Origin of the sequence: Streptococcus sp. 4094 (assembly GCF_013277125.1) — a bacterium.
Lineage (GTDB): Bacteria > Bacillota > Bacilli > Lactobacillales > Streptococcaceae > Streptococcus.
The window spans coordinates 57,155-114,825 of record NZ_VMMI01000007.1 but is presented as its reverse complement, the minus strand read 5'-3'; the positions used below and the strand labels follow the sequence as shown (position 1 = coordinate 114,825).

50 protein-coding genes and 1 pseudogene (2 of these 51 running past the window's edge) are annotated in these 57,671 nt (G+C 40.5%); 37 read left to right on the top strand and 14 right to left on the bottom strand.

What is annotated here, in order from left to right; translation table 11 throughout:
* The 8 genes from HT721_RS01685 to HT721_RS01655 form a co-directional block, all read left to right on the top strand.
* A protein-coding gene (locus tag HT721_RS01685; protein ID WP_153193231.1) for a sugar ABC transporter permease crosses the window boundary here: on the top strand, window positions 1–88 show its 3' portion. Its footprint begins 779 nt before the window's first position; the window shows 88 of its 867 coding nt (coding positions 780–867); its start codon lies beyond the left edge, outside the window; its stop codon occupies window positions 86–88.
* Between the two features lie 15 nt (window positions 89–103).
* Window positions 104–943 (top strand): carbohydrate ABC transporter permease, encoded by an 840-nt coding sequence (locus tag HT721_RS01680; protein WP_001192117.1) that lies wholly within the window; start codon window positions 104–106, stop codon window positions 941–943.
* A gap of 125 nt (window positions 944–1,068) precedes the next feature.
* Window positions 1,069–1,521 carry a YhcH/YjgK/YiaL family protein gene (locus HT721_RS01675; RefSeq protein ID WP_173228771.1) on the top strand — a complete coding sequence of 151 codons (453 nt, stop codon included), beginning with the start codon at window positions 1,069–1,071 and terminating at the stop codon, window positions 1,519–1,521.
* Window positions 1,522–1,606: 85 nt separating this feature from the next.
* The gene (locus tag HT721_RS01670) at window positions 1,607–1,771 is read left to right on the top strand and encodes a hypothetical protein (protein WP_173228713.1); all 165 of its coding nucleotides are present in this window, start codon (window positions 1,607–1,609) and stop codon (window positions 1,769–1,771) included.
* A gap of 9 nt (window positions 1,772–1,780) precedes the next feature.
* Window positions 1,781–1,975: a hypothetical protein gene (locus tag HT721_RS11070; RefSeq protein WP_025169385.1), complete on the top strand. Its 195-nt coding sequence runs from the start codon at window positions 1,781–1,783 to the stop codon at window positions 1,973–1,975.
* Window positions 1,976–2,057: 82 nt separating this feature from the next.
* Entirely contained in the window at window positions 2,058–2,702 is a 645-nt protein-coding gene (locus HT721_RS01665; protein WP_173228769.1) for a YesL family protein, read from the top strand.
* Window positions 2,703–2,875: 173 nt separating this feature from the next.
* Entirely contained in the window at window positions 2,876–3,793 is a 918-nt protein-coding gene (locus tag HT721_RS01660) for a dihydrodipicolinate synthase family protein (protein WP_173228766.1), read from the top strand.
* 17 nt (window positions 3,794–3,810) lie between these two features.
* Window positions 3,811–4,695 (top strand): ROK family protein, encoded by an 885-nt coding sequence (locus tag HT721_RS01655; RefSeq protein ID WP_173228764.1) that lies wholly within the window; start codon window positions 3,811–3,813, stop codon window positions 4,693–4,695.
* A 15-nt stretch (window positions 4,696–4,710) separates the two neighbouring features.
* On the opposite strand, the gene HT721_RS01650 is transcribed toward HT721_RS01655, so the two are convergent.
* The gene (locus HT721_RS01650; RefSeq protein WP_173228762.1) at window positions 4,711–5,562 is read right to left on the bottom strand and encodes a MurR/RpiR family transcriptional regulator; all 852 of its coding nucleotides are present in this window, start codon (window positions 5,560–5,562) and stop codon (window positions 4,711–4,713) included.
* Between the two features lie 193 nt (window positions 5,563–5,755).
* Here HT721_RS01650 and pbp2b point away from each other — a divergent pair, with 193 nt between their 5' ends.
* The 18 genes from pbp2b (at window position 5,756) to HT721_RS01560 (ending at window position 34,130) form a co-directional block, all read left to right on the top strand.
* Window positions 5,756–7,813 carry a penicillin-binding protein 2B gene (gene pbp2b, locus HT721_RS01645; RefSeq protein ID WP_173228760.1) on the top strand — a complete coding sequence of 686 codons (2,058 nt, stop codon included), beginning with the start codon at window positions 5,756–5,758 and terminating at the stop codon, window positions 7,811–7,813.
* A 10-nt stretch (window positions 7,814–7,823) separates the two neighbouring features.
* Window positions 7,824–8,420 (top strand): recombination mediator RecR, encoded by a 597-nt coding sequence (recR, locus tag HT721_RS01640; protein ID WP_000966754.1) that lies wholly within the window; start codon window positions 7,824–7,826, stop codon window positions 8,418–8,420.
* Window positions 8,421–8,595: 175 nt separating this feature from the next.
* Window positions 8,596–9,639, top strand: coding sequence for a D-alanine--D-alanine ligase (locus tag HT721_RS01635; RefSeq protein WP_173228758.1), 1,044 nt, complete (start codon window positions 8,596–8,598; stop codon window positions 9,637–9,639).
* A gap of 84 nt (window positions 9,640–9,723) precedes the next feature.
* Window positions 9,724–11,094 carry a UDP-N-acetylmuramoyl-tripeptide--D-alanyl-D-alanine ligase gene (gene murF / locus HT721_RS01630; RefSeq protein WP_173228755.1) on the top strand — a complete coding sequence of 457 codons (1,371 nt, stop codon included), beginning with the start codon at window positions 9,724–9,726 and terminating at the stop codon, window positions 11,092–11,094.
* 97 nt (window positions 11,095–11,191) lie between these two features.
* Complete coding sequence (locus HT721_RS01625) at window positions 11,192–11,896, top strand: TIGR02206 family membrane protein (RefSeq protein ID WP_173228753.1); 705 nt, start codon at window positions 11,192–11,194, stop codon at window positions 11,894–11,896.
* A gap of 218 nt (window positions 11,897–12,114) precedes the next feature.
* Entirely contained in the window at window positions 12,115–13,488 is a 1,374-nt protein-coding gene (gene ftsA / locus HT721_RS01620; protein ID WP_173228751.1) for a cell division protein FtsA, read from the top strand.
* Between the two features lie 16 nt (window positions 13,489–13,504).
* Window positions 13,505–14,764 (top strand): cell division protein FtsZ, encoded by a 1,260-nt coding sequence (gene ftsZ / locus HT721_RS01615; protein ID WP_173228749.1) that lies wholly within the window; start codon window positions 13,505–13,507, stop codon window positions 14,762–14,764.
* Window positions 14,765–14,768: 4 nt separating this feature from the next.
* On the top strand, window positions 14,769–15,440 hold the full coding sequence (locus tag HT721_RS01610; protein ID WP_173228747.1) for a YggS family pyridoxal phosphate-dependent enzyme: 672 nt from the start codon (window positions 14,769–14,771) through the stop codon (window positions 15,438–15,440).
* A 9-nt stretch (window positions 15,441–15,449) separates the two neighbouring features.
* Window positions 15,450–15,989, top strand: a complete 540-nt coding sequence (locus HT721_RS01605; RefSeq protein ID WP_173228745.1) for a cell division protein SepF — start codon at window positions 15,450–15,452, stop codon at window positions 15,987–15,989.
* Window positions 15,989–16,252 (top strand): YggT family protein, encoded by a 264-nt coding sequence (locus tag HT721_RS01600; protein ID WP_000576513.1) that lies wholly within the window; start codon window positions 15,989–15,991, stop codon window positions 16,250–16,252. The genes HT721_RS01605 and HT721_RS01600 overlap by 1 nt, the downstream gene beginning before the upstream one ends.
* Window positions 16,249–17,034 carry an RNA-binding protein gene (locus HT721_RS01595; RefSeq protein ID WP_173228743.1) on the top strand — a complete coding sequence of 262 codons (786 nt, stop codon included), beginning with the start codon at window positions 16,249–16,251 and terminating at the stop codon, window positions 17,032–17,034. Before HT721_RS01600 ends, HT721_RS01595 begins: the two co-directional genes overlap by 4 nt.
* Before the next feature lie 8 nt (window positions 17,035–17,042).
* Entirely contained in the window at window positions 17,043–17,924 is an 882-nt protein-coding gene (locus HT721_RS01590; RefSeq protein ID WP_345890087.1) for a DivIVA domain-containing protein, read from the top strand.
* A 252-nt stretch (window positions 17,925–18,176) separates the two neighbouring features.
* Entirely contained in the window at window positions 18,177–20,969 is a 2,793-nt protein-coding gene (ileS, locus tag HT721_RS01585) for an isoleucine--tRNA ligase (protein WP_173212437.1), read from the top strand.
* Window positions 20,970–21,152: 183 nt separating this feature from the next.
* Window positions 21,153–27,287, top strand: coding sequence for a ZmpA/ZmpB/ZmpC family metallo-endopeptidase (locus HT721_RS11065; RefSeq protein WP_240149561.1), 6,135 nt, complete (start codon window positions 21,153–21,155; stop codon window positions 27,285–27,287).
* Between the two features lie 144 nt (window positions 27,288–27,431).
* The gene (locus tag HT721_RS01575) at window positions 27,432–28,124 is read left to right on the top strand and encodes a phosphoglycerate mutase (protein WP_000240129.1); all 693 of its coding nucleotides are present in this window, start codon (window positions 27,432–27,434) and stop codon (window positions 28,122–28,124) included.
* Between the two features lie 52 nt (window positions 28,125–28,176).
* Window positions 28,177–30,588 carry a glycoside hydrolase family 95 protein gene (locus HT721_RS01570; protein WP_173212439.1) on the top strand — a complete coding sequence of 804 codons (2,412 nt, stop codon included), beginning with the start codon at window positions 28,177–28,179 and terminating at the stop codon, window positions 30,586–30,588.
* 130 nt (window positions 30,589–30,718) lie between these two features.
* On the top strand, window positions 30,719–31,420 hold the full coding sequence (locus HT721_RS01565; RefSeq protein WP_172923719.1) for an ABC transporter ATP-binding protein: 702 nt from the start codon (window positions 30,719–30,721) through the stop codon (window positions 31,418–31,420).
* Window position 31,421: 1 nt separating this feature from the next.
* The gene (locus tag HT721_RS01560; protein ID WP_173228741.1) at window positions 31,422–34,130 is read left to right on the top strand and encodes an FtsX-like permease family protein; all 2,709 of its coding nucleotides are present in this window, start codon (window positions 31,422–31,424) and stop codon (window positions 34,128–34,130) included.
* Between the two features lie 209 nt (window positions 34,131–34,339).
* On the opposite strand, the gene tpx is transcribed toward HT721_RS01560, so the two are convergent.
* From tpx to HT721_RS01540, 4 genes are all read right to left on the bottom strand, one after another.
* Entirely contained in the window at window positions 34,340–34,831 is a 492-nt protein-coding gene (gene tpx, locus HT721_RS01555) for a thiol peroxidase (protein ID WP_173228739.1), read from the bottom strand.
* A gap of 121 nt (window positions 34,832–34,952) precedes the next feature.
* The gene (gene psaA, locus HT721_RS01550; RefSeq protein WP_172930281.1) at window positions 34,953–35,882 is read right to left on the bottom strand and encodes a metal ABC transporter substrate-binding lipoprotein/adhesin PsaA; all 930 of its coding nucleotides are present in this window, start codon (window positions 35,880–35,882) and stop codon (window positions 34,953–34,955) included.
* 31 nt (window positions 35,883–35,913) lie between these two features.
* Window positions 35,914–36,762, bottom strand: a complete 849-nt coding sequence (locus HT721_RS01545; protein ID WP_000559787.1) for a metal ABC transporter permease — start codon at window positions 36,760–36,762, stop codon at window positions 35,914–35,916.
* On the bottom strand, window positions 36,759–37,481 hold the full coding sequence (locus tag HT721_RS01540; protein ID WP_000619152.1) for a metal ABC transporter ATP-binding protein: 723 nt from the start codon (window positions 37,479–37,481) through the stop codon (window positions 36,759–36,761). Before HT721_RS01540 ends, HT721_RS01545 begins: the two co-directional genes overlap by 4 nt.
* A gap of 177 nt (window positions 37,482–37,658) precedes the next feature.
* Here HT721_RS01540 and pepO point away from each other — a divergent pair, with 177 nt between their 5' ends.
* On the top strand, window positions 37,659–39,551 hold the full coding sequence (gene pepO / locus HT721_RS01535) for an endopeptidase PepO (RefSeq protein ID WP_000199257.1): 1,893 nt from the start codon (window positions 37,659–37,661) through the stop codon (window positions 39,549–39,551).
* 128 nt (window positions 39,552–39,679) lie between these two features.
* Here pepO and HT721_RS01530 read toward each other — a convergent pair whose 3' ends face one another.
* The gene (locus tag HT721_RS01530; protein ID WP_000690840.1) at window positions 39,680–40,309 is read right to left on the bottom strand and encodes an MBL fold metallo-hydrolase; all 630 of its coding nucleotides are present in this window, start codon (window positions 40,307–40,309) and stop codon (window positions 39,680–39,682) included.
* A 123-nt stretch (window positions 40,310–40,432) separates the two neighbouring features.
* Window positions 40,433–40,660 (bottom strand): hypothetical protein, encoded by a 228-nt coding sequence (locus tag HT721_RS01525; protein WP_345694211.1) that lies wholly within the window; start codon window positions 40,658–40,660, stop codon window positions 40,433–40,435.
* Between the two features lie 379 nt (window positions 40,661–41,039).
* On the opposite strand from HT721_RS01525, the gene HT721_RS01520 reads away from it, so the two are divergent.
* Window positions 41,040–43,262: a bifunctional (p)ppGpp synthetase/guanosine-3',5'-bis(diphosphate) 3'-pyrophosphohydrolase gene (locus HT721_RS01520; RefSeq protein ID WP_173212445.1), complete on the top strand. Its 2,223-nt coding sequence runs from the start codon at window positions 41,040–41,042 to the stop codon at window positions 43,260–43,262.
* A gap of 30 nt (window positions 43,263–43,292) precedes the next feature.
* On the top strand, window positions 43,293–43,736 hold the full coding sequence (gene dtd / locus HT721_RS01515) for a D-aminoacyl-tRNA deacylase (protein WP_173212447.1): 444 nt from the start codon (window positions 43,293–43,295) through the stop codon (window positions 43,734–43,736).
* A gap of 38 nt (window positions 43,737–43,774) precedes the next feature.
* Here dtd and HT721_RS01510 read toward each other — a convergent pair whose 3' ends face one another.
* Complete coding sequence (locus HT721_RS01510) at window positions 43,775–44,188, bottom strand: hypothetical protein (RefSeq protein ID WP_173212449.1); 414 nt, start codon at window positions 44,186–44,188, stop codon at window positions 43,775–43,777.
* A gap of 162 nt (window positions 44,189–44,350) precedes the next feature.
* Window positions 44,351–45,001 carry a metal-dependent transcriptional regulator gene (locus tag HT721_RS01505; RefSeq protein WP_173212451.1) on the bottom strand — a complete coding sequence of 217 codons (651 nt, stop codon included), beginning with the start codon at window positions 44,999–45,001 and terminating at the stop codon, window positions 44,351–44,353.
* Window positions 45,002–45,112: 111 nt separating this feature from the next.
* On the opposite strand from HT721_RS01505, the gene HT721_RS01500 reads away from it, so the two are divergent.
* Complete coding sequence (locus tag HT721_RS01500; RefSeq protein WP_173212453.1) at window positions 45,113–45,955, top strand: metallophosphoesterase family protein; 843 nt, start codon at window positions 45,113–45,115, stop codon at window positions 45,953–45,955.
* A 75-nt stretch (window positions 45,956–46,030) separates the two neighbouring features.
* Entirely contained in the window at window positions 46,031–46,468 is a 438-nt protein-coding gene (locus HT721_RS01495; RefSeq protein ID WP_001166796.1) for an Rrf2 family transcriptional regulator, read from the top strand.
* A 58-nt stretch (window positions 46,469–46,526) separates the two neighbouring features.
* Here HT721_RS01495 and HT721_RS01490 read toward each other — a convergent pair whose 3' ends face one another.
* A complete protein-coding gene (locus tag HT721_RS01490; RefSeq protein WP_173212455.1) occupies window positions 46,527–47,600 on the bottom strand; it encodes a DUF2974 domain-containing protein in 1,074 nt (357 codons plus the stop codon).
* A 155-nt stretch (window positions 47,601–47,755) separates the two neighbouring features.
* Here HT721_RS01490 and HT721_RS01485 point away from each other — a divergent pair, with 155 nt between their 5' ends.
* The 3 genes from HT721_RS01485 to HT721_RS01475 all read left to right on the top strand — a co-directional run bounded on the left by HT721_RS01485 (window position 47,756) and on the right by HT721_RS01475 (window position 51,710).
* Complete coding sequence (locus HT721_RS01485; RefSeq protein ID WP_000548991.1) at window positions 47,756–48,433, top strand: response regulator transcription factor; 678 nt, start codon at window positions 47,756–47,758, stop codon at window positions 48,431–48,433.
* Entirely contained in the window at window positions 48,426–49,400 is a 975-nt protein-coding gene (locus HT721_RS01480; RefSeq protein WP_173228737.1) for a sensor histidine kinase, read from the top strand. Before HT721_RS01485 ends, HT721_RS01480 begins: the two co-directional genes overlap by 8 nt.
* Window positions 49,401–50,198: 798 nt before the next feature.
* Window positions 50,199–51,710, top strand: coding sequence for an ABC transporter ATP-binding protein (locus tag HT721_RS01475; RefSeq protein WP_004242726.1), 1,512 nt, complete (start codon window positions 50,199–50,201; stop codon window positions 51,708–51,710).
* Window positions 51,711–51,802: 92 nt separating this feature from the next.
* Here the strand turns inward: HT721_RS01475 and thrS are convergent, their stop codons facing one another.
* The 4 genes and pseudogenes from thrS to HT721_RS01460 all read right to left on the bottom strand — a co-directional run bounded on the left by thrS (window position 51,803) and on the right by HT721_RS01460 (window position 55,015).
* On the bottom strand, window positions 51,803–53,746 hold the full coding sequence (gene thrS / locus HT721_RS01470; protein WP_000608345.1) for a threonine--tRNA ligase: 1,944 nt from the start codon (window positions 53,744–53,746) through the stop codon (window positions 51,803–51,805).
* Between the two features lie 21 nt (window positions 53,747–53,767).
* On the bottom strand, window positions 53,768–54,382 hold the full coding sequence (locus HT721_RS01465) for an AAA family ATPase (RefSeq protein WP_240149562.1): 615 nt from the start codon (window positions 54,380–54,382) through the stop codon (window positions 53,768–53,770).
* Window positions 54,367–54,567, bottom strand: a pseudogene (locus HT721_RS11360) (hypothetical protein). Before HT721_RS11360 ends, HT721_RS01465 begins: the two are co-directional and overlap by 16 nt.
* A gap of 73 nt (window positions 54,568–54,640) precedes the next feature.
* Complete coding sequence (locus HT721_RS01460; RefSeq protein ID WP_173212460.1) at window positions 54,641–55,015, bottom strand: hypothetical protein; 375 nt, start codon at window positions 55,013–55,015, stop codon at window positions 54,641–54,643.
* A gap of 204 nt (window positions 55,016–55,219) precedes the next feature.
* Here HT721_RS01460 and rpsO point away from each other — a divergent pair, with 204 nt between their 5' ends.
* From rpsO to HT721_RS01445, 3 genes are all read left to right on the top strand, one after another.
* Window positions 55,220–55,489, top strand: a complete 270-nt coding sequence (gene rpsO / locus HT721_RS01455; RefSeq protein ID WP_001018251.1) for a 30S ribosomal protein S15 — start codon at window positions 55,220–55,222, stop codon at window positions 55,487–55,489.
* A 678-nt stretch (window positions 55,490–56,167) separates the two neighbouring features.
* Window positions 56,168–56,788 (top strand): CadD family cadmium resistance transporter, encoded by a 621-nt coding sequence (locus tag HT721_RS01450; RefSeq protein ID WP_173212462.1) that lies wholly within the window; start codon window positions 56,168–56,170, stop codon window positions 56,786–56,788.
* 234 nt (window positions 56,789–57,022) lie between these two features.
* On the top strand, window positions 57,023–57,671 hold the 5' portion of the coding sequence (locus HT721_RS01445; RefSeq protein WP_173212464.1) for an iron ABC transporter permease. Its footprint extends 398 nt past the window's final position; the window shows 649 of its 1,047 coding nt (coding positions 1–649); it begins with the start codon at window positions 57,023–57,025; its stop codon lies off the right edge, out of view.

Genomic DNA, 57,671 nt, shown 5'->3' with positions numbered 1-57,671 from the left:
TAATACCATTGGTGTCTTCTTGGCAGTCATGATTGCTATTGTAAGCTTTGTTCAATTTAAGGCGCTCGGAAATGACGTAGAATATTAAAGAAAGGAGACAGCTATGCAATCTACACAAAAGAAACCTATAACAGCTTTCACTGTTATTTCAACTATTATCTTGCTCTTGTTGACCGTGCTGTTCATCTTTCCATTCTACTGGATTTTGACAGGGGCCTTCAAATCACAACCTGATACCATCGTTATTCCACCACAATGGTTCCCTAAAATGCCAACCATGGAAAACTTCCAACAACTCATGGTGCAAAACCCTGCTATGCAGTGGATGTGGAACTCTGTGTTTATCTCATTGGTAACCATGTTCTTAGTCTGTGCGACCTCATCTCTAGCAGGTTATGTATTGGCTAAAAAACGTTTCTATGGGCAACGTATTCTCTTTGCAATCTTTATTGCTGCTATGGCACTTCCAAAACAAGTTGTCCTTGTACCATTGGTACGTATCGTCAACTTCATGGGAATTCACGATACTCTCTGGGCAGTTATCTTGCCTTTGATTGGATGGCCATTCGGGGTCTTCCTCATGAAACAGTTCAGTGAGAATATTCCTACAGAGTTGCTTGAATCAGCTAAAATCGACGGTTGTGGTGAGATTCGTACCTTCTGGAGCGTAGCCTTCCCAATTGTGAAACCAGGATTTGCAGCACTTGCAATCTTTACCTTCATCAATACATGGAACGACTACTTCATGCAGTTGGTTATGTTGACTTCACGTAATAATTTGACCATTTCACTCGGTGTTGCGACTATGCAGGCTGAAATGGCAACCAACTATGGTTTGATCATGGCAGGTGCAGCTCTTGCTGCTGTGCCAATCGTAACAGTCTTCTTAGTATTTCAAAAATCCTTCACACAAGGTATTACTATGGGAGCTGTTAAAGGATAAGAAACGATTTCTTTTACAGTATCAATTTGCTATTGCTAGCATGATCTAAAAACCTCCGACAGTGAATGACACTGTTGGAGGTGTTAGTTTTAATCGCTTAATGACGATTTTTAAAGGGGAAAATAATGATTTTTGACGATTTAAAAAATATCACCTTTTATAAAGGAATTCATCCAAATCTTGATAAAGCAATTGATTATCTTTATGAACATCGTAAAGATTCGTTCGAATTAGGAAAATATGATATTGATGGGGATAAGGTCTTTCTAGTTGTTCAAGAAAATGTCCTAAATAAAGTTGAAAATGATCAATTTGAACATCACAAGAACTATGCTGACTTGCATTTGTTGGTAGAAGGCCATGAATATTCTAGTTACGGTTCACGTATCAAAGATGAAGCAGTAGCATTTGACGAAACAAGTGATATTGGTTTTGTCCATTGTCATGAACACTACCCACTCTTGTTGGGTTATCACAATTTTGCGATTTTCTTCCCAGGAGAGCCACATCAACCAAATGGTTATGCAGGTATGGAAGATCAAGTTCGCAAATATCTCTTTAAAATTTTGATTGATTAAAAATAGGATGAATTGTCTTTTTGTAAATCTTTGACAATAATCTACCATGAAATTGGTCTTTTTGAGGTAGAGAAATGAGGTCTTATTGTCAGTATCTTTATTCAGAAATGCTATTGGTATGGCAGGATTGAAGTTCAGCAAAGTCTTTATGGCTGCGGGAGCAAGAGTAGGATTACTGACCAAGATTTATGGAAGGATTTTACAAATAGCTGTGAATCTAGTTGATGTATATGGTTGTATAAACTTTTAAAACGAGAGAATGAAAGCACTTTGTATTTTTTTATTGAATATGTTAGCTTGGACAGTGCTTGCAATGATAGTCCGTGGAGGGCTAGATGGATTTAATGAGCATACTTGGAGTACTATTTTAATTGCTTCGCTGTCCGGGATATATATAGATTATATGTCCATAGATAAAAATAGAAAAAAGTCCAAAAGAAAAAAGAAAAAATAGCTTTGTTCATGGTAGGGACTTATGAAAGCTTTACTGATAAAAAAGAAAATAGTTTACAAAGAAAAATGATGGGGGAGCAAAGATGTCACAAAAAGGAAGAAGTCTCATCAAGGCAGCATTTGATACAGACAACTTTCTCATGCGAATTAGTGAGAAGGTTTTAGATATTGTAACAGTCAATCTTCTCTTTGTAGTAACTTGTTTGCCAATCGTAACGATTGGAGTGGCTAAAATCAGCCTCTACGAGACCATGTTCGAAGTTAAGAAGAGCAGACGTGTTCCAGTTTTTAGAACCTATCTAAGAGTTTTCAGGCAAAATCTGAAACTAGGTTTTCAGTTGGGGATGTTAGAATTAGGAATTGTATTTCTAACTCTTTCAGATCTATATCTTTTCTGGGGTCAAACAGCTCTGCCCTTCCAATTGGTGAAAGCTATTTGTCTAGGCATTCTGATTTTCCTTACCATTGTGATGTTGGCTAGCTATCCTATCGCGGCACGTTATGACCTATCTTGGAAAGAAATTCTCCAAAAAGGATTGATGTTGGCTAGTTTTAATGCTCCTTGGTTTATCTTGATGATTGCAATTATCTTTTTGATTTTGATGATTCTATATCTATCAGCCTTTACCCTTCTATTGGGAGGATCAGCTTTTATTCTCTTTGGTTTTGGACTCCTTGCTTTTTTACAAGTAGGAGTAATGGAAAAGCTATTTGCTAAGTATGAGTAAGGGGTGTAATTATTTCTGAAACTACTTTCAAACGCTCCAAACGCTATTCTATAAGCAAGAAACTAAAATCTAAGTGTCTATAAGATATTGAAAGCCTTTTCGGTAAAGTGTATACTAAAGAAGTAAAGAAAGAATCTGCTTTAGCAGAAAATAAAAATAATAGGAGAAAATCTATGTCAGATTTGAAAAAATACGAAGGTGTCATTCCAGCCTTCTACGCATGTTATGATGATCAAGGAGAAGTAAGTCCAGAGCGTACGCGTGCCTTGGTTCAATACTTCATTGATAAAGGTGTTCAAGGTCTTTATGTTAATGGTTCTTCTGGGGAATGTATCTACCAAAGCGTTGAAGACCGCAAGTTGATTTTGGAAGAAGTCCTGGCAGTTGCTAAAGGTAAATTAACTATTATTGCCCATGTTGCTTGCAATAATACTAAAGATAGTATGGAACTTGCTCGTCATGCTGAAAGCTTAGGAGTAGATGCCATTGCAACGATTCCACCAATTTACTTCCGCTTGCCAGAATACTCAGTTGCTAAATATTGGAACGATATCAGTTCTGCAGCTCCAAACACAGACTATGTGATCTACAACATTCCTCAATTGGCAGGGGTTGCTTTGACTCCAAGCCTTTACACAGAAATGTTGAAAAATCCTCGTGTTATCGGTGTTAAGAACTCTTCTATGCCAGTTCAAGATATCCAAACCTTTGTGAGCCTTGGTGGGGAAGACCATATCGTCTTTAACGGTCCAGATGAACAGTTCCTAGGTGGTCGCCTCATGGGTGCCAAAGCTGGTATCGGTGGTACATATGGTGCTATGCCAGAACTCTTCTTGAAACTCAATCAGTTGATTGCGGATAAAGACTTGGAAACAGCGCGTGAGTTGCAGTATGCTATCAACGCTATCATTGGTAAACTCACTGCTGCACATGGAAATATGTACGGTGTGATTAAGGAAGTCTTGAAGATCAATGAAGGCTTGAATATTGGTTCTGTTCGTTCACCATTGACACCAGTAACGGAAGAAGATCGTCCAGTTGTAGAAGCAGCTGCAGCCTTGATTCGTGAAACCAAGGAGCGCTTCCTCTAATCCATAAGGAGGTATTTATGACACACTACGTTGCAATTGATATAGGTGGAACCAACATCAAATATGGTTTGATCGACCAAGAAGGCCAACTTCTTGAATCACATGAAATGCCAACAGAGGCGCATAAGGGTGGACCTCATATCTTACAAAAAACCAAAGATATTGTAGCCAGCTATTTAGAAAAAGGCCCAGTAGCAGGTGTTGCCATTTCTTCTGCAGGAATGGTGGATCCAGATAAGGGTGAGATTTTCTATGCTGGGCCTCAGATTCCAAATTATGCAGGAACCCAGTTCAAGAAGGAAATCGAGACTAGCTTTACTATTCCTTGTGAAATTGAGAATGACGTCAACTGTGCAGGTCTGGCTGAAGCGGTATCTGGTTCAGGCAAGGGAGCGAGTGTCACCCTTTGCTTGACCATTGGAACAGGTATTGGTGGTTGTTTGATTATGGATGGGAAAGTCTTCCATGGTTTTAGCAATTCGGCCTGTGAAGTTGGTTATATGCATATGCAGGATGGAGCGTTCCAAGATTTGGCTTCTACAACAGCTTTAGTGAAATATGTAGCTGAAGCACATGGAGAAGATGTTGATCAGTGGAATGGCCGACGCATCTTTAAGGAAGCCACTGAAGGCAACAAGATTTGTATGGCTGGTATTGACCGTATGGTAGACTATCTAGGAAAAGGTCTGGCAAATATTTGCTACGTGGCCAATCCAGAGGTAGTCATTCTGGGTGGGGGTATCATGGGGCAAGAGGCAATCCTCAAACCCAAGATCCGCACAGCCTTAAAAGATGCCTTGGTACCAAGCCTAGCTGAAAAAACACGATTAGAATTTGCCCATCACCAGAATACAGCAGGGATGTTGGGTGCATATTATCATTTTAAGACAAAACAATCCTAGTTTGGCTGAGCCAAACTAGGATTTTCTGACACGTTTTTGTCTACGATAGCCGTTGAGTTTTTTATTTTCCCAGTAGCTATTAAAGATTTTTTCCTTGCTTTCGCGATTGATTTCCAAAAAGTAGGCATAAATCAAATCAATAAAGAAGAGCATAGGAAGTTGAGCGGATATTCGTTGGATGTAGGAGGGTTGGCTGTGGGTGGCTACAAGAACAGTCTCGGTATAGGTCTGGCTATCTTTATTGGGAACACTTGTAAAGAGTACAGTCTTTGCCCCCATCTCCTTGGCATCTAATAGACTATCTAAAATAGAGGGAGTTGTGCCAGAAAGTGAGAAACCAAGTACGAGACAATTTTCGTCCATAATACTGGTTGTCCAGGCAAAGCCATCTTGATCGGTCAAAGCCTCGCAGACCACACCCAGACGCATGAACCGCAATTTCATTTCACGAGCGACAAGGCCAGAACTCCCTGTTCCGAAGAAGTAGATACGCTCAGCCTCTTCGATTAGCTGGGCAATTCGTTCTAGTTGGACTTCGTCAATCAAGTTTTGTGTTTGTTCCCTCATATTGCTATAACTTCTGAGGACTCGTTTGGTCAGTGGACTGTGCTTGGAGACTTGGTTGGCTTGATTTTCTGCCTCATGTTGGTATTGGAAAATAAATTCTCGGTAGCCAGTAAAGCCACACTTTTTAGCAAAGCGGGTCAAAGCAGCCTGAGAGATATGTAATTTTTGAGTGACATGTTGGGAAGATAAATCATCTGTAATCGTTTCAGCTTGTAAAAAATAGCGAGCGATTTCTTGCTCTAGGTCTGTCATTTCTTCAAAATGTGAATCAATGACAGTTGCGATATCTGGTTTGTCCATAGGGAAGGCTCCTTTAAATGAGTCGTATTGGAAAAAGGCTAGATTATTGAACTTTTACATTCATTATAACATACAATATAGGGATGGATAAATAAAAACGTATCTTACTGTAAAAACGAAAAAAAGCTTCTTTCTTTTCCATAATTTTCTGCTCAAATTGTGGTACAATTAAGAGTAAGATTTTAAGTTAGAAATGAGACTGATTTGTATGAGAAAATTTAACAGCCATTCGATTCCGATTCGGCTTAATTTATTGTTTTCAATCGTCATTTTACTCTTTATGACCATTATTGGTCGTTTGTTGTATATGCAGGTTTTGAACAAGGATTTTTACGAAAAAAAGCTAGCCTCAGCTAGTCAGACCAAGGTCACAACCAGTTCTGCCCGTGGGGAAATCTATGATGCTAGTGGAAAACCTTTGGTAGAAAATACGTTAAAGCAGGTTGTTTCCTTTACGCGTAGCAATAAAATGACGGCTACAGACTTAAAAGAAATAGCTAAAAAGTTACTGACTTATGTGAGCATCAGCTCTCCTAATTTGACAGAACGCCAGCTGGCTGATTATTATTTGGCTGATCCTGAAATCTATAAAAAAACAGTGGAAGCTCTCTCAAGTGAGAAACGCTTGGATTCAGATGGCAATCGCTTATCCGAATCAGAACTGTATAACAATGCGGTCGATAGTGTCCCAACAAGTCAACTAAACTATACAGAGGATGAAAAGAAAGAAATCTATCTTTTTAGTCAGTTAAATGCTGTTGGAAACTTTGCGACAGGAACCATTGCGACAGATCCTCTAAATGATTCTCAGGTGGCTGTTATTGCCTCTATTTCAAAGGAGATGCCTGGCATCAGTATTTCTACTTCTTGGGATAGAAAGGTTTTGGAAACTTCCCTTTCTTCTATAGTAGGGAGTGTATCCAGTGAAAAAGCTGGTCTCCCAGCGGAAGAAGCAGAAGCCTATCTTAAAAAAGGCTATTCTCTAAATGACCGTGTTGGAACCTCCTATTTGGAAAAGCAATATGAAGAGACCTTACAAGGAAAACGCTCGGTAAAAGAAATCCATCTGGATAAATATGGCAATATGGAAAGCGTGGATACAATTGAGGAAGGTAGTAAGGGAAACAATATCAAACTGACCATTGATTTGGCCTTCCAAGATAGCGTGGATGCTTTGCTGAAAAGTTATTTCAATTCCGAGCTAGGAAATGGTGGAGCCAAGTATTCTGAGGGTGTGTATGCAGTCGCCCTTAACCCCAAAACAGGTGCTGTTTTGTCTATGTCAGGACTCAAACATGACCTGAAAACGGGAGAGTTGACTCCTGATTCCTTGGGAACGGTAACCAATGTCTTTGTCCCAGGTTCGGTTGTCAAGGCTGCGACCATCAGCTCTGGCTGGGAAAATGGAGTCTTATCAGGAAACCAGACCTTAACAGATCAGCCTATTGTTTTCCAAGGTTCAGCTCCAATTTATTCTTGGTATAAATTGGCATATGGATCTTTTCCTATTACAGCTGTGGAAGCCTTGGAGTATTCATCTAATGCTTACATGGTTCAAACCGCTCTTGGAATCATGGGCCAGACCTATCAACCCAATATGTTTGTCGGCACCAGCAAGCTAGAGTCTGCTATGGGGAAATTGCGTTCAACCTTTGGTGAATATGGTTTGGGTTCTGCGACCGGGATTGACCTACCAGATGAATCTACTGGATTTGTTCCCAAAGACTATAGCTTTGCTAATTACATTACTAATGCCTTTGGGCAGTTTGATAACTATACGCCCATGCAGTTGGCTCAGTATGTAGCAACTATTGCAAATGATGGTGTTCGTGTGGCTCCTCGTATTGTTGAAGGCATTTATGGTAATAATGATAAGGGAGGACTGGGCGACTTGATTCAGCAACTGCAACCGACAGAGATGAATAAGGTCAATATATCCGACTCCGATATGAGTGTCTTGCACCAAGGTTTTTATCAGGTTGCTCATGGGACTAGTGGATTGACAACTGGACGTGCCTTTTCAAATGGTGCCTTGGTATCTATTAGCGGAAAAACGGGGACAGCCGAAAGCTATGTGGCAGATGGTCAGCAAGCAACCAATACCAATGCGGTGGCCTATGCCCCATCTGATAATCCCCAAATCGCTGTTGCAGTGGTCTTTCCTCATAATACCAATCTAACAAATGGTGTAGGACCTTCCATTGCGCGTGACATTATCAATCTGTATCAAAAATACCATCCAATGAACTAGAAAGGAAATTATGCTTTATCCAACACCCATTGCCAAGCTGATTGACAGTTATTCTAAGTTACCAGGTATCGGGATTAAGACGGCTACGCGTCTGGCCTTTTATACGATTGGGATGTCTGATGATGATGTCAATGAATTTGCAAAAAATCTCCTTTCTGCTAAGAGAGAATTGACCTACTGTTCTATTTGTGGACGTTTGACAGACGACGATCCTTGTTCTATCTGTACTGATCCGACTCGTGACCAGACAACGATTTTGGTGCTAGAGGATAGTCGGGATGTGGCGGCCATGGAAAATATCCAAGAATACCATGGACTCTATCATGTCCTGCATGGCCTTATTTCTCCTATGAATGGTATCAGTCCAGACGATATCAATCTCAAGAGCCTTATGACTCGTCTGATGGATAGTGAAGTTTCAGAGGTAATCGTAGCAACCAATGCCACAGCAGATGGGGAAGCGACTTCCATGTATCTTTCCCGCTTACTCAAGCCAGCTGGGATCAAGGTTACGCGTCTAGCACGAGGCCTCGCTGTCGGAGCAGATATCGAGTATGCGGACGAAGTGACCCTTTTACGGGCTATTGAAAATCGAACAGAGTTGTAAGTGTAGACAAATTTACGAACTCCATTCATTTATAAAAAATTAAGGAGGCTGAAAATCGTTACTATCGGCCTCTTTTTGTATAGTGTGATGAGTAGGATCAGGTTCAAGTTTTAAAAAAACAAGCAAATATGATATACTAAAGAGCGAGTATTCTAGTAGAATTAGGACAAGTAATATGAAACAAACGATTATTCTTTTATATGGTGGACGGAGTGCGGAACGCGAAGTCTCTGTCCTTTCAGCTGAGAGTGTCATGCGTGCGGTCAATTACGACCGTTTCACAGTTAAGACTTTCTTTATCAGTCAGTCAGGTGACTTTATCAAAACGCAGGAATTTAGTCAGACTCCAGGTCAAGAGGACCGTCTCATGACCAATGCGACCATTGATTGGGATAAGAAAGTTGCACCAAGTGCCATCTACGAAGAAGGGGCAGTTGTCTTTCCAGTTCTTCACGGTCCGATGGGAGAAGATGGCTCTGTCCAAGGATTCTTGGAAGTTTTGAAAATGCCTTATGTCGGCTGCAATATCTTGTCATCTAGCCTTGCAATGGATAAAATCACTACCAAGCGTGTGTTAGAATCTGCTGGTATTGCCCAAGTTCCTTATGTGGCTATCGTTGAAGGGGATGATGTGACTGCTAAAATCGTTGAAGTGGAAGAAAAATTGGCTTATCCAGTCTTCACAAAGCCGTCCAACATGGGTTCTAGTGTCGGTATTTCTAAGTCTGAAAATCAAGAAGAACTTCGTCAGGCTTTGGAACTTGCCTTCCGATATGACAGTCGTGTCTTGGTAGAGCAAGGGGTAAATGCCCGTGAAATCGAGGTTGGTCTCTTGGGGAACTACGATGTCAAAAGCACCCTTCCAGGAGAAGTAGTCAAGGATGTTGCCTTTTATGACTATGACGCCAAGTATATCGATAACAAGATTACTATGGATATTCCAGCCAAGATCAGTGATGATGTAGTAGCTGTCATGCGTCAAAATGCAGAAACGGCCTTCCGTGCTATTGGAGGACTTGGTCTCTCTCGTTGTGATTTCTTCTATACAGATAAGGGCGAAATTTTCCTAAACGAGCTTAATACCATGCCAGGCTTCACCCAGTGGTCTATGTATCCATTACTTTGGGACAATATGGGAATCAGCTACCCAGACCTAATCGAGCGCTTGGTTGACCTTGCAAAGGAAAGTTTTGACAAGCGCGAAGCGCATTTGCTATAAAAATGAAAGAGAGGGTAGAAGCCAGAACCATCACTGCAAGGTGACTAGAGTTCTCGAGCTTCGCCCCTTTTTAAAGGAGTAGAAATGAAATTAACAATTCATGAAGTGGCCCAAGTTGTCGGAGCTAAAAATGATGTTAGTCTTTTTGCGGACGCCCAGTTAGAAAAGGCTGAGTTTGACAGTCGATTGATTGGGACTGGAGATTTATTTGTGCCACTCAAAGGTGCGCGTGACGGTCATGACTTTATTGAAACAGCCTTTGAAAATGGCGCTGCTGTAACCTTGTCTGAGAAAGAAATCGCAAATCATCCCTACATTCTAGTAGATGATGTTTTGACTGCCTTTCAAACCCTAGCTGCCTACTATCTTGAAAAAACAGCGGTTGATGTCTTTGCGGTTACGGGTTCAAATGGCAAGACAACGACCAAAGACATGTTGGCGCATTTACTGTCAACGACCTACAAAACTTACAAAACACAAGGAAACTACAATAATGAGATTGGTCTTCCATACACAGTTCTCCATATGCCTGAAGGAACAGAAAAGTTGGTTTTGGAGATGGGACAGGATCACTTGGGAGATATTCATCTCTTGTCTGAATTGGCTCATCCAAAAACAGCCATCGTGACCTTGGTTGGAGAGGCTCATTTGGCCTTTTTCAAAGATCGTTCGGAAATCGCTAAAGGGAAAATGCAAATTACAGATGGGATGGCACCTGGTTCCTTGCTCTTGGCACCAGCTGACTCCATTGTAGAGGACTATTTGCCAACAGATAAAAAGGTGGTTCGTTTTGGGCAAGGAGCAGAGTTGGAAATCACAGACTTGGTTGAGCGCAAGGATAGTCTGACATTTAAGGCTAATTTCTTGGAACAAGACCTTGATTTGCCAGTGACTGGTAAGTACAATGCCACCAATGCTATGATTGCATCCTATGTTGCCTTGGAAGAAGGAGTTTCAGAGGAACAAATTCGTCAGGCCTTCCAAGGTCTTGAATTGACGCGTAACCGTACCGAATGGAAGAAAGCAGTCAATGGAGCGGATATCTTGTCAGATGTTTACAATGCCAATCCAACTGCTATGAAGTTGATTTTGGAGACTTTTTCTGCCATTCCAGCCAACGAAGGTGGCAAAAAAATCGCTGTTTTGGCGGATATGAAGGAACTGGGTAACCAGTCAGTTCAGCTCCATAACCAGATGATTTTGAGCCTCTCACCAGATGTACTGGATACCGTGATTTTCTATGGAGCAGATATTGCTGAATTAGCCCAATTGGCCAGTCAAATGTTCCCAATTGGCCACGTTTACTACTTCAAGAAAACAGAAGACCAAGACCAATTTGAAGACCTAGTCAAGCAGGTCAAGGAAAGTCTAGGAGCCCACGACCAAATCCTGCTCAAGGGCTCTAATTCTATGAATCTAGCCAAGTTGGTAGAAAGTTTAGAAAATGAATGCTAGTGATTTTGCCAAACATTTACGTATTTCTAAATTCATTTTTTTTAAGTAGCATGGTATAATAAAATGCAGGAAAATTTTGAATCATGAGGAAGACTAGATGAATTTATGGGATATTTTCTTTACGACCCAAGCAACAGAGCCACCCCAATTTGACCTTTTTTGGTATGTCAGTATATTTACACTCTTGGCTTTGACCTTTTATACAGCCTATCGTTATCGTGAAAAGAAGGTTTACCAACGATTTTTCCAGATTTTACAGGCCGTTCAGTTAATCCTACTTTATGGTTGGTACTGGGTCAATCATATGCCACTATCAGAAAGCTTACCCTTTTACCATTGCCGTATGGCCATGTTTGTGGTACTTTTGCTTCCTGGTCAGTCCAAATATAGGCAGTATTTTGCATTACTAGGAACATTTGGGACATTAGCAGCCTTTGTTTATCCAGTGTCAGATGCCTATCCTTTCCCCCATATCACTATTTTATCCTTTATTTTTGGGCATTTAGCACTCTTGGGGAACTCTCTAGTTTATCTCTTGAGACAGTATAATGCGCGATTGCTGGATGTGAAGGGGATTTTTCTCATGACCTTTGCCCTAAATGCCTTGATTTTTGTAGTCAATTTGGTAACAGGTGGTGATTATGGATTTTTGACAAAACCGCCATTGGTTGGAGATCACGGCTTAGTGGCTAATTATTTAATCGTTTCTCTGGCCCTGTCAGCAGCGATTACGTTAACAAAGAAAATTTTGGAACTATTTTTAGAACAAGAAGCAGAAAAAATGATTGCAAAGAAAGCTTAACACAGAGCTTTCTTTTTTTGTCTTAGAGAGTTTTTACAAGCAGCTTATAAAATAAAAATTTCTGAATAGACAAACTCAAAAATTGGCTGGGAAATTTAGGAAAAAAGCAAGCACGATTAAAATTTTTGTGTTATAATATTCTGTGAATAGCTATGCCTAGGTTTAGCTATGGAATAATACGAAGTGCGAAACTTGGAAGATAGAGAGGATGCGATGTAATGGCTAGAGAAGGCTTTTTTACAGGTCTAGATATTGGAACAAACTCTGTCAAGGTGCTTGTAGCCGAGAAGAGAAATGGTGAATTAAATGTAATTGGCGTGAGTAATGCCAAAAGTAAAGGTGTAAAGGATGGAATTATTGTTGATATTGATGCAGCAGCAACTGCTATCAAATCAGCTATTTCCCAAGCAGAAGAAAAGGCAGGCATTTCGATTAAATCAGTGAATGTCGGCTTGCCTGGTAATCTTTTGCAGGTAGAACCAACTCAAGGGATGATTCCAGTAACATCTGATACCAAGGAAATTACGGATCAAGATGTTGAAAATGTTGTCAAATCAGCTTTGACAAAGAGTATGACACCTGACCGTGAAGTCATTACCTTTATTCCTGAAGAATTTATTGTGGATGGTTTCCAAGGGATTCGTGACCCACGTGGCATGATGGGGGTTCGCCTTGAAATGCGTGGTTTGCTTTATACAGGCCCTCGTACTATCTTGCACAATTTGCGTAAGACGGTTGAGCGTGCAGGTGTTCAGGTTGAAAATGTTATCATTTCACCACTAGCAATGGTTCAATCAGTTTTGAACGAAGGTGAACGTGAATTTGGTGCTACAGTGATTGATATGGGGGCAGGTCAAACGACTGTCGCTACAATCCGTAACCAAGAACTCCAGTTTACCAATATTCTCCAAGAAGGCGGAGATTATGTAACTAAGGATATCTCTAAAGTCTTGAAAACTTCTCGCAAATTAGCGGAAGGATTGAAACTGAATTACGGGGAAGCCTATCCGCCTCTTGCAAGCAAAGAAACCTTCCAAGTAGAAGTTATTGGAGAAGTAGAAGCAGTCGAAGTGACGGAAGCCTACTTGTCAGAAATTATTTCTGCACGAATTAAGCACATCCTTGAGCAAATCAAGCAAGAATTAGATAGAAGACGTCTATTGGAGCTCCCTGGTGGTATTGTCTTAATCGGTGGGAATGCCATTTTACCAGGTATGGTTGAACTTGCTCAGGAAGTCTTTGGCGTCCGTGTCAAGCTTTATGTTCCAAATCAAGTTGGTATCCGTAATCCAGCCTTTGCGCATGTGATTAGTTTATCAGAATTTGCGGGTCAATTAACAGAAGTGAATCTTTTGGCTCAGAGAGCGATAAAAGGTGAGAATGACTTAAGTCATCAGCCAATTAGTTTTGGTGGGATGCTGCAAAAGACAGCTCAGTTTGTACAATCAACGCCTGTTCAACAAGCTCCTGCTCCAGAAGTAGAGCCGGTGGCTCCTACAGAACCAATGGCGGATTTCCAACAAGCTTCACAAAATAAACCGAAATTAGCAGATCGTTTCCGTGGCTTGATCGGAAGCATGTTTGACGAATAAAGAGGAAAAATAAATTATGACATTTTCATTTGATACAGCTGCTGCTCAAGGTGCAGTGATTAAGGTAATTGGTGTCGGTGGAGGCGGTGGCAATGCCATCAACCGTATGGTCGACGAAGGTGTTACAGGCGTAGAATTTATCGCAGCAAACACAGATGTACAAGCATTGAGTAGTACAAAAGCTGAGACTGTTATTCAGTTGGGACCTAAATTGACTCGTGGTTTGGGTGCAGGAGGTCAACCTGAGGTTGGTCGTAAAGCTGCTGAAGAAAGCGAAGAAACACTGACTGAAGCTATCAGTGGCGCAGATATGGTCTTCATCACTGCTGGTATGGGAGGAGGCTCTGGAACTGGAGCTGCTCCTGTTATTGCTCGTATCGCCAAAGATTTAGGTGCTCTTACAGTTGGTGTTGTAACACGTCCTTTCGGTTTTGAAGGAAGCAAACGTGGACAATTTGCTGTTGAAGGAATCAACCAACTACGTGAGCATGTAGATACTCTATTGATTATTTCAAACAACAACTTGCTCGAAATTGTTGACAAGAAGACACCGCTTTTGGAGGCTCTTAGCGAAGCAGATAACGTTCTTCGTCAAGGTGTTCAAGGAATTACCGATTTGATTACCAATCCAGGATTGATTAACCTTGACTTTGCCGATGTGAAAACAGTTATGGCAAACAAAGGGAATGCTCTTATGGGTATTGGTATCGGTAGTGGAGAAGAACGTGTTGTTGAAGCAGCGCGTAAGGCAATTTACTCTCCACTTCTTGAAACAACAATTGATGGAGCAGAAGATGTGATTGTCAACGTTACTGGTGGTCTTGATTTAACTTTGATTGAGGCAGAAGAGGCTTCACAAATTGTGAACCAAGCAGCAGGACAAGGAGTGAACATCTGGCTCGGTACTTCAATTGATGAGAGTATGCGTGATGAGATTCGTGTAACAGTTGTTGCAACAGGTGTTCGTCAAGACCGCGTAGAAAAGGTTGTTGCTCCGCAAGCTAGACCGACTACTAACTACCGTGAGACAGTGAAACCAGCTCATTCACATAGTTTTGATCGTCATTTTGATATGGCAGAAACAGCTGAATTGCCAAAACAAAATCCACGTCGTTTGGAACCAACTCAAGCATCTGCTTTTGGTGATTGGGATCTTCGTCGTGAATCGATTGTTCGTACAACAGATTCAGTGGTTTCTCCAGTCGAACGTTTTGAAGCCCCGACTTCACAAGATGAAGATGAATTGGATACACCTCCATTTTTCAAAAATCGTTAAGTAAATGAATGTAAAAGAAAATACAGAACTTGTTTTTCGAGAAGTTGCAGAGGCTAGTCTGAGTGCTCATAGAGAGAGTGGTTCAGTCTCTGTCATTGCAGTTACCAAGTATGTAGATGTATCGACAGCGGAAGCCTTGCTTCCGCTAGGGGTTCATCATATAGGTGAAAATCGTGTCGATAAGTTTCTGGAAAAATATGAAGCTTTAAAAGATCGAGATGTGACTTGGCATTTGATTGGTACCTTGCAAAGACGTAAGGTGAAAGATGTCATTCAATACATTGATTATTTTCATGCCTTGGATTCAGTAAAGCTGGCAGAGGAAATTCAAAAAAGAAGTGACCGAGTCATCAAGTGTTTCCTTCAAGTAAATATTTCTAAAGAAGAAAGTAAACACGGCTTTTCGCGAGAAGAATTATTGGAAGTCTTACCAGAGTTAGCCAAATTAGATAAGATTGAATATGTTGGTTTGATGACGATGGCACCCTTTGAGGCTAGCAGTGAGCAGTTGAAAGAAATTTTCAAGGCAACCCAAGATTTGCAAAGAGAAATTCAAGAAAAACAAATTCCAAATATGCCTATGACCGAGTTAAGTATGGGAATGAGTCGTGATTATAAAGAAGCAATTCAATTCGGTTCCACCTTTGTTCGTATAGGTACATCATTTTTTAAGTAGGAGAGAACCATGTCTTTAAAAGATAGATTCGATAGATTTATAGATTATTTTACGGAGGATGAGGATTCAAGTCTCCCTTATGAAAAAAGAGATGAGCCTGTGTTTACTCCAGTAAATTCTTCACAGGAAACGGCTCTCCCAATGAATCAACCTTCACAGTCTGCTGGTGCAAAAGATAGCAATATCACCAGACTGCATGCAAGACAACAGGAATTGGCAAATCAGAGTCAGCGTGCAACGGATAAGGTCATTATAGATGTTCGTTATCCTAGAAAATATGAAGACGCAACAGAAATTGTTGATTTATTGGCAGGAAACGAAAGTATTTTGATTGATTTTCAGTATATGACAGAGGTGCAGGCCCGTCGTTGTTTGGACTATTTGGATGGAGCTTGTCATGTTCTAGCTGGTAATCTGAAAAAGGTAGCTTCTACCATGTACCTGTTAACACCAGTGAATGTTATTGTCAATGTTGAAGATATCCGTTTACCAGATGAAGAACAAAATGGTGAGTTTGGCTTTGATATGAAGCGAAATAGAGTACGATAATGATTTTTTTAATTCGTATGATTTATAATGCAGTAGATATTTACTCCCTGATTTTGGTGGCCTTTGCTGTCATGTCTTGGTTTCCAGGTGCCTACGAATCCAGTTTAGGTCGTTGGATTGTAGCATTGGTAAAACCAGTGCTTGCTCCTTTGCAACGCCTGCCTTTACAGATAGCGGGTCTTGATTTATCTGTTTGGGTTGCGATTGTTTTGGTTCGATTTTTAGGAGAAAACCTAGTCCGTTTTCTGGCGATGATAGGATGAATAAAGGGATTTACCAGCATTTCTCCATAGAAGATCGTCCCTTTCTTGACAAGGGAATGGAATGGATAAAGAAGGTAGAAGATAGCTATGCTCCTTTTTTAACTCCTTTTATCAACCCTCATCAGGAGAAGCTATTAAAGATTTTGGCCAAAACTTATGGTCTTGCTTGTAGCAGTAGTGGGGAATTCGTCTCGAGTGAGTATGTTCGAGTTTTATTATACCCAGATTATTTCCAACCAGAGTTTTCAGATTTTGAAATATCTCTTCAGGAAATAGTGTATTCCAATAAATTTGAACACTTAACGCATGCTAAGATTTTAGGGACAGTCATCAATCAATTAGGGATTGAACGGAAACTTTTTGGAGATATCCTAGTAGATGAAGAACGGGCGCAGATTATGATTAATCAGCAATTTCTTCTTCTCTTTCAAGATGGATTAAAGAAAATTGGCCGTATACCTGTTTCGCTGGAGGAACGTCCTTTCACCGAGAAAATAGATAAGCTAGAACAGTATCGAGAGCTGGATTTATGTGTATCTAGTTTTAGATTAGATGTTCTTTTATCAAATGTTTTGAAACTATCTAGGAATCAAGCAAACCAGTTGATTGAAAGGAAACTTGTCCAAGTAAATTATCATGTGGTAGACAAATCAGATTATACTGTTCAAGTCGGAGACTTGATTAGTGTGAGAAAATTTGGTCGCTTGAGATTACTTCAAGATAAGGGACAAACGAAAAAAGAGAAGAAAAAAATAACCGTCCAGTTATTATTAAGTAAGTGAGGAATAGAATGCCAATTACATCATTAGAAATAAAGGACAAAACCTTTGGAACTCGATTCAGAGGTTTTGATCCAGAAGAAGTCGATGAATTTTTAGATATTGTGGTTCGTGATTACGAAGATCTTGTGCGTGCGAATCATGATAAAGATTTGCGTATTAAGAGTTTAGAAGAGCGTTTGTCTTACTTTGACGAAATGAAAGATTCATTGAGCCAGTCTGTATTGATTGCCCAAGATACAGCTGAGCGAGTGAAACAGGCGGCGCATGAACGTTCAAACAATATCATTCATCAAGCAGAGCAAGATGCGCAACGCTTGTTGGAAGAAGCTAAATATAAGGCAAACGAGATTCTTCGTCAAGCAACAGACAATGCTAAGAAAGTTGCTGTTGAAACAGAAGAATTGAAGAACAAGAGCCGTGTCTTCCACCAACGTCTCAAATCTACAATTGAGAGTCAGTTAGCTATTGTTGAATCTTCAGATTGGGAAGATATTCTCCGTCCAACAGCTACTTATCTTCAAACCAGTGATGAAGCCTTTAAAGAAGTGGTTAGCGAAGTACTTGGAGAACCGATTCCAGCTCCAATTGAGGAAGAACCAATTGATATGACACGTCAGTTCTCTCAAGCAGAAATGGCAGAGTTACAGGCTCGTATTGAGGCAGCCAATAAAGAATTGGCTGAATTTGAAGCTCAGGCTAAACAGGAAGTGGAAGCTCCAACTCCTGTAGTGAGTCCTCAAATGGAAGAAGAGCCTGCTCATCCAGTTGGTCCAATGTACGAAGAACCAGAAGTAGCTCCAGTACATCCTTCGGCTCCAACACCAGCTACAGAAACATTTGATTCAGCACCAGGATTTGAAGCACCGCAAGAATCCGTTACAATTTTATAAGAAACAATGTGAGAACAATATCTTATCCTTATATTTCCAGCGAGCAGGAGATGGTGTGAGTCCTGTAATCCCTATTGATAAGATTATCCTCTCAAAAACTCAAGTCTGAATCTAGTAAGATTTGACGTTCCCCACGTTACGGGATAAGAGGGAGAAAGACTAAATCTTTTTCCGAATAAAGGTGGTACCACGATTTTCGTCCTTTTTGGCAGTCGTGGTTTTTAATTTGTTATTATTTATAAAGGAGATACCATGAAACTCAAAGATACCCTTAATCTTGGGAAAACAGCTTTCCCAATGCGTGCAGGTCTTCCTATCAAAGAACCAGTTTGGCAAAAGGAATGGGAAGATGCAAAACTTTATCAACGTCGTCAAGAATTGAACCAAGGAAAACCTCATTTCACCTTGCATGATGGCCCTCCATACGCGAACGGAAATATCCACGTTGGACACGCTATGAACAAGATTTCAAAAGATATCATTGTTCGTTCAAAATCAATGTCAGGTTTTTACGCACCATTTATCCCAGGTTGGGATACTCATGGTCTGCCAATCGAGCAAGTTTTGGCAAAACAAGGTGTCAAACGTAAAGAAATGGACTTGGTTGAGTACTTGAAACTTTGCCGTGAATACGCTCTTTCTCAAGTAGATAAACAACGTGAAGACTTTAAACGTTTGGGGGTTTCTGGTGACTGGGAAAATCCATATGTGACCTTGACTCCTGACTATGAAGCAGCCCAGATCCGTGTCTTTGGTGAGATGGCTAATAAAGGTTATATCTACCGTGGTGCAAAACCAGTTTACTGGTCTTGGTCATCTGAGTCAGCCCTTGCTGAAGCAGAGATTGAATACCATGACTTGGTTTCAACTTCCCTTTACTATGCCAACAAGGTAAAAGATGGCAAAGATGTTCTAGATACAGATACTTATATCGTTGTCTGGACAACGACTCCATTTACCATCACAGCTTCTCGTGGTTTGACGGTTGGTGCGGATATTGATTACGTTTTGGTTCAACCTGCTGGTGAAACTCGTAAGTTTGTCGTTGCTGCAGAATTGTTGAACAGCTTGTCTGAGAAATTTGGCTGGATTGATGTTCAAGTTTTGGCAACTTACCGTGGTCAAGAACTCAACCACATCGTGACAGAACATCCATGGGATACTGCAGTAGATGAACTCGTTATCCTTGGTGACCACGTTACAACTGACTCTGGTACAGGTATCGTCCATACAGCTCCTGGTTTTGGTGAGGACGACTACAATGTTGGTATTGCTAATGGTCTTGAAGTTGCAGTCACTGTTGACGAACGTGGTATCATGATGAAGAATGCCGGTCCTGAGTTTGAAGGTCAATTCTATGACAAGGTAGTTCCAACTGTTATTGAAAAACTTGCTAACCTCCTTCTTGCCCAAGAAGAAATCTCTCACTCATACCCATTTGACTGGCGTACTAAGAAACCAATCATCTGGCGTGCAGTACCACAATGGTTTGCCTCAGTTTCTAAATTCCGCCAAGAAATATTGGACGAAATTGAAAAAGTGAAATTCCACTCAGAATGGGGTAAAGTTCGTCTTTACAATATGATTCGTGACCGTGGCGACTGGGTCATCTCTCGTCAACGTGCTTGGGGAGTTCCACTTCCTATCTTCTACGCTGAAGATGGTACAGCTATCATGACTGCTGAAACCATTGAACATGTGGCTCAACTCTTTGAAGTACACGGTTCAAGCATTTGGTGGGAACGTGATGCTAAGGACCTCTTGCCAGAAGGATTTACTCATCCAGGCTCACCAAATGGCGAGTTCAAGAAAGAAACAGACATCATGGACGTTTGGTTTGACTCAGGTTCATCATGGAATGGAGTGGTTGTAAACCGCCCTGAGTTGACTTACCCAGCAGACCTTTACCTAGAAGGCTCTGACCAATACCGTGGTTGGTTTAACTCATCACTCATCACATCTGTTGCCAACCATGGCGTAGCACCTTACAAACAAATCTTGTCACAAGGTTTTGCCCTTGACGGTAAAGGTGAGAAGATGTCTAAATCTCTTGGAAATACCATTGCTCCAAGCGATGTTGAAAAACAATTTGGTGCTGAAATCTTACGTCTCTGGGTAACAAGTGTTGACTCAAGCAATGACGTACGTATCTCTATGGATATCTTGAGCCAAGTCTCTGAAACATACCGTAAGATTCGTAACACCCTTCGTTTCTTGATTGCCAATACATCTGACTTTAACCCAGCTCAAGATTCAGTAGCTTATGAAGAACTACGTTCAGTTGATAAGTACATGACTATTCGCTTTAACCAGCTTGTCAAGACCATTCGTGACGCTTACGCAAACTTTGAATTCTTGACAATCTACAAGGCCTTGGTGAACTTTATCAACGTTGACTTGTCAGCCTTCTACCTTGATTTTGCTAAAGATGTTGTTTACATTGAAGGTGCCAAATCAGTGGAACGCCGTCAAATGCAAACTGTTTTCTATGACATTCTTGTCAAAATCACCAAACTCTTGACACCAATCCTTCCTCACACTGCGGAAGAAATCTGGTCATATCTTGAGTTTGAAGCTGAAGACTTCGTTCAATTGTCAGAATTACCAGAGGCTCAAACTTTTGCTAATCAAGAAGAAATCTTGGATACATGGGCTTCCTTCATGGACTTCCGTGGACAAGCTCAAAAAGCCTTGGAAGAAGCGCGTAATGCCAAAGTTATCGGTAAATCGCTTGAAGCACACTTGACAGTTTATCCAAACGAAGTTGTGAAAACTCTACTCGAAGCAGTGAACAGCAATGTGGCTCAACTTTTGATCGTGTCAGACTTGACCATCGCAGAAGGACCAGCTCCAGAAGCTGCCGTAAGCTTCGAAGATGTTGCCTTCACAGTTGAACGCGCTGCAGGCCAAGTATGTGACCGTTGCCGTCGTATTGACCCAACAACAGCAGAACGCAGCTACCAGGCAGTCATCTGTGACCACTGTGCAAGCATCGTAGAAGAAAACTTTGCAGAAGCAGTCGCAGAAGGATTTGAAGAGAAGTAAGGTTGAAAAGTCTCTATGCGTCTAGTATATAAAAATCAGTTATTCCAAGTTTATAATCTCTCTTGTGAGATGCTAAAGTTTAATGAGAATTGGTTTTGCTAATACTAGGAGAAAGTAAGTATGCTAAAATCGCAAGATTGTTTTTCTTGCGATTTCTTAAACTAGTGAGGAAAAATAAACATTATGAGACAAACAAATGTTAGAGGAAGCTTGTCCCTCCGTGGCTTTAGAAAATTAAGAACTGGTGCAATTGTTGCGACAGGTGTGATTTTATTGGGTCTGGGCTTTTTAGCCCCAACTGTATCAGCCAGTGAACAAGATGGTGTCTGGGTAGCCAGAACAGTTGAGGAAGTGAAAGCTGACCTTCAAAAAGAAGGTGATTTATTTAAGTATGTCATTAAGTGGGGAGATACATTAAGTGTTATCAGCGAAGCAAGCAATATCCCTGTAGATGTACTCCAAGAAATGAATCAAGCTTCAGGCAAGAATTTATTCTTACCACACAATGAATTGTACTTTACTGAAGCTGAAACGGTTTCAGATACAGTCACAAAACACAAGATTGTCATCAAAGAAAGTGGTGCAAGTGGCGAAGTTCGCACTTACGAAGTCTTGCTCAAGAAAGATCAGGAAACAAAAGCTGTTACCTTTGAATTAACAGATGTCACTGAGAAAGTTGAAAAAATGACTGTGAACTATAGCCTAGTTTATCAGCCTGTATCAGCACCAGTAGTGGAAAGAGCGGAAGAATCAGGTGAAGAACCTGCTTCAGAAGCACCAGCAGAGACAAGCCCAGAAGTTAAAGAAGAAACAGAAGCTCCAGTAGCACCAAAAGCAGAAGAGCCAACTGTAACAACGCCAAAAGCAGAAAAACCAGTGTCTCCAGCACCAACAGAATCAGCGCCAGAGGTAGAAAAACCAGCTGATCCTAAAGAAGCAGAATCAACACCTGAAGGAACATTTACAGGAACAGCAGAATCAGCACCAGATTCAACAGAATTAGTGGCAAATGGAGCTTCAGGAAGAACAGAAGGGGCTTCAGAAGTAACTCCAGGAGTAACAGGAAAAGAAACTGAAGAATCAGGAACAGAAGCACCTACAACTCCAAAAGAAGATACACCTGAAGGAACAGTTTCAGAAGGAGAAACAGGAACAGAGTCAGCAGAATTGGCTGAACCAAAAACAGAAGCACCTACAACTCCAGAAAATAAAGAAGAACAACCAGGTGCAACAGAAGCACCGGAACCAAAAGTAACAGAGTCCGAGGCAGCGAAACCAGCTCCAAAAGAAGCAGGAACAACAGCAGGAAATGAAGTAAAAGAAACTGAAGAAGCAGGAACAGGTTCAGAAGTAGCTACAACAGGTGCACCAGCAGCGGAAGGAAGTTCAGAAGCGACTCTAGGTTCAACAGAAGAAGCTTCAGGAACAACACCAAAAGCAGAAGTTTCAGAAGCACCAGTGGTAGAGGCTACAACTTCAGGAGAACAAAGCCAACCAGCAGAAGAAACTCCAGCACCATCAAAACCAGAAACCCCAGCTTCAACAGAAGCAGCTACAGAGGCTACAACTTCAAGTGAAGTAGGCAATGCAGAAGAAACCTCTGTTGAGGAGACAGGAAAACAAGATAGCGCAACAAATACACCGTCAGCTGAGTCTAAAGAAGAAGCGGTAACAACACCAGAAGCAACAGAAAAAGAAGCAAAAGCAGAAGAGTCAGCAGAACCAGGAACATCTGCAACTGTGGAATCAACACCAGCAGGAGAAGAAGGTAAAGCCGAAGCAACGGAAGAAGATGAAGAACCAGGAATAATAGCAGAAGCAACCCCAGCACCAAAAGAATTAGGAGAAGAAGGTAAAGCGGAGGATTCAGTTTCTTCAACTGAATCTTCATCAACTGCTTCTGAAGGGGAGTCAACAGCTACGCAGCCAGCTGTAGAAGAAGAAACAGATTCAACATCGGAAGCTGAAGAACTTGCAACTACGGAAACAGCAACAGCACCAAAAGCGGAAGAGCCAGAGGCGGCAACCCCAGCTTCAGAAGTACCATCAGAATCAGAGTCGAAAGAAGAAGATTCATCTGCAGGGGATACAACAGTTACAGAAGAACAGCCGGCTTCAGAAACTGTCTCTGAAGGTGGGTTACCAGCTACACAACCAGCTGGAGAAGAAAATAAATCCGAACCAACGTCAGAAACTTCAACTATTCCATCTGTAGATGCTACAAATGATTCAGGTAATTCAGAGTCATCACCTTCAGTAACAGAAGGCAATAAAGAAGAAACAAATTCACAAAATACTGAAGCTTCGACTGTGAACGAAAACTCAGAATCATCTAATTCAGATTCAGAAAAACCACAGGGTGATGAACCAGCTGTACAAGTAGGATCAGACCCAACAGCGTCAACAGAAGGAACATCTACAGGAAAAGAAGAATCAGCACCAAAAGCAGAAGAAAAACAAGTCGACAAGAAACTAGAGCTTAGGAATATTTCAAATGTGGAATTATTTACAGTAGAAAATAATAAATATCGACATGTAACCTCATTTGATACGGTTCCAAATAATCCTAGTAACTACTTTATGAAAGTAAAATCAGAGAAGTTTAAAGATGTGATGTTACCTGTCTCAAGTATTACAAGTGTCAGAAGAGATAATCAAGAAGTATATAAAATTGTTGGTCGAGCAAATGATTTAATTCAACATGAAAATGATAGTACTGTAGAAAATTATACTTATTATTTACCAAAAACTATTAATAGTGAAAACGAAGTTTATACATCATTTAAAAATCTAGTAGAAGCAATGAATAGAAATTTACATGGTACGTTTCGTTTAGGAGCAACTATGGATGCTCGTGAAGTAGAACTTTCGGATGGTCAAGAAAGTTATATAAATCAAGAATTTAGTGGTACATTAATAGGTACAAACAATGATAAGAACTATGCTATATATAACTTGAAAAAACCGTTATTTAAAGTTTTAAATCATGCTGCTATTCAAGATCTTTCAATAAAAGAAGCTAATGTTTCTTTGAAAGAAGATGCTGCTACAATAGCGAAAGAGGCGAACAATGGTACTACAATTACAAATGTTCATTCATCAGGTGTAATTGCTGGTGAGCGTAGCATTGGTGGTTTGGTTTCAAAAGTAACTGACTCTACAATTTCTAATAGTAGTTTTACAGGTAGAATAACAAATACTTATAATACAAATGCTACTTATCAAATAGGTGGTTTAGTTGGCAAACTTTCAGGTGTTGGTGCTTTAATAGAAAACTCAATTTCATCTATCGATATGGCGACAAACGCTAATCAAGGGGACCAAACAGTTGGTGGTATAGCTGGGGTTGTTGATAGAAGTGCTAGAATTAGTAATAGTTACGTTGAAGGAAATCTTAACAATGTGAAGCCTTTTGGTAAAGTAGGAGGAGTTGTAGGTAATCTTTGGGATAATTCAGGTGAAGTTGAAAATTCAGGTCGACTATCTGATGTATTAAGCGATGTCAATGTTACTAACGGTAATGCTATTGCTGGTTATGATTTTAATGGTATAAAAGCAACTAACACTTATAGTAATAAAAATAATAAGGTGGTAAAAGTAGTTCAAGTAGATGACGAAGTACTTAGTAAAGATTCTGAAGAGCAAAGAGGAACTGTGCTAGAAGCGGATGAGATTAATGTGAAAAAAGCTCAACTTGTTCCTAAAAATAATATTAAAACTGAGGACTTTAATTTCTCTTCTAAATATGGAACGGATTATAGTAAATTAAAAGATGTTGATGTTTCTAGGTTAAGGGTGTATAAAAATATAGAAAAATTACTGCCATTTTATAACAGAGAGACTATTGTTAAGTATGGTAATTTAGTGGATACTAATAATGCTTTATATACTAAGGATCTTGTGTCTGTAGTTTCAATGCATGACAAAGAAGTAATTTCTGATATTAATAAACATAAAGCTAGTATTAATAAGTTGTTACTACATTATTCAGATAATACTTCTCAAACATTAGATATAAAATATCTACAAGATTTCTCTAAAGTAGCAGAATACGAAATAACTAATACAAAATTAATATACACACCTAATACGTTATTACATAATTACAATAATATTGTAAAATCTGTTTTAAATGATCTGAAATCTGTTCAATATAATTCAGCTGATGTTAGAAAAGTATTAGATATTTCTAATGATATAAAATTAACAGAATTATATCTAGATGAACAGTTCGATAAAACAAAAGCAAATATTGAAGATACTTTATCAAAACTTCTTTCTGCAGATGCGGCAATAGCTGTAAATAATAATTCGATAATAGATAATTATGTAGTAGAAAAAATTAAGAATAATAAAGAGGCGTTGCTTTTAGGTTTAACATATCTTGAACGTTGGTATAATTTTAAATATGATAATGCAAGTGCAAAAGATTTAGTATTATATCATTTAGATTTCTTTGGTAAATCTAATAGTTCTGCATTAGATAATGTTATTGAGCTAGGTAAATCAGGATTTAACAATTTATTAGCTAAAAATAATGTAATTACTTATAATGTATTATTATCAAAAAATTATGGAACTAAGAGTTTATTTGAGGCATTGGAAAAATATAGAAAAGTTTTAGTGCCGAATAAAACAAATAACGAATGGTTTAAAGAACAATCTAAAGCTTATATAGTAGAAGAAAAATCTACAATTCCTGAAGTAAGCGAAAAACAATCTAAGGAAGGGACGAAGTATTCTATTGGAGTATATGATAGATTAACTAGCCCTTCTTGGAAATATCAAAGTATGGTGTTACCGTTATTAACACTACCTGAAAAATCAGTGTTTATGATAGCGAATATTTCAACTATAGGATTTGGAGCCTATGACAGATATAGAAGTTCAGAATATCCTAAGGGAGAAAAATTAAATAAATTTGTAGAAGATAATGCAAAAGAAGCGGCTAAACGCTTTAGAGATCATTATGATTATTGGTACAAAATACTAGATACGAAAAATAAAGACAAATTGTTTAGAAGTATTTTGGTATATGATTCTTTCAGATTTGGTAATGATAAAGATAAAAATACTAGTCAAGCAGATTTTGAAACTGATCATCCAGCAATAAAACATTTCTTCGGTCCTGCGGGGAATAATGTTGTTCATAATGGACACGGAGCATATGCTACGGGAGATGCGTTCTACTATATGGCTTATCGTATGCTTGATAAGGCTGGCGCAGTAACATATACTCATGAAATGACACATAACTCAGATAGAGAAATTTATCTTGGAGGATATGGAAGAAGAAATGGGCTTGGACCAGAGTTTTATGCAAAAGGATTATTACAAGCTCCCGATCATCCAGATGATGCAACAATCACGATAAACTCTGTATTGAAATATGATGAAGCGGAAAATGCTAATAGACTACAAGTGAAAAATCCAACTCAACGATTTAATAATGCAGAAGACTTGCGTAAATATATGCATAACTTATTCGATTTAGTTTATACACTTGAAAAATTAGAAGGAGAAGCAGTAGTTAACTTAGGTGCCAATGAGAAAGGTGAGCTATTAAGGAAAATAGAGAATGAGTATAAACCTGATCCTGATGGAAATGATGTTTATGCAACGAATGTAGTCCGTAGATTAAAACCTGATGAGCTTAATAAGTTAACCTCTTTCAATAGTTTAATAGAAAACGATATAATCACAAGAAGAGGGTATATTGATGAAGGTGAGTATAAACGAAATGGATACTACACAATCAATCTTTTCTCGCCAATATATTCTGCCTTAAGTAGTGATAAAGGGACTCCGGGTGATTTAATGGCTCGTCGTATGGCATTTGAACTATTAGCTGCAAAAGGATATAAAGAAGGTATGGTACCATATATTTCTAACCAATATGAAAATGAAGTGAAAGCTAATGGAAGTAAAATTAATTCATACGGTAAAGAAGTAGGATTGGTAACTGATAAATTAGTGCTTAATAAGATATTTAATAACCAGTATTCATCTTGGGCTGATTTTAAAAAAGCTATGTATAAAGAACGAGAAAATAAATTTAATAACTTAACAAATATTAGCTTTATAAATCCTAATAATTGGGGACGTCAAGAGACGATAACTATTGATAGTATTGCTAAGTTAAGAAATATAATTAAAGAAGCGGTTCAGGCGGATGCTACTAATTATGCTTCAATATTATATCCAAAAGAAAGTAGTAAAGTTTACAAACTTAAAAAAGCTATTTTCAAAGCTTATCTAGATAAAACTGATGATTTTAGAAGTTCAATTTTTGATGAGGAAAATAAATTTACTAATTAGGGTAGCACATGAAGATAGGTTTCGTTTCTTCATGTGTGAAACTCTTTCCTTTTTGGTTTTGACTAGCTTTTTTGTGAAAAATTGTGTAAAATAGAATAGATAAACGAGGGGAAACCTCGGAAAATTTAAAGGAGAATCCATCTAATGGTAAAATTGGTTTTTGCTCGCCACGGTGAGTCTGAATGGAACAAAGCTAACCTTTTCACTGGTTGGGCTGATGTTGATTTGTCTGAAAAAGGTACACAACAAGCGATTGACGCTGGTAAATTGATCAAAGAAGCTGGTATCGAATTTGACCAAGCTTACACTTCAGTATTGAAACGTGCGATCAAAACAACTAACTTGGCTCTTGAAGCTTCTGACCAATTGTGGGTTCCAGTTGAAAAATCATGGCGTTTGAACGAACGTCACTACGGTGGTTTGACTGGTAAAAACAAAGCTGAAGCTGCTGAACAATTTGGTGATGAACAAGTTCACATCTGGCGTCGTTCATACGATGTATTGCCTCCAAACATGGACCGTGATGATGAGCACTCAGCTCACACAGACCGTCGTTATGCTTCACTTGACGACTCAGTAATCCCAGATGCTGAAAACTTGAAAGTGACTTTGGAACGTGCCCTTCCATTCTGGGAAGATAAAATCGCTCCAGCTCTTAAAGATGGTAAAAACGTATTCGTAGGAGCTCACGGTAACTCAATCCGTGCCCTTGTAAAACACATCAAAGGTTTGTCAGATGACGAAATCATGGACGTGGAAATCCCTAACTTCCCACCATTGGTATTCGAATTTGACGAAAAATTGAACGTCGTTTCTGAATACTACCTTGGAAAATAAAAAAATGTAAGTCTAGAATTGATTTCTAGGCTTTTTATGTTAGTATGGAAGTATGATAAGGAATAAAAAACAAGATTATGTATTGGTCTACAAGCAACCAGCATCAACAACATATAAGGGTTGGGAAGAAGAGGCCTTACCGATAGGCAATGGTTCTTTAGGGGCTAAAGTATTTGGGCTTATAGGTGCTGAACGGATTCAATTTAATGAAAAAAGTCTCTGGTCTGGAGGTCCACTTCCTGATAGTTCAGATTATCAGGGTGGAAATCTTCAAGATCAGCATAACTTTTTAGCTGAGATTCGGCAGGCTTTGGAAAAGAGAGATTACAATCGAGCTAAGGAACTGGCTGAACAGAACCTAGTTGGGCCCCAAACGAGTCAATATGGGACCTATCTGTCCTTTGGAGATATTTTCATTGAGTTCAGCCAGCAAGGCACAACTTTGTCTCAGGTGACGGACTATCAGAGACAGCTGAATATTAGTAAGGCACTTGAGACGACTTCTTATGCCTATAAGGGAACGCGATTTGAACGTGAAGCCTTTGCGAGTTTTCCAGATGATCTATTGGTTCAACATTTTACTAAGGAAGGGTTGGAAACTCTAGATTTTACTATAGAACTATCTTTGACCTGTGATTTGGCTTCTGATGGAAAGTATGAGCAGGAAAAATCTGATTACAAGGAGTGTAAGTTGGATATTACTGATTCTCATATCTTGATGAAGGGAAGAGTTAAGGATAATAATCTGCAGTTTGCTGGCTGTCTAGCTTGGCAAACTGATGGTGATATTAGAGTCTGGTCGGATAAGGTTCAGATATCAGGGGCTAGTTATGCTAATCTCTTCTTGGCGGCTAAGACGGATTTTGCTCAAAATCCTGCTAGCAATTATCGCAAGAAACTAGATTTAGAGCAGCAAGTAAAGGACTTGGTGGACACAGCTAAAGAAAAGGGCTATACTCGATTGAAATCAAGGCATATTGAGGACTACCAAGCCTTATTCCAGCGTGTTCAATTGGATTTGAAAGCTGAGGTTGACGCCTCTACTACAGATGTGTTGCTAAGAAATTATAAGCCACAAGAAGGGCAGGCTTTGGAGGAACTGTTCTTCCAGTATGGGCGGTATTTATTGATTAGTTCTTCTAGAGATTGCCCAGATTCGCTACCAGCTAACCTGCAAGGAGTCTGGAATGCGGTCGATAATCCTCCTTGGAATTCGGACTATCACCTGAATATCAACCTGCAGATGAATTATTGGCCAGCCTATGTTACCAATCTCCTAGAGACGGCTTTTCCAGTCATCAACTATATCGATGATTTGCGTGTCTATGGTCGCCTAGCAGCTGCAAGGTATGCAGGAATCGTTTCTCAGAAAGGGGAAGAGAATGGTTGGTTAGTCCATACCCAAGCGACTCCTTTTGGCTGGACGGCACCTGGTTGGGATTACTATTGGGGTTGGTCACCAGCTGCCAATGCGTGGATGATGCAAACTGTTTATGAGGCCTATTCATTTTACAGGGACCAAGACTATCTCAGGGAAAAAATTTATCCCATGTTGAGGGAAACGGTGCGTTTTTGGAATGCCTTTTTACATAAGGATCAGCAGGCGCAGCGTTGGGTGTCTTCTCCGTCTTATTCTCCAGAACATGGGCCGATTTCGATTGGCAATACCTATGACCAATCTCTGATTTGGCAGTTATTTCATGATTTTATTCAGGCTGCTCAGGAATTGGGACTGAATGAGGCTTTGTTGACTGAGGTCAAGGAGAAGTTTGACTTGCTTAATCCTATTCAAATCACTCAATCTGGTCGAATCAGGGAGTGGTATGAGGAGGAAGAGCAGTATTTTCAAAATGAGAAAGTGGAGGCCCAGCATCGGCACGCTTCCCATCTGGTGGGACTCTATCCTGGAAATCTCTTTAGTCATAAGGGACAAGACTATCTTGAAGCGGCGCGTGCTAGCCTCAATGATCGTGGAGATGGCGGCACAGGCTGGTCCAAGGCCAATAAGATCAATCTTTGGGCGCGTCTAGGAGATGGCAATCGAGCCCATAAATTATTAGCAGAGCAGTTAAAGACATCCACCTTGCTAAATCTTTGGTGTAGTCACCCTCCTTTTCAGATAGATGGTAATTTTGGTGCTACTAGTGGCATGGCAGAAATGTTACTCCAGTCTCATGCAGCTTATCTGGTACCTCTAGCTGCCCTTCCCGATGCATGGTCAACAGGTTATGTTTCAGGCTTAGTGGCACGTGGACATTTTGAAGTGAGCATGAGGTGGGAGGATAAAAAACTTTTACAGTTGACCATTTTATCAAGGAGTGGAGGAGATTTGCGAGTTTCTTATCCAGATATTGAGAAGAGTGTGATTGAAGTGAATCAAGAAAAAATAAAAGCGAAATGCATAGAGAAAGATTGTATTTCAGTAGCGACAGCAGAAGGTGATCTGGTTCAATTTTATTTTTAAGAAGGTGATAGAAGGCAGTAGTTTGAGACTGCCTTTTAATAAGGATTTGAGAATGTAAGCAGTTTCCAACTAGTTGAAAAAGCGTTATAATGGTAATATGAAGTAATTTGTTTGAGAGAGGGTGGGTCTGATGGCTTATATTGAGATGAAACACTGTTACAAGCGGTATCAGGTTGGGGACACGGAGATTGTGGCCAATCGTGATGTGAATTTTGAGATTGAAAAGGGTGAATTGGTTATTATTCTAGGTGCATCTGGTGCAGGCAAGTCAACGGTTCTTAACCTTCTTGGAGGCATGGATACCAATGATGAAGGGGAAATCTGGATTGATGGTGCCAATATTGCAGGCTATAGTTCCCACCAGAGAACCAATTACCGCCGCAATGATGTCGGTTTTATTTTTCAGTTCTACAATCTAGTGTCCAATCTGACTGCTAAGGAAAATGTGGAGTTGGCTTCAGAAATCGTGACAGATGCCTTGAATCCTGAACAGGTCTTGACAGATGTAGGTCTGGCTCATCGTCTCAATAACTTTCCAGCCCAGCTTTCTGGAGGGGAGCAACAGCGAGTCTCCATTGCACGCGCGGTAGCCAAAAATCCTAAAATTCTCCTTTGTGACGAACCGACAGGCGCCTTGGATTATCAGACGGGCAAGCAGGTTTTGAAAATCCTCCAAGATATGTCTCGTCAAAAGGGAGCGACGGTGATTATCGTGACTCACAATGGAGCTTTGGCTCCCATTGCTGATCGCGTGATTCATATGCACGATGCCAGTGTCAAGGATGTGGTGCTCAACCAGCATCCTCAGGATATCGACAGTTTGGAGTACTAGCATGATCAAGCGAAAAACCTATTGGAAGGACTTAATTCAGTCCTTCACAGGCTCAAAGGGGCGTTTTTTATCCATCTTGACCTTGATGATGTTGGGCTCTCTAGCCCTAGTAGGTCTCAAAGTAACCAGTCCCAACATGGAGGCAACAGCTAATGCTTATTTAACAACTGCTAAAACCTTGGATTTGGCAGTCATGTCTAACTATGGCTTGGATCAAACAGATCAAGAAGAACTAAAACAGACGCAGGGCGCAGAGGTTGAGTTTGGCTATTTGACAGATGTGACTATGGATAATGGGCAGGATGCCATTCGGCTGTACTCCAAACCAGATCGAATTTCAACCTTTCAGCTAAGAAAGGGACGACTTCCGCAGTCAGATAAGGAAATCGCCTTGGCAAGTCATTTGCAAGGTCAATATCGTGTGGGACAGGAGATTAGCTTTAAAGAAAAAGAAGGTGGTCATTCCTCTTTAAAAAATCATACATATACCATTACTGGTTTTGTGGATTCAGCTGAAATCCTCTCCCAGCGAGATATGGGCTACGCAGCAAGTGGAAGTGGGACTCTGACAGCCTATGGAGTGATTTTACCTAGTCAGTTTGATCAGAAAGTTTACAATATAGCTCGTTTGAAATATCAAGATTTAGCAGGTTTAAATGCTTTTTCAGCAGCTTATGAAGAGAAATCCAAGCAACATCAGGAAGAGCTTGAACAAGCTTTGTCAGATAATGGCAAGGCACGTCTGCAAGTGTTGAAAAAAGAAGGGCAAGAGTCTCTCGATAAGGGGCAAGAGACCCTTGACAAGGCTGAGACTAATTTGCAGGAAGGCAAGCGTCGTTTAGCAGCTACTCAAGCTCGTATACAGGCTCAAGAAAGTCAACTAGCCTTGCTTCCTCAAGCCCAGAGAGAGCAGGCTAGTGCCCAACTTACTCAAGCCAAGCAGGAATTGAGCAAGGAAGAAGACAAACTAAAGCAGGCTGAACAAAATTTAGCCCAAGAAAAGGAAAAATTAGAAAAACATCAGCAAGTCTTGGATGATTTGGCGGAGCCCAAGTATCAAGTCTATAATCGTCAGACCATGCCTGGCGGTCAAGGCTACCTCATGTATAGTAATGCTTCATCCAGTATTCGGGCAGTGGGCAATATCTTTCCTGTGGTGCTTTATGCTGTTGCAGCTATGGTGACCTTTACAACTATGACTCGTTTTGTGGATGAAGAGCGAACACATGCAGGGATTTTTAAGGCCTTGGGTTATCGTAGCAAGGATATTATCGTTAAATTTCTCCTCTACGGTCTAGTAGCTGGGACTGTCGGAACAGCTCTTGGTAGCATACTTGGCCATTATTTACTAGCTAGTGTAATTTCAAGTGTCATTACAAAAGGCATGGTGGTGGGAGAAACCCAGATTCAGTTCTATTGGACCTATAGCTTACTGGCTCTTGTCTTGAGTTGGTTGGCGAGTGTGTTACCAGCCTACTTGGTAGCTCGTAGGGAACTTCATGATGAAGCAGCCCAGCTTTTACTGCCTAAACCTCCTGTTAAAGGAGCTAAAATCTTACTGGAACGCATCGGTTTTATCTGGCGCCGTCTCAGTTTTACTCATAAGGTAACTGCTCGCAATATCTTCCGTTATAAGCAGCGGATGTTGATGACGATCTTTGGTGTGGCAGGTTCTGTAGCCCTGCTCTTTGCAGGTTTGGGAATCCAATCCTCTGTAGCAGGAGTTCCGTCTAGACAGTTTCAACAAATCCAACAGTATCAGATGATTGTCTCTGAAAATCCTAGTGCGACCAATCAAGACAAGGCAGAGTTAGAAGAAGTGTTGAAAGGGCAGGATATTCAAGCCTATCAGAAAATCTATTCTAAAACGCTAGACAAGGATTTCAAAGGTAAGGCTGGTCTTCAAACCATTACCCTTATGATGACAGAGAAGGAAGATTTGACTCCCTTTATCCATCTGCAACATCATCAGCAAGAGCTGACATTAAAAGATGGCGTTGTCATCACAGCTAAACTCGCCCAGTTGGCAGGTGTCAAGCTTGGACAAACTTTAGAAATTGAAGGTAAGGAATTAACGGTCGCTGCCATTGCTGAGAATTACGTTGGTCACTTTATTTATATGAGTCAGGCTAGCTATGAGCAAATTTACGGACAGCTACCCCAAGCCAACACTTATCTGGTTACGCTAAAGGATTCTAGTGCGCCTAGTATCGAAAGGCAGGCCGGCTTACTTATGAATCAATCTGCGGTATCCAGAGTTGTCCAGAATGCTTCAGCCATTCGGCTCTTTGACTCCGTCGCTAGCTCACTCAATCAGACCATGACCATCTTAGTTATCGTATCGGTTCTATTGGCTATTGTTATCCTTTACAATCTGACTAATATCAACGTAGCTGAGAGAATCCGTGAACTATCCACTATCAAGGTGCTCGGCTTTCATAATAATGAGGTCACCCTCTACATTTACCGTGAGACGATTGTCTTGTCTCTTGTGGGAATCGTACTTGGTTTGGTATCTGGTTTCTATTTACACCAATTTTTGATTCAAATGATTTCGCCTGCGACTATTCTCTTTTATCCGCAGGTAGGCTGGGAAGTCTATGTAATCCCAGTGGTAGCAGTAAGCACCATTTTGACCGTACTTGGTTTCTTTGTCAATCATCATCTGAGAAAGGTTGATATGCTTGAAGCCCTGAAATCTGTAGAGTAATACTCAATGAAAATCAAAGAGCAAACTAGGAAGCAAGCCGTAGGTTGCTCAAAGCACCGCTTTGAGGTTGCAGATAAAGCTGACGTGGTTTGAAGAGATTTTCGAAGAGTATAAGGTAGTTGTTCTTATCTGATTGAACTGGTATTTACTCGTAAACAAAAATCCTCCGTTTCAAAGAGCAGGAAACTCTTTGTGACAGAGGATTTTTTCTATAGTTCTTTAGCAGCTGCAATTGCGGCTTCGAAGTTTGGCTCAGAATTGATATTGTCCACGTATTCAACGTAGCGAATAGTATTGTCAGTATCAAGGACAAAGACCGCGCGTGCCAATAGGTGCCACTCATTGATTAAGAGGGCGTAATCACGTCCAAAGGAATGGTCGAAATAGTCCGAGAGCATGATGGCATTTTCAATTCCCTCAGCACCACACCAACGTTTTTGGGCAAAAGGTAAGTCCATGGAAACAGTCAATACGATCGTGTTGTCCAGTCCAGCCAGTTCTTCATTAAAGCGACGCGTTTGAGTTGAGCAGATACCTGTATCGATAGAAGGCACGACACTCAAGACTTTTTTCTTGCCATCAAAATCAGCTAGAGATTTTTTAGAAAGGTCTGTTGTAGTGAGTGAAAAATCAAGTGCTTTGTCGCCGACTTGTAGTTGTTTACCTGTAAAGCTCACAGGATTTCCGAGGAAAGTTATCATAAGATACTCCAATCTTTTTTCTTCCATTTTAGCTGAAACGGTCAGAATTTTCCAATGATTTGACTGGAAATATGGGCAGAAAAAAACGTCAGCTCATGTGAGAATGACGTTTTTCAGAGTATTATTTTGCCAATCCTTCAGCAATCTTGTCAAGGTTGTATTTCATCATGTTGTAGTAGCTGTCGCCTTCTTTACCTTGTTCTGCGATAGAGTCAGTAAAGATTTGTGCGTAGATTGGGATATTTGTATCTTGTGAGACAGTCTTCATTGGACGGTCATCTACACTTGATTCTACAAAGAGTGATGGAACTTTTGTTTGGCGAAGTTTTTCAACCAAGGTCTTGATTTGTTCAGGTGTTCCTTCTTCTTCAGTATTGATTTCCCAGATGTAGGCACTTGGGACACCATAGGCTTTAGAGAAGTATTTGAATGCTCCTTCGCTGGTTACAATGAGTTTCTTTTCAGCAGGGATGTTATTAAATTTATCCTTACTTTCTTTATCAAGTTTGTCTAACTTATCAGTATATTCTTTGAGATTTTTTTCATAGAATTCTTTGTTGTTAGGGTCTTTTGCGCTCAATTGTTTAGCGATATTTTTAGCAAAGATAATCCCATTTTCAAGGTTGAGCCAAGCGTGTGGGTCTTCTTTACCTTTTTCATTTTTTCCTTCAAGGTAGATAACATCAACGCCTTCGCTGACTGCAAAGTAGTCTTTGTTTTCAGTTTTCTTAGCATTTTCTACCAATTTTGTAAACCAAGCATTGCCACCTGTTTCAAGGTTGATACCGTTATAGAAAATGAGGTCTGCCTCAGAAGTTTTCTTAACATCTTCAGGAAGTGGTTCGTATTCGTGTGGGTCTTGCCCAATCGGAACGATACTATGAAGATCAATTTTATCACCAGCAATATTTTTAGTAATATCAGCGATGATTGAGTTTGTAGCAACAACTTTTAGTTTTTGACCAGAAGCTGTATCTTTTTTTCCGCTAGCACATGCTACAAGAGCAATAACAGAAAGAAAGAGAACGAGTAATGTACCTAATTTTTTCATTAGATCCTCCAATTTATTGGGGTTTTACCCCTTATTTTAACAAATGTTTATTTTTTAGTTTCAAATATCGTTGTTTTGGAGCGATAAAGAAGCTAATGAGAAAGAAACTAGCGGCTGTAAGCACGATACTAGAACCTGCCGCAACGTTAAAGCTATAGCCGATAAAGAGCCCCAAAACTGAAGCTGTCGCTCCAAAGGTTGAGGAAAGGAAAATCATACTTTTCAGGCTATTAGCATACAGATAAGCAGTTGCAGCTGGGGTAATCAGCATGGCTACAATCAGGATAGTTCCGACACTTTGCATGGCTGTCACAGACACGAGAGTCAAGAGTACCATGAGAAGGTAGTGATAGAAATTGACAGGCATTCCCATGGCTTTGGCCAAGAGTTCATCAAAGGAAGTTATCAAGAGTTGCTTGAAGAAAATCCAGATTAACAAGAGAATGACTGCCCCAACACCCATAGTAATAAACATATCCGTATCTTGGACGGCTAGGATATTACCAAAAAGGATATGGAAAAGGTCAGTTGAACTTTTAGCGACACTAATCAAGATGATACCGAGGGCTAAGAAAGAAGAAAAGGTAATGCCGATGGCGGTATCGCTTTTGATAATCGAGTTTCCCTTGATGTAGGTAATGATGATGGCAGCTAGCAGTCCAAAGACAATGGCTCCGATAAAGAAGTCAAGGCCCAAGATGAAGGAGAGGGCTACACCTGGTAAGACAGCATGTGAAATGGCATCTCCCATGAGTGACATCCCGCGTAGGATGATGAAACATCCTACAGCTCCAGCTACGACCCCGACGACAATGGCTGTTATCAAGGCATTTTGTAGGAAATGGAATTTTTGCAATCCATCGATAAATTCTGCAATCATAGGTCACCTCCATTGAAAAAGAGTCGATTACCGTAAGCTTCTTTGAGATTGGCTTCGGTAAAGGTTTCTTTGGTTGGACCAAAGGCAATCACTTCTCGATTGACAAGCAAGACTTGATCGAAGTAGTGGGGAACCTTGCTGAGGTCGTGGTGGACGATGAGAACCGTCTTCCCAGCTTTTTTCAGATCTCTCAGCGTATTCATGATGATTTCCTCACTGACAGAGTCAATCCCAACAAAGGGTTCATCCAAGAGGATATAGTCGGCTTCCTGTACCAAACATCTGGCAATCAAGACCCGCTGGAATTGACCTCCAGACAGTTGACTGATTTGCCGTTCAGCGTAGTCAGCTAGACCGACGATTTCAAGGGCTTCTTTCACTTTCTTCCAATGTTTAGCCTTTAAACTTCGAAAGAGAGGGATAGAGGGAAAGAGTCCTAACGAGACGCATTCCTTGACCTTGATGGGAAAGTTGTAGTCGATATTGATTTTTTGTTCGACATAGGCAATTCGGTGTAAGGATTTTTTAACTTCCTTGTTATCGAGAAATGCCTGACCTTGATGTGGGATAATTCCCAGCATCCCTTTTAATAATGTTGATTTTCCAGCACCGTTTGGGCCAATGATACCTGTAATTGTCGGTCCATGGAGCACTAGTGAAATATCCTTAAGTGCCAACGTTTCTTTGTAGGAGACACTGAGGTTTTCGATACGTATCATAAACTTATATTCCTCCTGTCTCTTAATATACATTAAAAAAAAAATTAAGTCAAGTTAATTTTTGAAAAAATTAAAATAATAACTGAAAAACAATGGGAAACATCCGTTCATTTTTAATTGCATTCCCAAGCAATTTTTGTTAAGCTAAAAACAAGTACAAATGAAAGCGAGAACAAGATGACACGTTATCAAGATGATTTTTATGATGCTATCAATGGGGAATGGCAACAGACAGCTGAAATTCCAGCAGATAAGTCTCAAACGGGAGGTTTTGTTGATTTAGACCAGGAAATTGAAGATCTGATGCTGGCGACAACAGACAAGTGGTTGGCAGGAGAAGAGGTGCCTGAGGATGCTATCTTGGCAAACTTTGTCAAATATCACCGCCTAGTTCGTGATTTTGACAAGAGAGAAGCTGACGGTATCACACCTGTCTTACCACTTCTTAAAGAATTCCAAGAATTGGAGACTTTTGCGGATTTTACAGCTAAACTAGCAGAGTTTGAGCTTGCAGGAAAACCTAATTTCCTTCCTTTTGGTGTATCGCCAGACTTTATGGATGCCAGAATCAATGTTCTATGGGCTAGTGCTCCAAGCACGATCCTGCCAGATACGACCTACTATGCAGAAGACCATCCTCAGCGCGAGGAGCTCTTGACTCTTTGGAAAGAAAGCAGCGCAAATCTCCTCAAGGCTTATGATTTCTCTGATGAAGAAATTGAAGACTTGCTAGAGAAAAGACTTGAATTGGACAGCCGAATTGCAGCAGTAGTTCTTTCTAATGAAGAAAGTTCAGAATATGCTAAACTTTACCATCCATATGCTTATGAAGATTTCAAGAAATTTGCGCCTGCCCTACCTTTGGATGACTTCTTCCAAGCTGTTCTTGGACAAGTACCAGACAAGGTTATCGTAGACGAGGAACGTTTCTGGCAAGCCGCAGACCAATTCTATAGTGAAGAAGCTTGGCCTCTCCTCAAGGCAACCTTAATTTTAAGTGTTGTGAATCTCTCAACCAGCTATTTAACAGAAGAAATCCGTGTCTTGTCAGGTGCCTATAGCCGTGCGCTTTCAGGAGTTCCAGAAGCCAAAGACAAGGTCAAGGCAGCCTACCAGCTAGCACAAGGTCCTTTCAAACAAGCCTTAGGTCTTTGGTATGCCCATGAAAAATTCTCTCCAGAGGCCAAGGCAGATGTAGAGAAAAAAGTGGCAACCATGATTGATGTCTATAAGGAGCGCTTGGCCAAAAATGACTGGCTAACTCCAGAAACTCGTGACAAGGCCATCGTCAAACTCAATGTCATCAAGCCTTATATTGGTTACCCAGAAGAATTGCCAGCACGCTACAAGGACAAGGTAGTGGATGAGACTGCTAGTCTTTTTGACAATGCTCTAGCCTTTGCGCGTGTGGAAATCAAGCACAGTTGGAGCAAGTGGAACCAGCCTGTAGACTATAAGGAATGGGGCATGCCTGCTCATATGGTCAATGCCTACTACAATCCACAGAAGAACCTGATTGTCTTTCCAGCGGCCATTTTACAGGCTCCTTTCTATGACTTGCATCAGTCATCTTCTGCTAACTACGGTGGGATTGGGGCAGTTATTGCCCATGAAATTTCCCACGCCTTTGATACCAACGGAGCTTCCTTTGATGAAAATGGTAGCCTCAAGGATTGGTGGACAGAGAGCGACTATGCTGCCTTCAAGGAGAAAACACAAAAAGTTATTGACCAGTTTGATGGACAGGATTCTTATGGAGCAACCATCAATGGTAAATTGACTGTGTCAGAAAACGTGGCTGACTTGGGAGGAATCGCTGCAGCCCTTGAAGCAGCTAAGAGAGAACCAGACTTCTCAGCAGAAGAATTCTTCTACAACTTCGGTCGCATCTGGCGTATGAAAGGTCGTCCAGAATTTATGAAACTTTTGGCCAGCGTCGATGTGCACGCGCCAGCCAAACTCCGTGTCAATGTACAAGTACCAAACTTCGATGATTTCTTTACAACCTATGATGTCAAAGAAGGAGACGGTATGTGGCGTTCACCAGAAGAGCGCGTGATTATTTGGTAAGGCAAAAAATTTAGTCATCAGAAAAAAGGCATCCAATCAGGTGTGAAAACCTTGATAGGATGCCTTTTATAGTGGAAAGATTTGCTGGATAGTTTACTTAAATTGTGCTATTGATTGTCATCATTTTACTAGAAAAAGGGATTGAAAGTTTTTTCGTGAGCGATGGTTGTAGCTGGACCATGTCCTGGATAAACATCGTAGTTTGGTAGAGTGAAGAGTTGGGTCTGGATACTATGGAGAAGTTGCTCCGTACTACCAGTTGGAAGATCTGTTCGTCCGATAGTTTCACGGAACAGGGCATCACCTGTCAAGACCAAGTGAGCTTGTGGAAAGACGATAGAAACACCACCGATAGAATGTCCTGGTGTTGGCAAGACAGTGAAACGAAATTCCTCTAGTTGGTATTCTTCGTGAAAGATAAAAGTGTGCTCTGCAGGTTTTGCGACCACATCTGCCATATCATCGTGACGAGGGAGACCAGAGAGATTATCGACAGGAGTGTAGAGCCAGCTGGCTTCACTCTCTGCGATATAGACAGGAGGATTGCCAAAAGTCTCACGAACCAAGTCCAGACTCATGATATGGTCATAATGAGCGTGGGTCAATAGAATAGCACAGATGGGTTTGTTGATTTTCTCAATCGTCTTGCGAATAGCGTCCCAATGGCTACCAGGATCGACAATGATGAGGTGCTTTTCGCCTTCTAGGTAATAGGTGTTTTCATAGGCAACAGGATTCACGGTTTTATGGATTTTCATACTAGCTCCAATCTCAAAGAATGTACTAAATTAAGTATAGCACAGTTAGGGAGAATAGGTAAGGATTTAGGATGAACTTAAAAACCAGCATGACTAGATGAAGACAGGCTGGTTATCAATTTATCAATATCGGAGAGGTGTCAATTGCCCTTCATAGGTTGCATAAACTCCGTCATTAGCTTGTTTGATAGATGTGATGTTTAGAGTGCCACCATAGTTGGCTTCTCGTTTATCGCTATATTCACTATAAGTTATCCTATTGGGCAGGTTCTGGTCGTTAGCATAGTATTGAACGACTGTTTTTTTATAACTTTGCTGGCTGAATAGGAACAGGCAGCTAACTCCTAACACTAGGAGAGCAAAGATAGAAATAGCAGTTTTTTTCATAGGTGTTCTCCTTATAAACTAAAGGATAAAAGAAAGCATCTTGAGGATTTTAATTCTAAAATCCAGTCAAGGTACCAGTGTATGTGACACGAATTCCACCGTTTATCTTTCGTATATTCAATGGAATTGGGGAAGTCAGAAAGTCTTTCGGTTACAATATGGTTTCCGTTCTTCTATCTCTCCTTCTATCACCTAAGTTTAAAATCTAACTTCGTAATATATTATAGACTAATAATTCAGAATTATCAAGCAATTCTGAATTATTTTTTTCTTATTCTGTTCCAATCTAGTTTTCATATTCTTAAAAAAGTGATAAAATGGTAGGAAGAATTGGAGAGTAGAGATGCCAAAAGAAGTGAATTTAACAGGCGAAGAAGTTGTCGCTTTAACCAAAGAATATTTAACGGAAGAGGATGTCCATTTTGTCCATAAGGCCTTGGTCTATGCGGTGGATTGCCACAGTGGTCAATATCGTAAATCAGGTGAACCTTATATCATTCACCCCATCCAAGTGGCAGGTATTTTAGCCAAACTCAAGCTGGATGCCGTAACGGTAGCTTGTGGTTTCTTGCATGATGTGGTGGAGGATACAGATGCGACCTTGGACGATTTGGAAAGGGAGTTTGGTCCTGATGTACGGGTAATCGTAGATGGGGTTACCAAGCTTGGTAAGGTCGAGTACAAATCAATCGAGGAACAATTAGCGGAAAATCATCGCAAGATGCTTATGGCCATGTCTGAGGACATCCGTGTTATCTTGGTCAAACTGTCTGACCGCTTGCACAATATGCGGACCCTGAAACACCTTCGAAAAGACAAGCAGGAGCGTATTTCCAAAGAAACTATGGAAATCTATGCACCGCTTGCTCACCGTCTGGGGATTTCTAGTGTCAAATGGGAATTGGAAGACTTGTCTTTCCGTTATCTCAACCCAACGGAGTTTTACAAGATTACCCATATGATGAAGGAAAAGCGCAGAGAGCGTGAAGCCTTGGTGGATGAGGTAGTTACAAAATTAGAGGAATATACGACAGATCGTCACTTGAAAGGGAAGATTTACGGTCGTCCCAAGCATATTTACTCGATTTTCCGCAAAATGCAGGACAAGAGAAAACGGTTTGAGGAAATCTATGACCTGATTGCCATTCGTTGTATTTTGGATACCCAAAGTGATGTTTATGCCATGCTTGGTTACGTGCATGAACTTTGGAAACCCATGCCTGGCCGTTTCAAAGACTATATCGCCAACCGCAAGGCCAATGGTTACCAGTCTATCCATACGACTGTCTATGGGCCAAAAGGGCCGATTGAATTCCAAATTCGGACCAAGGCCATGCACGAGGTGGCTGAGTACGGGGTTGCGGCTCACTGGGCTTATAAGAAAGGCGTTAAGGGGCAGGTTAACAGCAAGGAATCGGCTATTGGGATGAACTGGATCAAGGAGATGATGGAGCTCCAAGACCAGGCTGATGATGCCAAGGAATTTGTGGACTCTGTTAAGGAAAACTATCTGGCTGAGGAGATTTACGTCTTTACCCCAGATGGAGCTGTCCGTTCTCTTCCCAAAGATTCAGGACCGATTGACTTTGCCTACGAAATCCATACAAAAGTTGGGGAAAAAGCAACTGGTGCCAAGGTCAATGGTCGTATGGTCCCACTGACAACCAAGCTCAAGACAGGAGATCAGGTTGAGATTGTTACCAACCCCAACTCTTTTGGGCCGAGCCGTGATTGGCTCAATATGGTCAAAACCAGCAAGGCGCGTAACAAGATTCGCCAATTCTTTAAAAATCAAGATAAGGAATTGTCTGTTAACAAGGGTCGTGAGATGTTGATGGCCCAGTTCCAAGAAAACGGCTATGTGGCCAATAAATTCATGGACAAGCGTCATATGGACCAAGTTCTGCAAAAGACCAGCTACAAGACAGAAGAATCCCTCTTTGCAGCCATTGGTTTTGGCGAAATCGGTGCCATTACCGTCTTTAACCGTCTGACTGAAAAGGAACGCCGTGAAGAAGAACGTGCCAAGGCCAAGGCGGAGGCAGAAGAACTTGTCAAGGGTGGCGAAGTCAAGGTTGAAAACAAAGAAACCCTCAAGGTCAAGCATGAGGGTGGTGTGGTTATTGAAGGTGCCTCAGGTCTTCTTGTGCGGATTGCCAAGTGTTGTAATCCAGTGCCTGGTGACAATATTGTCGGTTACATTACCAAGGGTCGAGGTGTGGCTATTCACCGTGTGGACTGTATGAACCTGCGCGCCCAAGAAAACTACGAGCAACGTCTCCTTGATGTGGAATGGGAAGACCAGTACTCTAGCTCAAATAAAGAGTATATGGCCCATATTGATATCTACGGCCTCAATCGTACAGGACTATTGAACGATGTATTGCAAGTTCTTTCAAACACAACCAAGAATATTTCAACTGTTAACGCTCAACCAACCAAAGATATGAAGTTTGCCAATATCCATGTGTCCTTCGGTATTGCCAACCTCTCTACGCTGACCACGGTCGTAGATAAGATTAAGAGTGTGCCAGAAGTTTACTCTGTCAAACGGACCAACGGCTAATTGTCCTAGCTCTTAACTAGAAAGGCTATTATGAAAATCATTATCCAACGGGTTACAAAAGCCCAAGTGAGCATTAAAGGTCAGGTTCAGGGGAAAATCAATCAGGGACTCTTATTGCTGGTTGGTGTTGGACCAGAGGACCAAGAGGAAGATTTGGACTATGCTGTGAGAAAGCTTGTCAATATGCGGATTTTTTCAGACGCAGAAGGTAAGATGAACCTGTCTGTCAAAGATATTGAAGGAGAAATCCTTTCTATTTCTCAGTTTACCCTCTTTGCGGATACCAAGAAAGGCAATCGTCCAGCCTTCACAGGAGCAGCCAAACCTGATATGGCATCAGACTTCTATGATGCTTTCAATCAAAAATTAGCGCAAGAAGTACCCATTCAGACAGGTATCTTTGGAGCGGATATGCAAGTTGAGTTGGTCAATGACGGACCAGTCACCATTATCCTTGATACTAAAAATAGATGAGAAAAACCAAGCCGGCTGGGCTTGGTCTTTCTCATCTATCATAAAATACTCCAAAATGAAATCTGTTTCTGATAGGCCTTGGGGAAGTCTCTTTTCAGACTTTGGCTTATGCGATAGGAGGGGATGAAATGTCCTAGGATGAGGAGGGTACCCTGAAGGAAAAGTGGGATGCGACTTAAAAATATCAAGGAGAGAATCATTAGACTATCCCATAGGAGGATTTGCAAGGAAAAACGCCAGAATCTCGGTCTAATCTGGGAATAGAGTTGACTAAAGTAGTCACAAAGCTGGTTGGACAGATAGGTCAATAGCACAGGATGAAAGAAAATGAGCCAACCACTGTAAATCAAAATCCAATCCCAAGTAAGCCCCTCTTTAAATGTCAAAAATGCCAGCATGATTCCATCAATGACAAGAAGTTGAATGGTTTTGATGGAGATGATTTTTTTCATGATAAGCCCTCCTTTTTTTTATGTTAGTGACGTAATGTTTTCTATAATTATTATACAATATTTAGTTGGAGTGTGAAAGCGTTTGCTATCTTTTTTGATATAAAAAATAGATAAGAAAACCCTGAAAATAAAACTTTCAGGGTTAGTAGGGGACTTGAGAAATTAGTCGATTTTCTCGACGTAGAGTTGTTTGGCAATGTCCATACCTACTTGTAAATCCTCATCTTTACTAAGGATAGTGAAGGTGTTGCTGAAGCCATCAAACTGCTTGACTTGGAGCGGATCACCGATGTGAAGTGAGTGCTTGTCCAGATAACTGAGAATGTCAAAACTATCGTGCACCCGAGTTAGGCGATAGGAGCCAGCTTCCTTGATGTCAGCTAGTGGCAGGTTATTGATTTCAACTAGGAGTTCTCCCTTGGCAGGAATGGTTCCTCCGTGGGGGCAGGTTTTAGGGAAACCTAGCAATTTATCCAGTCTTTCCACGAAAAGGTCAGAGACAGTATGCTCCAAGACCTCAGCTTCCTCATGAATCTGGTCACTCGTATAGTCTAAATGATGAACTAGAAAAACTTCAATCAAGCGGTGTTTACGGTAGAGTTCAGAGACCAGTTTAAGTCCAAGGTCAGTCAGTAGATAGCCACATTCCTTGTCCTTTAGGATGAGATTTTCACTTTTCATCCGTTTAATCATTTCAGTTACAGCAGGGGGAGAGACTTGCATGCGGGCCGCAATTTCCTTATTGGTGATTTTATGCAGGTCTATGCCAATTTCATAAATACATTTTAGATAGTCTTCTTTATTCGGGGTCATTCGCTTCCTCTTGTCTAATATCTTTATCTAGTATATCAAAAAAAGCTAGATTTCTCTAGCTGTGACTTTTTATGTTATACTTATTGCAAGAGAAAAAACGAGGAGATGGATATGACGAAAATAGCTCTTCTTTCAGATATTCATGGAAATACCACCGCCTTGGAGGCTGTTTTGGCAGATGCTCGGCAGCTAGGAGTGGATGAATACTGGCTTTTGGGAGATATTCTCATGCCAGGGACAGGGCGTAGAAGGATTTTGGACTTGTTGGATCAACTACCGATTACAGCTAGAGTTTTGGGAAACTGGGAAGATAGTCTGTGGCATGGTGTCCGCAAGGAATTGGATAGTACTCGTCCCAGTCAACGCTATCTCTTGCGCCAGTGCCAGTATGTTTTAGAGGAAATTTCCCTAGAAGAAATCGAAATGCTCCACAATCAACCTCTCCAGATTCATCGTCAGTTTGGTGATTTGACGGTAGGAATTAGCCATCATCTGCCTGATAAGAACTGGGGGCGTGAGTTGATTCATACTGGAGCACAAGAGGACTTTGACCGCTTGGTGACCAATCCCCCTTGTGATATTGCTGTTTATGGTCATATTCACCAGCAGTTGCTTCGTTACGGGACTGGTGGGCAATTGATTGTCAATCCGGGTTCGATTGGGCAACCTTTCTTTTTGGACGCTCAGCTGCGGAAGGACTTGCGAGCCCAGTACATGATTTTGGAGTTTGATGGCAAGGGCTTGGTAGATATGGACTTCCGACGGGTAGACTACGATGTGGCAGCTGAATTGCAGCTGGCTAAAGACCTCAAACTTCCTTATTTTGAGGTTTACTATGAAAGTCTGGTCAATGGTATCCACCATACTCATAATCAGGAATTTCTGAGAGAATTAGCCCAGAAAGAGGGTTATGATAGGGAATTAGATGCTTGGTTGAAAAGTGGTAACGATTGACATTACAACTAAAAAGGGTATAATAAAAGAAAAAGAAGAGTAGAGGCAGGGGAGCCTCGTAAAAAGGAGAAGAGGATGCAAATTCCAAGTAGATTTACCATTGCGACTCATATGCTGATAATCATTGCCCTCAAGGGGAAGGAAAGCAAGGTGACCAGTGATTTTCTGGCTGCTAGTGTTGGGGTCAATCCTGTCATTATCAGAAAGACCTTGTCCCAGTTGAAGAAGGCAGAGCTGATTTCAGTCGCGCGCGGAACAGGGGGAACAGAGATTGTCAAGGACCTCAAAGACATTAGTCTATTAGATGTTTATCAAGCGGTTGAGTGTCTTGGTAAGACTGGTCAACTCTTTAGTTTCCATGACAATCCAAATCCAAATTGCCCAGTTGGAGCTCATATTCATGATGTTTTGGATCAAAAATTGGAGAGAATTCAGTTGGCTATGGAGGCAGAGCTTGGTCAGACCAGTTTAGAACAAGTCGTGGCCGATGCAGAGAGTCAAATGAAGGAGTGAATTCTTCTTTAAAACAAGAAAAGCTTATGAAAAGTTTTTTACCTTTTCATAAGTTTTTTTATCTATTTTTCCAGGCTTGGTAACGGGTATCAATCAATAACTGGGTAAGGCGTCCCAAGGTTTCTCTTTCTTCTGGAGTGAGGGATTGCGCTTGGACAAAGAGATGATGAATGTGTTCAAGCGCCTTGAAGGAAGCCAAGTCATTGATAGAAGTAATACCAGAATCAAGAATGGTGCCAAAGAAAAGGTCGAAGTAAAGTTGAAGTTCCTCGTCAGGGACTGTGGCCACCCACTCCTTGAAGGTTGTGTCGACTTGTTGGCTATCACTGTTGGTCTTATCCAGTTGGACGAAGCGCTTGTCCTCAATCTGCCAACTAAAGGTATCGTGCTGGGCGATACCACCCAAGGCAGTACTGTACACGATGATTTGGTGGTTAGGGATTTCCATCATCATACCGATAATAGATCCTTGTGGGATGAAGACCTTGGTTCTATCCATTATCCCTTGATAGCCTGCAGCTTGTGTCAGTTCTTTGTGGAGACCAGGCGCATCAAAGGTATAAACTGTTGTGATTTGATTTTGTAAACTTTGCTCAATTTGGCTAGCAGCATAGATAGCTAGATTTCCTCCCTTGGAATGCCCAGCCAGAATGACCTTTTGCTTAGGATGGTAGGCAAAAAAGTTCTTTAAATAGCGAAGGGCGTGCTTTTGAGCAGGAATTTCCTTCATATAGGTCAGGTGGAAATCTTCCTTCCAGCCAATGATACTGTCATCTGTCCCACGAAAGACAATCAGATAGGTATCGAGAGTGAGGCGGTAGGTCATAGCCGCAAATTGTTTTTGAAGCTCAGGGTCGATGTCGTTGATAAAATGGGAGAGTTTGCAATTTTTAAAGCGTTTGTGTTGAGCTAGTTCATCTAATAGCTGGAGGCGATTTTTGCTGGTCAACATGTTAGGCTCCCTTGGAACCTGAGTTGCCAGGTCTAAAAGTCGCAGAGGAGTTGTGGAGACCAGATTATCAAAGGAGAGGTAGGTGATTTCTGTTAGGGCTAAAATGTCTAATTCATTCAAAGGTAAGTCGTAAAAGGAATCGTGTGCGACATCTTTAAGATAGTCAAAAATATTGGCCATAAGAGCTCCTTTCTTTTTGTTTATCTTATCAAATTTCCCTCAAATTAGCTAGTAGGGTTGCCTCATTTTGTTGGCTAAAAACAAGCTCTTTCAAATTCAGTTTCAGACCTTCCAGCATGGAAAAATCTGTTATAATAATAGAAAAGGAGGAGCGCATGCACAAGATTTTACTAGTAGAAGATGATCAGGTCATTCGTCAACAAGTCGGAAAAATGCTCTCTGAATGGGGATTTGAAGTGGTGCTGGTAGAAGATTTTATGGAAGTTTTGAGTCTTTTTGTTCAGTCGGAACCTCATCTGGTCCTCATGGATATTGGCTTGCCCTTGTTTAATGGCTATCACTGGTGTCAGGAGATTCGCAAGATTTCCAAGGTACCCATCATGTTTCTGTCTTCGAGAGATCAGGCTATGGATATTGTCATGGCAATCAATATGGGGGCGGATGACTTTGTGACCAAGCCTTTTGACCAGCAGGTTCTTTTAGCCAAGGTTCAGGGCTTGTTGCGTCGTTCCTATGAGTTTGGGCGTGACGAGAGTTTACTGGAATACGCCGGTGTGATTCTCAATACCAAATCCATGGATTTACATTATCAAGGGCAAGTCTTGAATTTGACTAAGAATGAATTCCAGATTTTACGAGTTCTGTTTGAGCATGCGGGCAATATCGTAGCGCGTGATGACCTGATGCGGGAACTTTGGAACAGTGACTTTTTCATTGATGATAATACCCTCTCTGTCAATGTGGCTCGTTTGCGTAAAAAGTTGGAAGAGCAGGGCTTGGTAGGATTTATCGAAACTAAGAAAGGGATAGGGTACGGTCTGAAGCATGCTTGATTGGAAACAATTTTTTCTAGCCTATCTGCGCTCCCGTAGTCGTCTGTTTGTCTATCTGCTTGCTTTAGCATTTCTAGTTTTGCTCTTTCAGTTTTTATTTGCCAGTTTGGGAATTTACTTTCTCTACTTTTTCCTCTTGTGTTGTTTTGTAACCATCTTATTTTTTACTTGGGACATATTGGTTGAAATGCAGGTCTATCGTCAGGAACTTCTCTATGGTGAGAGGGAAGCCAAATCTCCATTGGAAATAGCTTTAGCAGAAAAATTAGAAGCGCGTGAGATGGAACTCTATCAGCAGAGGTCTGACGCAGAAAGAAAACTGACGGATTTGTTGGATTACTATACCTTGTGGGTCCATCAGATAAAGACCCCCATTGCAGCCAGTCAACTCTTAGTTGCAGAAGTAGCCGACCGCCAACTGAAGCAGCAATTAGAACAGGAAATTTTCAAGATTGATTCCTATACCAATCTAGTTTTACAGTACCTGCGTTTAGAAAGTTTCCATGATGATTTGGTCTTAAAGCAGGTGCAAATCGAGGATTTGGTCAAGGAAATAATTCGTAAATATGCTCTTTTCTTTATTCAAAAAGGCCTAAATGTCAACCTATATGACCTTGATAAAGAAATTGTGACGGATAAAAAGTGGCTACTAGTGGTTATTGAGCAAATCATCTCAAACAGCCTCAAGTACACCAAGGAAGGTGGTCTGGAGATTTATATGGAAGGCCAGGAACTCTGTATCAAGGATACAGGAATCGGGATAAAAAATAGTGATGTCCTCCGAGTCTTTGAACGCGGTTTCTCAGGATATAATGGACGCCTAACTCAGCAGTCATCTGGACTTGGCCTCTATCTATCTAAGAAGATTTCTGAAGAACTGGGGCACCAGATTTGTATCGAGTCTGAGGTTGGAAAAGGAACGATAGTAAGAATTAAGTTTTCCGATATGAATCTGATAATTGAGTGAGAAGAGACAATGAGTTTTTACCCAATCTCTTTTTGCTATATTTCAGGATATTTGAAGACTGTTTTTTACAAAACCAATAATAGAATTTTTAATACGGAATATAGTATAAATACTGGTTCAAAGTGAAGTTTTGTATGCTTTATACTTTTGTTGAGTATAAAATCTATAAACTAAAGGTGAATTACAAAAATTAATTTGAGATGAAGTGAATTGTAGACTTGGGAAATGTCTCCTATTCGATTTCAGAATGAATCGTTGATACAGGATTAAAAGAACTGCAGCTTTCTTTTTATTTTGAATGAGATAGGTGTATATAGATTTGTGTAACTGGTGTGGAACTGTTTCCAAGAATTTATTGAATGTATCGAATACACACATTCTATTGATTTTGAACCAGTTTTTAATTTCTAAATGTTACAATAGTTTTATCAAGTAAAAGGAGACTGCCATGATTGGAGACAATATAAAATTCTTACGAAAATCACATAATCTGATATAACCAGAATTTTCACGGATTGTGGGTGTGTCACGAAATAGCCTAAATCGTTAGAAAAACTGAAAAAGCTTACTTTCAATAGAAGTATTGGAAATATTCATTTTACATCTATCAAAGAAACATGGGATAGACCTATATTTTACAAAATAGCAAATTATATTTTGAATGATAGTAAAAACGGCAGTACTTGTGTGATTTACAATTATTGCACTCAATGTCCGAGTATCGCACTATCTGAAATAGGGAATAGTAGAGATTGTTCTGCGATATGTAAAAAAACGCATTAGAAAGGAGTATCGTATATGCTACCATATCTTAAAACTATTAGATGGTATCTCTTCTTTAATTTTCTTTTTGGTGTAGTATCGAATATCTGCACAGCTTTGTTACCGTATTTCACGCAGGCATTAATCAAAGGGGATTATCAAGTAGCTCTATATGGTTACTCTATGTCAGTGGCAGGCTATTTGAGTTGTAACTATATCCAAATGATACTTGATTGGAAGCAGGGGATTATCTTTTCGACTACTTTGAAAAATGAGTGGTTTCGTTCACTTCTGGGACTCAGTCACCACGATTTCAAGCAGAAAACAGTAGCAGAGTATATTTCCTATCAATCTAATGACCTAGATTCGTTGGAAAAGGATTACCTTCCTCCATTGATGAGTTTTATCAAACAAATTTTACGTATCATCATTTACGCTTTCATTATTAGCAGAACAATTAATCCTATTGTATCACTGATTTTAATCTTTTCTACTGGAATTAGTATTCAAATTCCTAAAATCGTTGGGAAGTTGACCGCTAATCGTAGACAGGTTTACTTGAAAAAACAAGGAGATTACTATCGAACTTTGGAGGATTTGCTCATGGGACATCATTTGGTAAATAAACTAACTATGTCGCATTTTTTGAATCAACAAAAGAGTTCTCTAAAGAATTTGCAGGATAAGTATTTTAAGTATGGTTTGACAAAAATTACAGGCATCTTATTGACAGGTGTTTCTTTTGAATTCATTAGTCTTGTTCTGTTTATTTATTTAGCCTACTCTCTATCTCACCAGCAACTCGGTATTCCTGAGGTGGTGGCGAGTTTCGGATATATTAATGCTTTTTCTGAACCAATACAGGAAATCCTTTATGATTTACAAATGTTAGAGTCCGTAAAGCCTGTAATCAAGAGTTTTCAAAACATTGTTGGGAGACCCGTTTCAGTTCAAGCACCTCAACATTCTTTTGATACGATTACTTTGAAAAACATTTCCAAACAACTGGGAGAATCAAAATTGATAATTACTTCCGCTACGATTCAAAAAGGGGATAAAATTGCGCTTATTGGTAAGAATGGGTCTGGAAAAAGTAGTCTTCTCAACATTTTAAATGGAACAGATGAAGATTTTGAAGGACAAATTGTGCTAGATGGGCTTGTTTTGGACCATCTTTGGGGAAGATTCGGTATGATTCTGCAACAAGAACATACATTTATTTCGAGTTATGAAAATAATGTAACGCTATTCAATAGTTTCAATGAAAAATTCAGAGAAGAAGATTTTGAAAAAATTCCACCACAATCCCTGTCAGGTGGTCAGCAACAACGAATGTATTTAAATCGTGAGAAAAATCGTAAAAATCCATTGCTTATCCTAGACGAACCTTTCTCTGCCTTGGATACTAATCAGTTTAAAATGGAATTGGAAAGAGTTCTGGAACTACCAAGCGCCGTCATTGTTACTTTACATCGCCAAAACGAATTATTAAGTAAGTTTGACCAAGTTTGGGAAATTAAGAATGGAGAACTTGTAATTTTGAAATAGCTAAATTATAAAGAATAAAACGCATAGTAACAAGGTCATTCAACACCTGATATTATGCGTTTTTTTGATTTTAAAGACTTTTTACTTGGTTCTTATTTCTCAACGCGTGATTTGTTGGCGATATCAGCTAGGATAGCTTGAACAAAGTCATCAACTGAGACAGTTTGTGTTTCTTTTTGGCCATAGCGGCGAACGTTAACAGTTCCGTCTTCCATTTCCTTGTCCCCAACGATTAATTGGTAAGGAATCTTGCTTGTTTGTGAAGCACGGATCTTGAACTGCATTTTTTCATTGCGCTCATCTACATCTGCACGGACACCACGGTCACGGAGTTTTTTAGCTACTTCCCATGCGTAGTCCACGTGTTTTTCGTTAGATACTGGGATGAGAGTTACTTGGTGAGGTGCTAGCCATGTTGGGAAGGCACCCTTGTAGTTCTCAATCAAGATAGCTGTGAAGCGTTCCATAGTTGAGATAACTCCACGGTGGATCATAACTGGACGGTGCTCTTCACCATCAGCTCCGATATATTTAAGGTCGAAGCGTTCTGGAAGCAAGAAGTCAAGTTGGATAGTAGAAAGAGTTTCTTCTTTTCCAAGAGCGGTCTTAACTTGAATATCCAATTTTGGTCCGTAGAAGGCTGCTTCACCTTCGGCTTCAAAGTAGTCCACGCCCATTTCATCAAGGGCTGCACGAAGCATGGTTTGGGCATTTTCCCACATCTCATCGTTGTCAAAGTACTTGTGAGTATCTTGAGGGTCGCGTAGAGAGAGGCGGAAGCGGTATTCAGTCAAGTTGAAATCTTCATAAACATCGATAATCAACTGAAGGGCACGCTGGAATTCTTCTTGGATTTGTTCTGGAGTAACGAAGAGGTGACCGTCGTTGAGCGACATTTCACGTACACGTTGAAGACCAGTGAGGGCACCAGATTTTTCATAGCGGTGCATCATACCGATTTCAGCGATACGGATTGGCAACTCACGGTAAGAGTGAACATGGTGTTTGAAGACTTGGATGTGGTGCGGACAGTTCATTGGACGAAGGACAAATTCTTCCCCGTCACCCATGTCCATAGTTGGGAACATGTCTTCTTGGTAATGATCCCAGTGACCAGAAGTCTTGTAAAGTTCAACAGAAGCAAGTGGTGGAGTATAGACGTGTTGGTAGCCTGAAGCCAACTCCTTGTCAACGATATAGCGTTCCAACTCACGACGAATAGTCGCACCATTTGGCAACCAGAATGGAAGCCCTTGACCAACCTCTTGAGAAATCATGAAGAGGTCAAGCTCTTTACCAAGTTTACGGTGGTCACGTTCCTTAGCTTCTTCACGCATTTGAAGGTAGTTTTTCAAGTCTTTCTTGTCAAACCAAGCTGTACCATAGATACGTTGCATCATAGCGTTGTCGCTATTTCCACGCCAGTAAGCACCTGCTACATGGAGAAGGTGGAAGATTTGGATGCGGCCTGTTGATGGGACGTGAGGGCCACGGCAAAGGTCTACATACTCACCTTGACGATAGATAGTCAAACCACCTTCGTCTTCTGAGTGTTCTTCAATCAATTCCAACTTGTAAGGGTCGTTCTTGAAGATTTCACGTGCCTCGTCTTTAGTCACTTCTTCACGAATTGATGGGAAGTTCTCTTTGACGATTTTTTGCATTTCTTCTTCAATACGAGGAAGGTCTTCGTTAGAGATTTGACCAGCTGTGTTGTCAGTATCGTAGTAGAAGCCATCTTCGATGGCTGGACCAACTCCCAAGTGAATGTCTGGGAACAGACGACGAGCTGCTTGGGCGAACAAGTGAGCGGCTGAGTGACGCAAGATTGGAAGGGCATCTTCGTGATCAGGTGTCACAATTTCGATGCTTCCATCTTCAGTGATCGCACGAGTTGTATCAATTAGTTTGCCGTTGAATTTACCAGCCAAGGCCTTTTTAGCTAGGGAATTGCTGATAGATTGGGCAATTTCAAAAGTTGTAACGCCAGATTCGAATTCACGAACAGCGCCATCTGGGAAAGTAATGTTAATCATGATGTTCTCCTTAAATATTTATTATTTTTTGTTGGACAATTTTAAGAGCCGAGCAACCTCTTTCATAGTCTGATTTTCTGATTGACTACCATCTGTCAAGAGACTAGAATATCCTAATTCCATTGCTTCTTTACGAACCATTTGGGCAAAAAGAATGTCTCGTTGCATCCAGTTTTCAAAAGCTTTATCAGGGTTGGTTGTTCCCTCCAAGACATAAGGAACCCATTCTCTCTGTCTATAATGCTTTTTCTGAAAATCAGCTGTCGGAGTTAAGCATAGATAGGAAGACGCTGGACATTCAAGCTCCTTAACCAAGTGAGGCAACAGTCCTGCTCCCTCCACCAAGAGATGCCTGTTTTGATTTTTTATCAAGTAAGATTTTACATAAGGAAAAATCTCCTCATAAAAGTGCCATTCTTCATCCGCCATCTCTTCTGGATTTCTCATCCAGATTTGTTCCGGACTTCTATCCTGTCTAAGAAGGCAAATTGGTTGGGAGTCTGCACTTGCTTGACTCATCATCTCGTCTACCAAATCATCGAGTTTGATATGACGTAGCTGATATTGTCTAGCAAGAAGTGAGGCAATTGTTGACTTTCCACTACAAGGCGATCCACCAATCATGTAAAGCACCATTCTTCCTCCTTCTGAAAAACAAAAAGCGACATCCTCGAAAGGACGTCGCAACGTGGTTCCACCTTCATTTATGTTCCTCAAAAGAGAGGAACACCTCTGATCGGCTCTAACGTGGCCACCGTTTTATGTTTTCATAAAAGTCAGTAGAGTAGTATCAGTTTAGGCTTCCTATGCGTTTCCAGCAACCACGCACTCTCTAGTAGAAAGGGATTAAGTGACTTGTCTCTATGGATTATTATAGCATGATTGTGAGATTTTTCAAGGATTTTGTGAAAGTTTTTTGTTTTTCATTTTTTGTAGAATACGCTTGATACCAATACCGACAGCCATACCAACTATGGCAAAGACTTCATAGGCTAGGAAGTAGGGAAGGATAAATTCTCTGAAAGTAATGATGGTAAAACAATAGAGCAGTCCGTTCCCCAGTAACCACCAAAGAGAGAAACGGAAACGGTAGCTATAGAGTAACGATACAATCAAGATTACCAGAGGTGTAAAGAAGAGAATATTATTTACGTAGAGACTCTTGAGCAAAAGGGGGTCAGAAATAATTAGTGATAACAACTGATAAAGTGGCCAATAAAAGAAAAATATGACCAGATAGTAGGGGAGATGGGAATAGAATCTAGGCATGATAATCACCTCGTTTTAAAAAACAGACAACTTAGATTTCTTGCTATGATTATTATAGCATATTTAAAACAAGAAAGTAAATCTGTTGACAAAGAAGTTAGTTATTGGTAGAATAGGGATTGTCGTAAAGACAAATAACTTCTTCTTGGTTACAGGCATGCCAACCTGTCACTCGGATGAAGCCAAATAAAAAGGAGAAACATCATGGCAATCTCAAAAGAGAAAAAAAATGAAATCATCGCACAATATGCACGTCACGAAGGTGATACAGGTTCAGTAGAGGTTCAAGTTGCTGTCCTTACTTGGGAAATCAACCACCTTAACGAACACATCAAACAACACAAAAAAGACCACGCTACTTACCGTGGATTGATGAAGAAAATCGGTCGCCGTCGTAACTTGCTTGCATACTTGCGTAAAAACGACGTTAACCGTTACCGTGAGTTGATCAACTCTCTAGGACTTCGTCGCTAATCTGCTTTATTTTCCACTTACATTGCGTTGTCACCGCACCTCGATATACTCAAGTATTATCTTCGGTTACGGTTCCTAGCACTGTAAGGTAAAATAAACCAGATATTCTCCCTTCGGGGAGATTTTTTTGTTTCACTAAAAATTTTGTACAATCTTTGCCTCGTCGCCTAGTCTATAAACGGTTTATCCAGCAAGAATTATGATGCTAAGGGCGTAAGAAATCCGTATGAAAATAGGGAAATGACACAGTGTTCGATGAACACAAGGAGTTTCATCTTTTTCACTAGGATTTTAGCCCGGGCTTAAATCAGCTCTCTGATTTTCAGAGGGCTTTTTCATTAAGGTTTTATCGGTCACAATTTTGGAGACTACAAAAACCTCAAATGGTATCATCTAATTACACCATAAAGGTGCGTAGCTACTCAGCTTGAAAAGCCGAGCAGCTGTCTGCAAGCCCCCTCGAAGAGCCCACACTTTACGAAGTAAAGTATAGTATGTTATACTCTACATGGAAGTAGTCACTGAATTCCAGTTAGAAATTACTTTGTAACTACGTTTTGAGGAGGAGTAAAATGCTTTCCTATGTTCGAAATTACCCACTAGCGATAGCTAAATTAATGTGTCTGTGCTCTCCTAAAATCTGCTGATTTATTACTGACTAATACAGGAGGGTTTTTTATGGGACAGACAATCATATCTGCTATTGGTGTTTATATTTCCACCAGTATCGATTATTTAATTATTTTATTTATTTTATTTGCACAGCTATCACAGAATAAACAAAAATGGCATATTTATGCGGGGCAATATCTAGGCACAGGCTTACTTGTAGGGGCGAGTTTAGTTGCTGCTTATGTCGTTAATTTCGTGCCTGAAGAATGGATGGTTGGATTGCTTGGTTTAATCCCTATCTATTTAGGGATTCGCTTTGCAATTGTTGGAGAAGGTGAGGAAGAAGAGGAAGAAGAGGAAGAAATTATTGAAAGATTAGAACAAAGCAAGGCAAATCAACTGTTTTGGACAGTTACATTGCTAACAATTGCGTCTGGCGGAGATAATTTAGGTATCTATATACCTTATTTTGCTTCGTTAGATTGGTCACAGACCCTCGTGGCCTTGCTTGTGTTTGTAATCGGCATAATTATCTTATGCGAGATTAGTCGGGTGTTATCCTCTATTCCGTTAATATTCGAGACAATTGAAAAATACGAGCGAATCATTGTGCCCTTAGTATTCATTGTACTTGGACTATACATCATGTATGAAAATGGCACGATAGAGACTTTTCTGACCGTGTAGATTTTTTTGTTTCACTAGGATTTTATCCCGAGCTCAAATTGGCTCTCTGATTTTCAGAGGGCTTTTTATGTTGTCACTTTACCTCGATATACTCAAGTATAATCTTCGGTTACGATTATTAGCACTGTAAGACCAACTATATTTATTTTTCTCATCTTGTTCCATTGTTGAAAATATGGTATACTTTTCATGAGAATTTTCTAAATTTTTAAGATTCTATCAAAGGAGGTTTGCATGCTTTCCAAATTTTCTGGAAGCCGACAAGACCAGCAATTTGTGATACTTTTGCTTATTTTGCTAGGTATTTTAGGGATTTCTCTCTTTCTAGCAGTTTCTATGGGATCTGTTGCGATTAATCTAGGAGATACCTATCGGATTATGTTGAGCAGGTTGGGATTTCCTCTTGAGATAGGAGAGGTTTCCAAGTCTACTCTTGCCATTGTATGGAACATGAGATTCCCTCGAGTATTATTAGGTCTGATAGTAGGAGCAGGTCTTTCTATGTGTGGTAGCGTGATGCAGTCTACAGTGAACAATCCCATCGCTGAGCCCTATGTCTTAGGCATCTCTGCTGGTGCAACTCTAGGAGCAACCCTAAGCATCATTCTTGGTTTAAAAGTGATGATTAGCCTTGGAGCTTTTCTTGGAGCTATTTTGGCAACAATTGCTGTCCTCATCATAGCCTCTATGCAGGGAAGGATGACAACTTCTAGCCTGATTTTATCAGGAACGGTGGTCAATGCTCTCTTTCTGGCTTTTTCCAACTTTATTATCTCAGTTGGCGCTAATGCGGATAGTGTGATGACCATTAAGTTTTGGACCATGGGCTCGCTCGCTGGGACTTCCTGGGCAGACTTGGTCCTGCCAACTATAGTAGTAGGAA

What these genes read in the sequence shown, in the direction of transcription:
- psaA (WP_172930281.1), bottom strand. Translation starts at nt 35,882, where the DNA reads ATGAAAAAATTAGGTACATTACTCGTTCTCTTTCTTTCTGTTATTGCT.
- HT721_RS01625 (WP_173228753.1), top strand. Translation starts at nt 11,192, where the DNA reads ATGAATTTATGGGATATTTTCTTTACGACCCAAGCAACAGAGCCACCC.
- dtd (WP_173212447.1), top strand. Translation starts at nt 43,293, where the DNA reads ATGAAAATCATTATCCAACGGGTTACAAAAGCCCAAGTGAGCATTAAA.
- HT721_RS01460 (WP_173212460.1), bottom strand. Translation starts at nt 55,015, where the DNA reads ATGCCTAGATTCTATTCCCATCTCCCCTACTATCTGGTCATATTTTTC.
- HT721_RS11065 (WP_240149561.1), top strand. Translation starts at nt 21,153, where the DNA reads ATGAGACAAACAAATGTTAGAGGAAGCTTGTCCCTCCGTGGCTTTAGA.
- HT721_RS01660 (WP_173228766.1), top strand. Translation starts at nt 2,876, where the DNA reads ATGTCAGATTTGAAAAAATACGAAGGTGTCATTCCAGCCTTCTACGCA.
- HT721_RS01665 (WP_173228769.1), top strand. Translation starts at nt 2,058, where the DNA reads ATGTCACAAAAAGGAAGAAGTCTCATCAAGGCAGCATTTGATACAGAC.
- HT721_RS01520 (WP_173212445.1), top strand. Translation starts at nt 41,040, where the DNA reads ATGCCAAAAGAAGTGAATTTAACAGGCGAAGAAGTTGTCGCTTTAACC.
- HT721_RS01500 (WP_173212453.1), top strand. Translation starts at nt 45,113, where the DNA reads ATGACGAAAATAGCTCTTCTTTCAGATATTCATGGAAATACCACCGCC.
- HT721_RS01650 (WP_173228762.1), bottom strand. Translation starts at nt 5,562, where the DNA reads ATGGACAAACCAGATATCGCAACTGTCATTGATTCACATTTTGAAGAA.
- murF (WP_173228755.1), top strand. Translation starts at nt 9,724, where the DNA reads ATGAAATTAACAATTCATGAAGTGGCCCAAGTTGTCGGAGCTAAAAAT.
- HT721_RS01600 (WP_000576513.1), top strand. Translation starts at nt 15,989, where the DNA reads ATGATTTTTTTAATTCGTATGATTTATAATGCAGTAGATATTTACTCC.
- HT721_RS01545 (WP_000559787.1), bottom strand. Translation starts at nt 36,762, where the DNA reads ATGATTGCAGAATTTATCGATGGATTGCAAAAATTCCATTTCCTACAA.
- ileS (WP_173212437.1), top strand. Translation starts at nt 18,177, where the DNA reads ATGAAACTCAAAGATACCCTTAATCTTGGGAAAACAGCTTTCCCAATG.
- HT721_RS01495 (WP_001166796.1), top strand. Translation starts at nt 46,031, where the DNA reads ATGCAAATTCCAAGTAGATTTACCATTGCGACTCATATGCTGATAATC.
- thrS (WP_000608345.1), bottom strand. Translation starts at nt 53,746, where the DNA reads ATGATTAACATTACTTTCCCAGATGGCGCTGTTCGTGAATTCGAATCT.
- HT721_RS01570 (WP_173212439.1), top strand. Translation starts at nt 28,177, where the DNA reads ATGATAAGGAATAAAAAACAAGATTATGTATTGGTCTACAAGCAACCA.
- HT721_RS01530 (WP_000690840.1), bottom strand. Translation starts at nt 40,309, where the DNA reads ATGAAAATCCATAAAACCGTGAATCCTGTTGCCTATGAAAACACCTAT.
- HT721_RS01565 (WP_172923719.1), top strand. Translation starts at nt 30,719, where the DNA reads ATGGCTTATATTGAGATGAAACACTGTTACAAGCGGTATCAGGTTGGG.
- HT721_RS01610 (WP_173228747.1), top strand. Translation starts at nt 14,769, where the DNA reads ATGAATGTAAAAGAAAATACAGAACTTGTTTTTCGAGAAGTTGCAGAG.
- HT721_RS01675 (WP_173228771.1), top strand. Translation starts at nt 1,069, where the DNA reads ATGATTTTTGACGATTTAAAAAATATCACCTTTTATAAAGGAATTCAT.
- HT721_RS01680 (WP_001192117.1), top strand. Translation starts at nt 104, where the DNA reads ATGCAATCTACACAAAAGAAACCTATAACAGCTTTCACTGTTATTTCA.
- HT721_RS01485 (WP_000548991.1), top strand. Translation starts at nt 47,756, where the DNA reads ATGCACAAGATTTTACTAGTAGAAGATGATCAGGTCATTCGTCAACAA.
- HT721_RS01450 (WP_173212462.1), top strand. Translation starts at nt 56,168, where the DNA reads ATGGGACAGACAATCATATCTGCTATTGGTGTTTATATTTCCACCAGT.
- HT721_RS01595 (WP_173228743.1), top strand. Translation starts at nt 16,249, where the DNA reads ATGAATAAAGGGATTTACCAGCATTTCTCCATAGAAGATCGTCCCTTT.
- HT721_RS01465 (WP_240149562.1), bottom strand. Translation starts at nt 54,382, where the DNA reads ATGGTGCTTTACATGATTGGTGGATCGCCTTGTAGTGGAAAGTCAACA.
- HT721_RS01480 (WP_173228737.1), top strand. Translation starts at nt 48,426, where the DNA reads ATGCTTGATTGGAAACAATTTTTTCTAGCCTATCTGCGCTCCCGTAGT.
- HT721_RS01510 (WP_173212449.1), bottom strand. Translation starts at nt 44,188, where the DNA reads ATGAAAAAAATCATCTCCATCAAAACCATTCAACTTCTTGTCATTGAT.
- ftsZ (WP_173228749.1), top strand. Translation starts at nt 13,505, where the DNA reads ATGACATTTTCATTTGATACAGCTGCTGCTCAAGGTGCAGTGATTAAG.
- pepO (WP_000199257.1), top strand. Translation starts at nt 37,659, where the DNA reads ATGACACGTTATCAAGATGATTTTTATGATGCTATCAATGGGGAATGG.
- HT721_RS01540 (WP_000619152.1), bottom strand. Translation starts at nt 37,481, where the DNA reads ATGATACGTATCGAAAACCTCAGTGTCTCCTACAAAGAAACGTTGGCA.
- HT721_RS01635 (WP_173228758.1), top strand. Translation starts at nt 8,596, where the DNA reads ATGAAACAAACGATTATTCTTTTATATGGTGGACGGAGTGCGGAACGC.
- HT721_RS01655 (WP_173228764.1), top strand. Translation starts at nt 3,811, where the DNA reads ATGACACACTACGTTGCAATTGATATAGGTGGAACCAACATCAAATAT.
- recR (WP_000966754.1), top strand. Translation starts at nt 7,824, where the DNA reads ATGCTTTATCCAACACCCATTGCCAAGCTGATTGACAGTTATTCTAAG.
- HT721_RS11070 (WP_025169385.1), top strand. Translation starts at nt 1,781, where the DNA reads ATGAAAGCACTTTGTATTTTTTTATTGAATATGTTAGCTTGGACAGTG.
- HT721_RS01605 (WP_173228745.1), top strand. Translation starts at nt 15,450, where the DNA reads ATGTCTTTAAAAGATAGATTCGATAGATTTATAGATTATTTTACGGAG.
- HT721_RS01560 (WP_173228741.1), top strand. Translation starts at nt 31,422, where the DNA reads ATGATCAAGCGAAAAACCTATTGGAAGGACTTAATTCAGTCCTTCACA.
- HT721_RS01475 (WP_004242726.1), top strand. Translation starts at nt 50,199, where the DNA reads ATGCTACCATATCTTAAAACTATTAGATGGTATCTCTTCTTTAATTTT.
- HT721_RS01490 (WP_173212455.1), bottom strand. Translation starts at nt 47,600, where the DNA reads ATGGCCAATATTTTTGACTATCTTAAAGATGTCGCACACGATTCCTTT.
- HT721_RS01590 (WP_345890087.1), top strand. Translation starts at nt 17,043, where the DNA reads ATGCCAATTACATCATTAGAAATAAAGGACAAAACCTTTGGAACTCGA.
- HT721_RS01575 (WP_000240129.1), top strand. Translation starts at nt 27,432, where the DNA reads ATGGTAAAATTGGTTTTTGCTCGCCACGGTGAGTCTGAATGGAACAAA.
- pbp2b (WP_173228760.1), top strand. Translation starts at nt 5,756, where the DNA reads ATGAGACTGATTTGTATGAGAAAATTTAACAGCCATTCGATTCCGATT.
- rpsO (WP_001018251.1), top strand. Translation starts at nt 55,220, where the DNA reads ATGGCAATCTCAAAAGAGAAAAAAAATGAAATCATCGCACAATATGCA.
- ftsA (WP_173228751.1), top strand. Translation starts at nt 12,115, where the DNA reads ATGGCTAGAGAAGGCTTTTTTACAGGTCTAGATATTGGAACAAACTCT.
- tpx (WP_173228739.1), bottom strand. Translation starts at nt 34,831, where the DNA reads ATGATAACTTTCCTCGGAAATCCTGTGAGCTTTACAGGTAAACAACTA.
- HT721_RS01505 (WP_173212451.1), bottom strand. Translation starts at nt 45,001, where the DNA reads ATGACCCCGAATAAAGAAGACTATCTAAAATGTATTTATGAAATTGGC.